This is a genomic window from Euzebyella saccharophila (genome assembly GCF_014855495.1).
In the GTDB taxonomy this organism is placed as follows: domain Bacteria; phylum Bacteroidota; class Bacteroidia; order Flavobacteriales; family Flavobacteriaceae; genus Euzebyella; species Euzebyella saccharophila.
In genome coordinates, this window is the sequence record NZ_JACYFJ010000003.1 from 1 (window position 1) to 57,671 (window position 57,671).

The 57,671-nt window shown below is 39.3% G+C and carries 34 protein-coding genes (1 of these 34 running past the window's edge); 12 read left to right on the top strand and 22 right to left on the bottom strand.

Annotated features, from left to right (window positions below):
• Positions 1–690: 690 nt before the first annotated feature.
• On the top strand, positions 691–1,635 hold the full coding sequence (locus IL355_RS10770; protein ID WP_192462142.1) for an alpha/beta hydrolase: 945 nt from the start codon (positions 691–693) through the stop codon (positions 1,633–1,635).
• Between the two features lie 84 nt (positions 1,636–1,719).
• Positions 1,720–3,291: a carboxylesterase/lipase family protein gene (locus IL355_RS10775; protein WP_192462470.1), complete on the top strand. Its 1,572-nt coding sequence runs from the start codon at positions 1,720–1,722 to the stop codon at positions 3,289–3,291.
• 700 nt (positions 3,292–3,991) lie between these two features.
• Here IL355_RS10775 and IL355_RS10780 read toward each other — a convergent pair.
• From IL355_RS10780 to IL355_RS10805, 6 genes are all read right to left on the bottom strand, one after another.
• Positions 3,992–5,611, bottom strand: coding sequence for a sodium:solute symporter (locus IL355_RS10780; RefSeq protein ID WP_192462143.1), 1,620 nt, complete (start codon positions 5,609–5,611; stop codon positions 3,992–3,994).
• Positions 5,612–5,637: 26 nt separating this feature from the next.
• Positions 5,638–6,810, bottom strand: coding sequence for an aldose epimerase family protein (locus IL355_RS10785; protein WP_192462144.1), 1,173 nt, complete (start codon positions 6,808–6,810; stop codon positions 5,638–5,640).
• Positions 6,811–6,827: 17 nt separating this feature from the next.
• Complete coding sequence (gene araA, locus IL355_RS10790; protein WP_192462145.1) at positions 6,828–8,336, bottom strand: L-arabinose isomerase; 1,509 nt, start codon at positions 8,334–8,336, stop codon at positions 6,828–6,830.
• Between the two features lie 435 nt (positions 8,337–8,771).
• The gene (locus tag IL355_RS10795; protein ID WP_192462146.1) at positions 8,772–10,358 is read right to left on the bottom strand and encodes an alpha-N-arabinofuranosidase; all 1,587 of its coding nucleotides are present in this window, start codon (positions 10,356–10,358) and stop codon (positions 8,772–8,774) included.
• Between the two features lie 297 nt (positions 10,359–10,655).
• Complete coding sequence (locus tag IL355_RS10800; RefSeq protein ID WP_192462147.1) at positions 10,656–11,876, bottom strand: fumarylacetoacetate hydrolase family protein; 1,221 nt, start codon at positions 11,874–11,876, stop codon at positions 10,656–10,658.
• A gap of 3 nt (positions 11,877–11,879) precedes the next feature.
• A complete protein-coding gene (locus IL355_RS10805; RefSeq protein WP_225621200.1) occupies positions 11,880–13,454 on the bottom strand; it encodes an aldehyde dehydrogenase (NADP(+)) in 1,575 nt (524 codons plus the stop codon).
• A gap of 646 nt (positions 13,455–14,100) precedes the next feature.
• Here IL355_RS10805 and IL355_RS10810 point away from each other — a divergent pair.
• Genes IL355_RS10810 through IL355_RS10835 form a run of 6 tightly spaced genes read left to right on the top strand, consistent with a single transcriptional unit; the run spans position 14,101 to position 21,556 of the window.
• Positions 14,101–14,550 carry a nuclear transport factor 2 family protein gene (locus tag IL355_RS10810; RefSeq protein ID WP_192462148.1) on the top strand — a complete coding sequence of 150 codons (450 nt, stop codon included), beginning with the start codon at positions 14,101–14,103 and terminating at the stop codon, positions 14,548–14,550.
• A 40-nt stretch (positions 14,551–14,590) separates the two neighbouring features.
• On the top strand, positions 14,591–15,526 hold the full coding sequence (locus tag IL355_RS10815; protein WP_192462149.1) for an RraA family protein: 936 nt from the start codon (positions 14,591–14,593) through the stop codon (positions 15,524–15,526).
• Positions 15,527–15,546: 20 nt separating this feature from the next.
• Positions 15,547–16,830 carry a mandelate racemase/muconate lactonizing enzyme family protein gene (locus IL355_RS10820; protein WP_192462150.1) on the top strand — a complete coding sequence of 428 codons (1,284 nt, stop codon included), beginning with the start codon at positions 15,547–15,549 and terminating at the stop codon, positions 16,828–16,830.
• A 43-nt stretch (positions 16,831–16,873) separates the two neighbouring features.
• Positions 16,874–17,962 (top strand): bile acid:sodium symporter family protein, encoded by a 1,089-nt coding sequence (locus IL355_RS10825; RefSeq protein ID WP_317175493.1) that lies wholly within the window; start codon positions 16,874–16,876, stop codon positions 17,960–17,962.
• A complete protein-coding gene (locus IL355_RS10830) occupies positions 17,962–20,292 on the top strand; it encodes an outer membrane protein assembly factor BamB family protein (RefSeq protein WP_225621201.1) in 2,331 nt (776 codons plus the stop codon). The genes IL355_RS10825 and IL355_RS10830 overlap by 1 nt, the downstream gene beginning before the upstream one ends.
• 49 nt (positions 20,293–20,341) lie before the next feature.
• Complete coding sequence (locus tag IL355_RS10835; RefSeq protein WP_192462151.1) at positions 20,342–21,556, top strand: cupin domain-containing protein; 1,215 nt, start codon at positions 20,342–20,344, stop codon at positions 21,554–21,556.
• A gap of 13 nt (positions 21,557–21,569) precedes the next feature.
• Here the strand turns inward: IL355_RS10835 and IL355_RS10840 are convergent, their stop codons facing one another.
• Positions 21,570–23,489 carry an SMP-30/gluconolactonase/LRE family protein gene (locus tag IL355_RS10840; protein ID WP_225621202.1) on the bottom strand — a complete coding sequence of 640 codons (1,920 nt, stop codon included), beginning with the start codon at positions 23,487–23,489 and terminating at the stop codon, positions 21,570–21,572.
• A 515-nt stretch (positions 23,490–24,004) separates the two neighbouring features.
• Between IL355_RS10840 and IL355_RS10845 the strand changes: the two genes are divergently transcribed.
• Together IL355_RS10845 and IL355_RS10850 are read left to right on the top strand one after the other, a co-directional pair.
• The gene (locus IL355_RS10845) at positions 24,005–27,220 is read left to right on the top strand and encodes a SusC/RagA family TonB-linked outer membrane protein (protein ID WP_192462153.1); all 3,216 of its coding nucleotides are present in this window, start codon (positions 24,005–24,007) and stop codon (positions 27,218–27,220) included.
• A gap of 10 nt (positions 27,221–27,230) precedes the next feature.
• Positions 27,231–28,790: a SusD/RagB family nutrient-binding outer membrane lipoprotein gene (locus IL355_RS10850; protein WP_225621203.1), complete on the top strand. Its 1,560-nt coding sequence runs from the start codon at positions 27,231–27,233 to the stop codon at positions 28,788–28,790.
• Between the two features lie 132 nt (positions 28,791–28,922).
• On the opposite strand, the gene IL355_RS10855 is transcribed toward IL355_RS10850, so the two are convergent.
• The 13 genes from IL355_RS10855 to IL355_RS10910 all read right to left on the bottom strand — a co-directional run bounded on the left by IL355_RS10855 (position 28,923) and on the right by IL355_RS10910 (position 46,647).
• Entirely contained in the window at positions 28,923–29,777 is an 855-nt protein-coding gene (locus IL355_RS10855) for a helix-turn-helix domain-containing protein (RefSeq protein WP_192462154.1), read from the bottom strand.
• A gap of 284 nt (positions 29,778–30,061) precedes the next feature.
• Positions 30,062–32,770, bottom strand: a complete 2,709-nt coding sequence (locus IL355_RS10860) for an alpha/beta hydrolase-fold protein (protein WP_192462155.1) — start codon at positions 32,768–32,770, stop codon at positions 30,062–30,064.
• A 22-nt stretch (positions 32,771–32,792) separates the two neighbouring features.
• On the bottom strand, positions 32,793–33,872 hold the full coding sequence (locus tag IL355_RS10865; protein WP_192462156.1) for an esterase: 1,080 nt from the start codon (positions 33,870–33,872) through the stop codon (positions 32,793–32,795).
• Between the two features lie 5 nt (positions 33,873–33,877).
• Positions 33,878–35,029, bottom strand: coding sequence for an esterase (locus tag IL355_RS10870; protein ID WP_192462157.1), 1,152 nt, complete (start codon positions 35,027–35,029; stop codon positions 33,878–33,880).
• Between the two features lie 19 nt (positions 35,030–35,048).
• The gene (locus IL355_RS10875; protein WP_192462158.1) at positions 35,049–35,939 is read right to left on the bottom strand and encodes an alpha/beta hydrolase; all 891 of its coding nucleotides are present in this window, start codon (positions 35,937–35,939) and stop codon (positions 35,049–35,051) included.
• A gap of 65 nt (positions 35,940–36,004) precedes the next feature.
• The gene (locus IL355_RS10880) at positions 36,005–37,693 is read right to left on the bottom strand and encodes a glycoside hydrolase family 43 protein (RefSeq protein ID WP_225621223.1); all 1,689 of its coding nucleotides are present in this window, start codon (positions 37,691–37,693) and stop codon (positions 36,005–36,007) included.
• A gap of 94 nt (positions 37,694–37,787) precedes the next feature.
• On the bottom strand, positions 37,788–38,654 hold the full coding sequence (locus tag IL355_RS10885; RefSeq protein ID WP_225621204.1) for an alpha/beta hydrolase-fold protein: 867 nt from the start codon (positions 38,652–38,654) through the stop codon (positions 37,788–37,790).
• A gap of 69 nt (positions 38,655–38,723) precedes the next feature.
• On the bottom strand, positions 38,724–38,984 hold the full coding sequence (locus IL355_RS19205) for a hypothetical protein (protein ID WP_225621205.1): 261 nt from the start codon (positions 38,982–38,984) through the stop codon (positions 38,724–38,726).
• Between the two features lie 33 nt (positions 38,985–39,017).
• The gene (locus IL355_RS10890; RefSeq protein WP_192462160.1) at positions 39,018–40,169 is read right to left on the bottom strand and encodes an alpha/beta hydrolase-fold protein; all 1,152 of its coding nucleotides are present in this window, start codon (positions 40,167–40,169) and stop codon (positions 39,018–39,020) included.
• A 15-nt stretch (positions 40,170–40,184) separates the two neighbouring features.
• On the bottom strand, positions 40,185–41,288 hold the full coding sequence (locus IL355_RS10895) for an alpha/beta hydrolase-fold protein (RefSeq protein WP_192462161.1): 1,104 nt from the start codon (positions 41,286–41,288) through the stop codon (positions 40,185–40,187).
• A gap of 19 nt (positions 41,289–41,307) precedes the next feature.
• Positions 41,308–42,876 carry a glycoside hydrolase family 43 protein gene (locus tag IL355_RS10900; protein WP_192462162.1) on the bottom strand — a complete coding sequence of 523 codons (1,569 nt, stop codon included), beginning with the start codon at positions 42,874–42,876 and terminating at the stop codon, positions 41,308–41,310.
• Complete coding sequence (locus IL355_RS10905; protein WP_192462163.1) at positions 42,873–45,344, bottom strand: glycoside hydrolase family 95 protein; 2,472 nt, start codon at positions 45,342–45,344, stop codon at positions 42,873–42,875. The genes IL355_RS10900 and IL355_RS10905 overlap by 4 nt, the downstream gene beginning before the upstream one ends.
• A gap of 568 nt (positions 45,345–45,912) precedes the next feature.
• The gene (locus IL355_RS10910) at positions 45,913–46,647 is read right to left on the bottom strand and encodes an NUDIX hydrolase (RefSeq protein ID WP_192462164.1); all 735 of its coding nucleotides are present in this window, start codon (positions 46,645–46,647) and stop codon (positions 45,913–45,915) included.
• Positions 46,648–47,924: 1,277 nt separating this feature from the next.
• Here IL355_RS10910 and IL355_RS10915 point away from each other — a divergent pair.
• Both IL355_RS10915 and IL355_RS10920 read left to right on the top strand, forming a co-directional pair.
• A complete protein-coding gene (locus tag IL355_RS10915; protein ID WP_192462165.1) occupies positions 47,925–51,092 on the top strand; it encodes a SusC/RagA family TonB-linked outer membrane protein in 3,168 nt (1,055 codons plus the stop codon).
• Positions 51,093–51,110: 18 nt separating this feature from the next.
• Positions 51,111–52,922, top strand: coding sequence for a RagB/SusD family nutrient uptake outer membrane protein (locus IL355_RS10920; RefSeq protein ID WP_192462166.1), 1,812 nt, complete (start codon positions 51,111–51,113; stop codon positions 52,920–52,922).
• Positions 52,923–53,198: 276 nt separating this feature from the next.
• On the opposite strand, the gene IL355_RS10925 is transcribed toward IL355_RS10920, so the two are convergent.
• Both IL355_RS10925 and IL355_RS10930 read right to left on the bottom strand, forming a co-directional pair.
• A complete protein-coding gene (locus IL355_RS10925) occupies positions 53,199–55,949 on the bottom strand; it encodes a family 78 glycoside hydrolase catalytic domain (protein ID WP_192462167.1) in 2,751 nt (916 codons plus the stop codon).
• Positions 55,950–56,036: 87 nt separating this feature from the next.
• Positions 56,037–57,671, bottom strand: the 3' portion of a protein-coding gene (locus IL355_RS10930; protein WP_192462168.1) for a beta-galactosidase. 567 nt of this gene lie beyond the right edge of the window; only the last 1,635 of its 2,202 coding nucleotides appear in the window; its start codon lies beyond the right edge, outside the window; it ends in the stop codon at positions 56,037–56,039.

A 57,671-nucleotide genomic window follows, 5' to 3' on the forward strand; every position in this document is an offset into this window, starting at 1 on the left:
CGGTGACCTTCATTCCTGAATCGTACTGTTGGAGCATAGATACTATCTGTGCTTCGGTAAATCTGCTTTTCTTCATAATCTAAAAATAGTTGATTTTTAAACTGTTTGAAAAACAGGGAAGCCTTCATTTTTAGGGAAGCCTACACTCCCTTTTACTTTGGAGACACCAGTATTACAAAATCTCTACTACGCTTACAAAGTGCGCAATAAAAACTTAAATGAGATCAACAGTTTTATTCTTAAATTGAATGCTAACGAACATATAACATGATTATGATGTTTCGGTTGCAACCTCGTAACTATCGCTTTATTTTTATAAGTTCAAACTACCTTTCATCAGTTTGAAGAACAAGTCTGTTTCACAAAATTTAGGTAGCAGAAAGTAAGACAAGCCATGAAGCATTTAAATGACGTCTCTACCTGTTTTTTGTAATTAAATAACATTTTTACACTAGGTCTCCTATTTTGTTGGTTTCCGTATTTCGGAACAAATGGAACAAGAAATGAAAATATGCGTTTTTTGTTCGATCGTTCATCTATAAGCCCGTGATGTTGAGTTTCCTAGTATATTATCTCTATTCCCTTTAAATTCTAGTTTTTAGGTAGTTAAATATTAAAAGTGATTTGTTTCATGTTATTAAATGTGATAATTACACTATATTTGGTTTTTATCACTTAAACTCATAACAAATGAACTCAACTCTAAACAATTTCACTAAAGTCATCTTATTAATTGCGTTATTATGCAATGCTCAAAATTCAGCATCTCAAGACGGTACGATTTACCCACTTGATGCTCCCGATGAACCAAATGCTATTTTACTGGGTACTGGTGGTGTCGACGACCAACCAGCATCGGAATCTTGGTTTCGCCAATGGGGAGACCCCATGGCCAGAAATATTACTACAGCAACACTCACGCCTTTTCTACCTGACCCTGAAAAAGCGAACGGCACTGCCGTCATTGTAGCACCGGGAGGTGGTTTTAGATGGCTGTCGTTGGGCAACGAAGGTTGGGAAGTAGCCGAGGCTTTGGCCAAACAGGGTATCGCTGCCTTTGTTCTAAAATATAGATTGCACCCAACCCCTCAATCACTAGATGAATTTACTGCTTGGATGAATAGGCCTAGAACAGCACCTTCAGAATCGAGTAATTCAGAATCTGAGACTAATAGGCCAGCTCCCCCTCAAAGAGACCTATCAAATCAACTTGAAGATGCCGAAGCTGCTTATAAAATGATTCTCAAGCGCGCCAAAGAATGGGGTGTCGACACTAACCGAATTGGAATGATCGGCTTTTCTGCCGGAGCAGGGCTTACCATGCATTCAACCTTAAACTCGAAAATTATGAAATTGGCTTTCATCGGACCTATATACGGTGGTATGGGAGCTGTCGAAGTACCTAAAAACGCTCCTCCAATGTTCAATGTCATAGCTTCTGACGATTTTCTTTTCAGGGGACAATTTGGTGTAATCGATTCGTGGTTTAAGGCTGGTATTCCCGTTGAATTTCACCTATACCAAAATGGCGGACACGGTTTCGGACTCGGAAACCCAAATCGCACCAGTAACCGGTGGTTTGATGCTTTTGTTCATTGGTTAGATGTCAATGAATTTTTAAAAGATAAGAAATAAGTTCCTCCGTCAATACTATACCAAATGACTTCATTTAAGAATAGAGGGCAACATACACCCTGTATAAAAAATATAGGCCTGCCAATGAACCGTCATAAGTTAATCATCAAATTACGTTTATTATTACCCTGCCTGATTATACTGTCGATAGCAGTGGGATGTAATACAAAACAAAAAGCCGATAAAAGTTTAAATGTAACTACAACATTTGGCGAAATAATGGGCGCCAAAAAGGATAGTGTATTTGCATTTAAGGGAATTCCTTATGCCAAGGCAGAAAGATTTATGCCTCCACAAGATCCTGATAGTTGGAATGACGTGCTGGAGTGTACGGACTTTGGCCCTGTAGCAAAACAAAAAGTTGCTTGGATCGATGATTCGGATACCGATGAAAAAAGGCTATTCAGTGTAAATGTTTGGACAAATGGCATTAATGACGGAAAAAAACGTTCGGTCATGTTCTGGCTACATGGTGGTGGTTTTCACGTAGGCGGTAGTAACGACCCCATGACCTATGGCAAAGCATTGGCAGAAAAAGGCGATGTCGTAGTAGTATCGGTCAATCATCGATTAAATATTCTTGGCTTTCTTGATTTGTCCGCCTACGGTGAAAAATATGCCCAATCAGCGAATGTAGGTATGCTAGATGTGGTAAAGGCCCTTGAATGGGTAAAGAACAATATTGAAAATTTTGGTGGCAACCCTTCCGATGTAACCATATTTGGAGAATCTGGAGGTGGTGGAAAGGTGGGTACTCTTATGTGCATGCCCGCCGCGAAAGGGTTGTTTCACAAGGCAATTATTCAAAGTGGAACCCTGATAAATGTAATGACTCAAGAAAAATCAAAAGAATTAGGATCAAAAGTGGTTAAAAATTTGAAGTTAAGTTCTGATCAAATGCACAAAATAGATTCTATACCCTACGAAGATTTAGTTGAGGCTGGCAACGCGGCTATAGCAGAGATTTCCGGTCCCAGAAAACCCGGTTCACCTACCATGTTCGGTTTTGCCCCTTCGGTAGATGGGGCTGTATTGTTGCAGCAACCCTTTAGCCCTGGTTTTTCGGATATTTCGAAAAATATTCCCCTGATGATAGGCACAACGTTAAACGAACTTATCAGAACTGCTTATTCTGAAAAAGATTTGACCGTGGCAAAGGCAAAAGAAAGGCTCAAAGAAATATATGACGAAAAAACCGATGATTTTGTTCGATTATATGCAGAAGCATATCCCCAATACACGGCTCAAGACCTTTTGTCTATTGACACTGTTTTTAGACCAAACACCATCAAAACAGCCGATGAATGGTCAAGTGTGAGCAATGCACCTATTTATGCTTATTTATTGGCATGGAAAAGCCCCGTTGAAAATGCCTCTAAAGGTTCATTTCATGGTTTGGATATACCTTTGGCCTTTCACAATGTCGATTTAAGAAAAGACTGGACGGGAAATACTGAAGAAGCTTGGCATCTATCTGAAAAAATGAGTTCTGCCTGGCTGAACTTTGCTAAGACAGGCAATCCTAATGTAAAACAACAATTGCCAGAATGGGAAGCATACACCAAAGAAAATGGTGTTACCATGTACTTTGATAATGAAAGTAAAATCGTTACACATCACGACAGAAAGCTAATGCAATTAATTTCCAAACCATAGTACAACATACTATTAAGATGTTCCTTTTATTCAATTGTATGAATTGAGTTTTCTACGCTCATGACCCTGCTGGCTTATATTGTATAATGTTCGTCTAAGAGAGGATTTGAATTAAATGTGACAAATTGAATCAGCAATTAAAACAAGCAATAATTCAAGGTAAAACCGCTTTGAGCATCGAATTTGGTTACCACCGACATCGAGGTTGTTTTAATCCATTGGAAACATACTTTTAAGAGTCAGACAATAATGATTGGGAAAATGAATTAGTAAATGATTATTGGTCATATACAGAAGAGGTTTACGAATAGCTCCTGGAGGTTGGTTCAAGACGCCTTTGGTCGCACTAAAAAAATGCTCGGCAGCTTTTAATATTCAGGTTGCCATTATGCCAGCTTGTAACGACGGTGCTTCATAGCGTTCGGAACTTCTAGCTACCTACAATTCAATAAAACAAAAGGGCAGAGTTGAACGAGTTATCTTGAGAACAAAGTATTTTTAGACCTCCAGTCGCGTATGGTAAATCCCGAATTAAATGATGTACTGGGCTTTTCAGATTTTTTAAATTATCATAAAAAAGGGTTGAGCATTGTAAAAGCGACGGTTAGGTTTTTTAATCACGATTTTAAGTGAATATAATTTCCAACACTTTGTTAAAATAAGCCAGATACCACATTTGAAATATATATGGAACAAGTAATTATTTTCCATTAAAGAAAACCATGACGCCAACCACTACCGCCAATACAATAATTGAAATGAAAATATCAATCCAACTATAACTATTCTTGGTCTTTTCTTTTTCTTCATTACTAATGGTACCGAAAGTTAAGTTAGCCACTTTTTCTTCATCGGGTGCCGGTGCCAAAAAGCTAACCACAATGGCAAAAATGATACAAACCAAGAAAAACCAAGCGCCAAAACTTAAAAAGTTCATGTCGCCCATATAAAACCAAAAACCGTTAGGGTCTAAATCATTTTTGGTTAATTCCAAAACGATTCTAATGGCTGCTACAACGATACCCATCACCAATGTTAAATAAGCTCCCAGACCATTGATTCTCTTATAGAAAATACCCAATAAAAACACCGCTGTTATCGGCGGAGCAATATACGATTGCACACTTTGTAAATACTCATAGAGAACTCCCGAGATGTTGGCCATTATAGGAATCCATATGATACCGATGATTACGACAACCATTGTCGCCATTTGGCCCGTCTTTACCAATTTTTTCTCTGGAGTATCAGGTTTTAATTTCTTATAAATATCAACCGTAAAGAGTGTTGATACCGAATTGAAAACAGATGCCAAAGAACTCATTAATGCCGCTAGTAGACCGGCAGCGACCAAACCGCGAAGACCAGAAGGCAGTACGTTGCTCATTAAAACTGGAAAGGCCTCATCGGGAGAATCCCATTGCAACTGGCCTCTCATTTTAAGCGCTAGGGCTATGACGCCCGGAATCAAGAAAAGAAAAACTGGCAACAACTTCATTACAGCTCCGAAAATAGTACCCCTTCTACCTTCTTTAACATTCTTTGCCGTAAGGGCACGTTGAACGATGTACTGATCGGTACACCAATACCATATACCCACAATAGTACTTGTAACCACCAATGAAGGCCATGGAAAATCTTGATCCGTAGATGGTCGCCACATATTAAGATATTCCGGCTTAACGGTTTCTATAAGACTGTCCCATCCGCCTACTTCCCCTAGGCCTAGATAGGTTAATACAGCGGCACCAAAAACAAGTAATATAGCCTGTAAAGTTTCGGTATAAACAACAGCCCTCATACCTCCTAAAACCGTATAAATACCCGTTAAGACGACTGTGGCAATGGCACCGGTCCAGAAATCGATACCCAATAATGCGGATACCACCACACCCCCCGCGTAAATGGTCACTGAAATTTTTGTTAGTACATAAGCTACAATTGAAAAAACCGATAATACCCAGCGAGAACGGGCATCAAAACGCTTTTCTAAGAATTCCGGCATGGTAAACACACCACTTCGGGCATAAAAGGGCAAGAATACCCACCCTAAAATCAGTACTATCCAAGCCTGTATCTCATAGATAAGCATAGGCAATTTATCACTGGCACCAGCTCCTGCCAAACCAACAACATGCTCAGAACCGATATTTGAGGCAAAAATAGAAGCCCCAACCACAAACCAACCTACATTACGCCCTGCCAGAAAGTAATCTTCAGTACTGTTCTTTTTCTTACTGATTACCCATACTGCTATACCCAGCAATACAAGAAAATATAAGGTTATTGTTACCCAATCAAAAGTATCTAATGTTTGCATGCTATATTAGGTTAGCTTAAATCGATTTATTTTGTCGAAAATTTGAAAACAGTTTTTGTGTTATAGATTTCACCCGGATTTAACCGTGTAGAGGGAAATTCGGGTTGGTTAGGACTATTAGGATAGTGTTGCGTTTCAAGACAAAAACCAGAACGATGCCCATAAGCACCCCCCTTAGGGTTTTGCAAGCTACCATCCAAAAAATTACCCGTATAAAACTGTATCGCAGGTTCGGTGGTGGAAACTTCCATCACCCTACCACTTGAAGGATCATACGCTGATGCTACTTTTCTAAGATGACCCTTTTTACCATTTAAGACCCAACAATGGTCATAGCCGCCACCAAGTTTTAATTGTTGATTATCCGCTTGAATATCTTTTCCAATTGGTTTTGGCCGGGTGAAATCGAATGGTGTTCCTGCAACACCTTTTATCTCACCGGTAGGAATTAACCCAGAATCAACAGGTAAAAAGGCATCGGCATGCAAGGTAACCTCATGATTCAAAATAGTATTCGAAAAATTGCCCGTCAAATTAAAATAAGCGTGCTGGGTAAGGTTTACTACAGTAGGTTTATCGGTTTTAGCTTTATATTCTACTTCTAGCTCATTGTCGTTATTCAGTGTATAAACTACCGTGACATCAAGGCTACCAGGGTACCCCTCTTCGTCATCTTTGCTTAAATAATGCAGTTCTAATTTTGATTCATTACTACTTTCAATGGCCCTTACCGACCAATTTACCTTATCGAAACCTACATTGCCACCATGTAAATGGTTTTCGCCATCATTAGCAGCCAAGGTATGCTTGGTATTGTCAATACTAAATTGACCTTTTGCAATTCTATTGCCATACCGCCCAATCAATGCCCCAAAAAATGGATTTTCGTTTAAGTAATCTTCAATATTGTCGAAACCTAAGGTTACATTTTCTAAGTTGTTACTTTTATCGGGTACTTTTAAAGAGATAATTCTTCCTCCGTAACTGATAACATCGACCTGCATGCCGTTTTTATTGGTCATTACATATCTATAGACGACCGTGTTATCATTAAGTTTACCGAATACCGACTTCTCAATAACCATATTTTTTTCCTCTTGAATTTTCTCGCGTCCGTTTTTCTCAGCTTTTTGTTTACAGGAAAAAAATGAAACTGAGATAACGAACAATAGCGCAAATCGATTGATTTTTAGTATCATTATTTATTGTTTAGGTTTTAGTAGCCTCTTTGAAACCCATGGTAATAGGCTTCATTGGAGTGTATCAAATCTTTAAAACTTCTAAGACGGGTGTCATCGTCGATTACCAATAGTTCAATACCAAAGATTTCAGCGAAATCTTCAAGAAATTCCGTAGTAAGAGCTTGAGTATAAACAGTATGGTGTGCACCACCGGCTAATATCCAAGCGGTGGCAGCTACATCTAAATTGGGTTTCGCATCCCATATAACTCTAGCTACGGGAAGTTTCGGTAAATCGGCTAATGGCTTAACTGCTTCTACTTCGTTAACAATCAATCGAAACCTATCGCCTATATCTATTAGTGAGGCATTTAAGGCTTTACCGGCCGGAGAATTAAAAACCAATCGAACAGGGTCATCCTTTGCTCCAATACGTAAGGGGTGAACTTCACATGATGGCTTCGCATCGGCAATCGTAGGACATATTTCTAACATGTGCGACCCCATTACCAAATTCTTGGTAGGGCTAAAATGATATGTATAATCTTCCATAAAAGAAGTACCACCTTGCAACCCTATTGCCATTACCTTCATGACCCGAGTAAGTGCAGCTGTTTTCCAGTCACCCTCGCCTCCAAAACCGTAACCGTCTGCCATTAATCGCTGAACTGGCAAGCCCGGAAGTTGTTTTAAACTACCAAGATTTTCAAATGTGTCGGTAAAGGCCATATAACCACCCTCATGTAAAAATTCGCGCATGGCAAGTTCTATTTTCGCCGCGTCAAGTAGGGATTCCCTATTTTTTCCATGTTTTAAGAGTTCGGGTGCCAAGTGATAAGATTCTTCATAAATAGTCACCAACCCGTTGATTTCTTCTTTACTCAGTTTTTCAATTCTTGAGGTAATATCCGATGAATCATAACCATTGACAGACATACCAAATTTAATTTGTGCCCCAACTTTATCACCTTCGGTAACCGCTACCTCGCGCATATTATCTCCAAATCTTGCTACCTTAAGATTTTTCATCTCATCGACTCCCAAGGCAACACGAGACCATACACCGATTTTGTGCTGAATCCTTTTTTCTTTCCAATGCCCCACCACTACTTTGCGATTGATTCGCATACGTGACATAATATGACCGAACTCTCGATCACCATGGGCCGATTGGTTCAGGTTCATAAAGTTCATATCAATAGAACTCCAAGGAATTTCAGCATTGAACTGTGTGTGCAGATGACACAAAGGCTTATTGAGAATCTTAAGACCGTTAACCCACATTTTGGCCGGTGAAAAAGTGTGCATCCAACCAATTATTCCGATACATTTATCTGACGTATTTACAGAGACACAAAATTCTAAAATCTCAGAAGGTGTCTTTAAAATGGCCTTGTGAACTATGGTAAGCGAAATATGAGTCGATTCATTTAATGCTTCGGCTATTATTTTAGAATTTTCAGCGACCTGTTTTAAAGTTTCAGGCCCATATAAATGCTGGGTACCCGTTACAAACCAAATTTCTTTATTTGATATTTTGTTCATCTTTACCGACCTTTTAAGTGGTCATTGTGTTTTTATTTTTCATTAAAATAAACCCCCTATCACCGACTAAATAAATGCTAGTCTTTAGATTGGTGTCGTAGTAGTTTTTAGAAACAAAGAGTTTAAAAACTGTCAAAAAATCTCAAAATTTCGAGAAATCGACATACCATTGATGCTTAATTCTCCGGTAATCTCGAATGAACACAATATTTTCGCATATTCTCCCTCAAAGGAAAAAACCCTCTCTACATTTTTTAAAATTTCATTTAACTACCTCATAATTGAAAGTCATATCTAGCTTATCGTGCGATTGATTCTTAAAGAATCAATTGATGAATTAAGATTAATTCTGTCAAGAAAGATTGCACCGGCCACCCATGGTAGATGATTCTGCCAGACTACGAAAATTTCATATAAAATTGTGTTCGATTTTAACTAATCACTACTTAACATTACCAATGAGTGCGCTGGCAGTTTTAAGTTTAGAATACCTTTTCTAACCTTGAATTCTTTAAAAGGTTTAGGTATTACCTTATCAGCATTTTCAAAAGTATTATGATCTTGAAGTTTAGGGGATGTTAAAATTTGTGCCTCGAAGTTCTTCGAATTCAAATTAGCAACATTGATTTCTATTGATATTTCTTTTTCAGGATCGATGTTTACAATGGAAATATGCTTTTTTCCATCTGAATTCTCGGAAGCTGATACCGATACCACCGGCAACCCTCTATATTCAGCATTGTTTTCAATTTCTGTAGGTATAAGTAATGCGTCATGGTGAACTTTATACATATGCATTACATGATAGGTGGGTGTCTTAATCATTTTTTCTTCATCGGTTAAAATAACTGCCTGAAGAACGTTTACCACTTGGGCCAAATTGGCCATTTTTACTCTCCGCGCATGATTGTTAAACGTGTTTAGAACTGTTCCCGCAATCATTACGTCACGAATAGTGTTCTGTTGGTAAAGAACCCCATTCTTCACTTCTGGCTCTGCATCATACCATCCACCCCATTCATCAACAAAAAGGTCTACCTTACCGTCGGGATCGTACTTATCCATTATTTCAATATGCTTCGTAACGTATTCCTCCATATTTAAGGCCTGCTCCATTGTTTTAAAATAGATTTCCTCATCAAAATTTACCGAGGGTCCTTTAACATCCCAATTAAAAACGGCATAATCATGAAGGGCGACCGCTTCCATCAATTCATGAGGTACATTTTTCATTAGGGTCTCTGTCCAATGATAATCATCTTCTGAAGCACCCGAAGCAATGCGGTATACCTCAGATTCACCTGACCAACCGGCCATAAAAGTGGCGTATTGTCTATAAATATTAGCGTAATATTCGGCAGTCATATTACCGCCACAACCCCAAGCTTCATTACCTACACCCCAATATTTTACTTTCCATGGCTCTTCGCGACCGTTTTTACGTCGCCAATCGGCCATGGGACTTGTGCCGTCATGGTTAGTATATTGAACCCAATCTATCAACTCTTGTACGGTACCACTGCCAACGTTAGCGGATAAGTAAGGCTCTGCCTCTAAAACCTCACAGAGATTCAGAAAGTTATGTGTGCCGAAACTATTGTCTTCAGTAGTACCGCCCCACCAGCGATTAACAATGGTAGGCCTTTCTGATTGGGGCCCAACCCCATCTTTCCAATGGTAGGTATCTGCAAAACAGCCACCGGGCCAGCGTAGGTTCGGAATATCAAGTTCTTTAAGGGCTTCTATGATATCATTTCGTACACCATCTGTATTTGGTATAGTCTTGTTTTCTTCTCCCACGTATAACCCTTCATAGATACATCTACCTAAATGCTCTGCAAAATGACCATAAATATGTTTGCTTATGGTGTCTTTTGATTTTTCGGCGCTAAAATCAATTTTTACGGTATTCTGAGCGAATACTGTAGAGACCAGCGCCAAGCACAGTAAGCCTGATAATTTTACTTTTCTTCTAAATGAAAATCTCAATTTTTTAGCTAAGGGAAATAGATTGGTTGCCATGTTATTTTAATTAAGTGTGTATAAGACACGTAAAAATAGTCAAACAAATCTATTATTAACAACTAATATGATAATTTCTCGATTTTTTTCTCAAAAAATTCATTTAATCACAAAACATACAGGTAATTAAATTTCTGATTAATAATTATTTATGTACAACAGCGCTCTCAGCATCACCTCGAAAGTATTTTGATGCTTATGGAGCCCACTTATACAGAAAAAAAGAACCACTTATCTCAAAGTGGTTCTTTTTATGGGGCATAAAAATTATAAAAGAGCTAATTTTCAAAAATTTAGCTAAGCGTTTTCCGCTCTTTGCGACAAGGTCATTCTTTTGTATGTATAATCTACAAAAGCATTGATACCGAAATTCCATTTAGGGATTTTATCGGAATTATTCACCCAATTGATCAATTTGCCCAATTTAGGTGAAGCAATGGTTACCTTGTCATTTATTTTGTGTGTAAATCCCATTCCTTCTTCGCCCCTGTCTAAAGTTGGCGCAAACATAGTTCCACAAAATAATACGAAACCATCAGGGTATTGGTGATTACCATTGAGCACCTGAGCTACTAAATCTTCAGGTGAACGACTTATCGACCCCATATCGCTGGCGTCTTCCAATAGAAAACCATCCTCTCCTTCAATTGTAAGTGATACGTTACACGCTTTTACATCTTTTAAAGAAAAAGTGTCATCGAACAATCGAAACAAAGGCCCGATAGCGCACGAGCCATTCTGATCCTTGGCTTCACCCAACAACAAAGCACTTCGGCCTTCATAATCGCGTAAATTCACATCATTGCCTAACGCAGCTCCTACAATTTTGCCGGTATTTGATACCACTAAGACCACCTCTGGCTCCGGATTATTCCAAGAAGAATCGTGCAGTACCCCTACTTCAGCTCCGAAACCAATCGAAGAAAAAGGTTGACTCTTTGTAAAAACCTCGGCGTCTGGCCCTATACCCACCTCAAGATATTGAGACCAAATACCTCTTCTTTTCAATTCTTCCTTTAACTTAATAGCATGTTCCGAACCAGGTTTAATTTCATTCAACCCCTCACCTATGGTAGATGTTATTTCTCCCCTTATCTGTTTTGCAAGACTGGGGTCGCCTTTAGCCTTTTCTTCAATAACCCTTTCCAACAGACTTTTTATAAATGTTACACCACAGGCCTTTACCGCTTGCGTGTCATTTGGGGCCATAAAAAAGGGTTGATTGCCATTCTGATTATAGAAGAGGGTATTGTTCAAAATATCGCTTAGTGTACCTATTTTCCTAATATTAGCGTCTCCGGTAGTTAAAACACTCATATAGGAATCACTGCTTATTAGTTGACTGGTAGACTTGTAGTAGTACGATAAATCGAAGACCTCACCGTTTTTAACCCATACTACATGCGGCCCCTCTACGTTGTTAAAAGCTAGTTCTTGTGGTACATGACATCGGCCCACCCAAGTTCCTATCCGGGCATGATCCGGTATTATTTCTTTTATATCCATATCTTGATTCATCTACTATATATTATCGGTGGTATAAACCCCATTTACCAATCTAACAATTTTATTAATGTTTTCATCTTGAAGATCAATAGGTAATTTTTCTTGCGGAATGTTCTGGTAGCATTTTACGGTACAAAAACGTTCTATTGCGGCTGTACCCACCGAGGTAGTGGCCTCAAACGTTGAAGAAGGATATGGGCCACCATGATGCATTGACGGACAAACCTCTACACCCGTAGGAAACCCGTTAAATATCAATCTTCCCACTTTTTGCTCCAAGGCATCCAAGACATCGACCAACCCTGTATCTTCATCTGCATGAACGGTACCGGTTAAATGCCCCCCTAGACTTTTAATAACATCCACTAATTCACCATTATCTTCGCACTGTACGACTATAGCTGCCGGACCAAAAATTTCATCTTCCAATTCTGGAGTGGCCAAGAATTTCTTTGCACTTACCTCGAAAAGATTTCCATTATTTTCTTTTTGAGAAATAATTTCCACAGAATCGGTGTCCTTTGTCTTTTGCACATTCTCCCTAAAACTTTCTTTGATTCGCTCATTTAAAAAATACCCGATATTTATCGCTCCCAATGCCTCGACCAAATCAGCTATAAAAGTTGAGTATTGGTCATTTTTCATAACCAATACTAGGCCTGGCTTAGTACAAAATTGTCCAGTTCCCAAGGTAATAGAACCTGCCAAGCCAGTGGCAATCTCTTTACCCCTGTTTTCAATGGCCTTGGGCATAATCACTAGAGGATTGGTACTGCCCATTTCTGCAAATACAGGTATAGGGTTTGGCCTAGAGGCCCCTATATTATAAAGTATTCTACCTACATGGGTGCTACCGGTAAACCCAACGGCCTTTAATTTCGGATGCTGTACCAATGCTTTACTTATTTCTGGCGAAAACCCTTGCACCATGGCAAACATTGCAGCAGGAAAATTGTTCTTTTCAATTGCCTTCTGTATTGCCCTTGTACACAATTCAGTAGTCGCCGGATGACTTGGGTGCCCTTTCACCACAATAGTATTACCCGCAGCAATGGCCGAAGCTGTATCACCCCCTAATGTAGAGAATGCCAAAGGAAAATTTGATGCAGAAAAGACTGCCACCGTTCCAAGAGGTCGATATATTCGTCTAATATCTGGCTTTGGTAAAGGTTGCCGATCAGGTATCGCGGTATCTATTCGAGCTTGTTGCCAATCGCCTTTTCTTACCAAATTCGCGAAAGAACGTAATTGATTACAAGTTCTACCTCGCTCACCGGTCAGCCGTGCTTCACCTAATCCAGTTTCCGCATTACATACAACAATTAACTGCGAACCTAAGGCTTCGAGCTCATCGGCTATTGAATCTAACAAATCGGCCCTTTCGTTCATACTTTTTATGCGTACAGCCTCAAAAGCTATAGCTGCTGCTGTAACAGCCTCATCTACTTGACTTACGTCCGCCGCAATAAACGCTTCTCCTTTTTCTCCATTTACCGGGTTCTGGGCATTGAATTCGTCGCCCTTACCTACTTGCCAGGTGCCTCCGATATAATTTTTTCTTGAAATAATCTCCTCGGTCATAATTTTCATGAATAGTTTAATTTATTAAATGATTAGAGCTTTAGTTTTAAATTTTTAGGGTTTTGATTTCATTTTATGGTGAAAAGAATATTCAAAGATCATTGCTCTCAAAATGAAGTTCTCTTCCCATTAAAGCGTATAAAAAATGTTTTCATCTCTTAAGTTATTTCAGTCTTAACCCCCAAACGACACTTAGCTGAATTTTGAAAATTTGGGACTAAAATATGATTACACCTCTAGGGTCGATACAATAAAAGTGATATTATCAGCGAGTCTTTTGATAAATAGATATGTTAAAGTTTCTTAAAATTAAAATTACACATTTTTCTTTTAGTGTGAAAATCACACGTTTAGAAAAAAACACACCTAACTATCACGATTTGAGCAAAATAATTATTTGTCAATTGCGAAAATTATTAAATATATTGTGATGGATTAATTAATAAAAGGTTATGATTTTTTTCATTTTAAAAATTCTTTAAATGAAATTTTAAGAAAATGAAATAATCAAAAATCATGTTTATGAGAGGCAAATATATCATTTAACAATTGTTTTGCCTCAGTCAACTAAAATCAGTTTAGTTCATATGTGCTATAAATAATTTTTCTTAAAGCCTAAACTAGACATGTATTTACTATCAAGACCAACTAAATTATGAAGCATACTTTTCTCAATAAATCGGGCGTACTTATTTGGCTATTATTATTTATGACCTTCTACGCGGTAGCACAAAGTTCTTTAAGAAAAGAAGATATTATACAGACATTAAAAGAGTTTGATAATGCCATGGTACAGCGCAACTCTGAAGTTTTAGCTTCAATTGTATCAGATAACTTAACATACGGCCATTCAAGTGGCAACATTCAGAATAAAGACCAATTTTTAGATGACGCCTTAAATGGTCCATTTCAATTCATTTCGATAGCTAATGAAGAACAAAGCCTTGTCGTTTCTAAAGATACAGGTATTGTGAGGCATATTCTTGCTGCAGATGCCAAGAATAATGGCAGCCCCACGAAGATTCGAATAGGTGTACTTATGGTGTTTCAAAAAAACGATCATGGTAAAATATTGCTTTTGGCCCGACAGGCTTACAAACTTTAAACAATAAATAAGCTGATTAATAATCTAACTGAATATAATTATGTTGAAAACAAAATGCACATTGATAATTCTTCTTATTGGCCTTGTTGTGCACACGAACGCTCAACAGATTACCAAAGAAGAACTGATTCTTTTAACCAACGAATGGAAAGGTGAAAGATTTGAGGATGGCAGACCCAAAGTATCTGATGAGATTTTAGACCGAATGAAATCGGTAAGCTTGGAAGAGGCTTGGGCAGTGATGAAAAATGAAGGATATCGATATCAGATAGCCGAAGACTGGAAATTGATCAATCCTGATAGTGTTCTAGTGGGCAGGGCCCTTACCGCTACTTTTATGCCCGGGCGTCCAGACGTATGGAAAGCAATTGATGATAGAGGTAAAGCTCAAGGTAAAAGGGGGCAAAACACTTGGCCGGTCGATTTGCTGGTCAAAAGAGACGTTTACGTGGCAGATCAGTTCGGGGCCGACCGAGATGGTCCGACGATTGGCGACAATGTGGGTAACGCTATTTATGCAAAATCAGGTAATGGTATTGTATATGACGGGGCCCTACGCGATGTTGAGGGGTTAATGGAGATTGGTGGTTTTACTTCTTTTTATACCAGCTATGATGCCTCGCACCACAATCCGCCGGGCGATATCAACACCATGATCGTAGGTATCAACCAACCAACCCGTATAAGAACTGTAACTGTAATGCCCGGAGATGTAGTATTGGGAAAATTGGGCGTGGTTGCCTTTATACCTCCCCATTTGGCGGAGAGGGTTGTGACTACCTCTGAGATTGTTAGGTTGAGAGATATGTTCGGCCATGAAAGAATACGAGAAGGAGTATATACTGCCGGCCAGATAGATACGCGCTGGGCAGATGAAATAGAGAAAGATTTTAGCGAATGGCTCAATGAACACATTGATGAATTGCCCGTTCCTAAAAAGCAAATTCAAGAAATACTGAAGAAAAGAACCTGGTAATTAAAAAAACAAAACTTTAAATGAAAAATTCAAGAAGGTCGTTCATCTCAAAATCATTACTGGCCGGAGCTGGTGTCGGCCTAGCGGCAAATGCAACCTATGGGTCCGAATACTTAACAGCAGTTGACAAAAATCCAAAATTATCGGCCCCATCAGACTTAAAAATTACAGATGTAAAATGTGGTTTTATTCGACGTGGTAGCGGTCTATTCGTAAAAATTCATACTAATCAAGGAATTTATGGTTGTGGTGAGGGAGTAGATGCCGTACCGGGTACTTACCACTTAGTCAAAAGAATGGGCTGGTTTTTAAGAGACCAAAGTCCGTTCAATGTACATAAAATTTTTGAGGATATTCGGCGTGCCGGTCATTTCGGAGGAGGACAATCAGGTACGTACGTCGCTGTTCTTTCTGCCATAGAGACCGCTTTATGGGATTTGGCGGGCAAAGCGTTAGACCTACCTGTTTATAAGCTACTTGGTGGAAAATTTCGTGATAAAGTAAGGGTCTATTGCGACACCGCTTTGTACCGGGTAAAATTTCCTTCGCCAGATGACTTTGCCACTGCGGCCAAAGATGCTATCAAAAACTGGGGGTTCAACGCGCTAAAATTTGATTTGGATTATGCTAGTGACCCCGATAAGTATGATCGTTATAATTGGACAGCCAGTCCTGGCGAAATCGCGCGAATGTATAACCAGCTTGCCGCGGTAAGAGAAGCCGTCGGACCAAAAATTGACCTTTGTGTCGATATGCACGGCCGTTATGACCATGTAACCGCACAAACCATTGCCAAAAAAGTAGAAGATCTTAACTTAACTTGGCTCGAAGAACCGATTCCTGCCGAGAATTTTGATGCTTTTAAAGCCATTGCTGCAGAAACGAGCACTCCCATCTCTGCAGGCGAAAATGTTTATTTAGGCCACGGCTTTAAACAACTGTTAGACAATGGAGTGGACATTGTTATGCCCGACCTACAAAAATGTGGTGGTCTTGGTGAAGGACAACGAATTGCCAACCTTGCCAATTTGTATTATGTACCTTTCTCACCACACATGGTCGCATCTTTCTTAGGGGCAATGGCATGTGCCCATGTATGTGCTTCAGTACCGAATTTCCATTTGATGGAGTGGCAATCATATTTTCATACCGATCCTATGTTCAAAGAAATAGTTACCTATGATGAAGGCGACTGGGTCAAAGACAGTTTCGTAAAAGTGTCTGAGAAACCGGGTATAGGTGTCGATATCAATGAAGAGGCCATGAAAAAATATGCTCCCGAAGGAATTCCATTTTTCGAATAGATAATTTTTTTCAGTGAAATCTTTATATCAAATTTTTCTTTGGGTGGCATTTGTATTGGCCCTCGGTTCAGGCTATTTCTATTTTCAAGATAAATATGAAATTTTTGGTCCATTATTAATATTTTTCTTTTTGGCACTTTCTTTTGGTGTCAGAGGCTATAATAAAGTCAAAGGCTTTTCTTTTGCCTTATTGATATTTGCAGTAGTCTCTTTTGCCATGACCTATCCGAAATTGTTGACTACTTGGGGTGATTTTCAGGTAAAGTCTTTAATAGTACCGTTGCTACAAATCATCATGTTCGGTATGGGTACCTCAATGAGCATCAAAGATTTTGGTGAGGTCATTAAAAGTCCGAAAGCAGTTTTTATTGGGCTCGTCTGCCAATTTACGATTATGCCGATTGTAGGTGCCACCCTAGTTTTTATATTTAAATTTCCGCCAGAGATAGCGGCAGGTGTAATTTTGATAGGTTCCTCCCCTAGTGGTTTGGCTTCTAACGTAATGTGCTATATCGGCAAGGCGAATCTTGCGCTCTCTGTAACCCTTACGACCGTTGCAACTTTATTAGCTCCTTTTGTCACCCCACTTTTAATGAAATTTTTTGGTGGTGAACTTATACCAATCGATTTATGGGGAATGATGTGGAGTATAATCAAAATAACGATTTTACCCATAGCTGCCGGACTCATTTTCAACAAACTTTTTCATGGAAAGACCGAATGGGTAGACAAGGCCATGCCCTTGGTATCTATGGGTGGTATTGCCCTTATTTTAGGAGTTATCACCGCTGCGGGCAGAGATAATCTATTGACCATGGGAGCTGTATTGATCCTAGTAGGTCTCATTCACAACATATCTGGTTACTTCTTGGGCTATTGGGGTTGCAGAATTTTTAGGCTCGAAGAAAAATCAAGTAGAACCATTGCATTTGAAGTTGGTATGCAAAATGCAGGCCTAGCATCTGGCCTGGCCAACGAAATGGGTAAAGTTGCTACTGTAGGTCTGGCACCGGCTGTATTTGGCCCAATGATGAACATTACAGGTTCTATTCTGGCCTCGTATTGGCACAAAAATGCCCCGCTTAAAAATGATAATGTAGGGCCTATCAATGAGCCATCTACACAAAATTGATGAAACTATGCGATTTTATGATGCGTAAACCGACGAAAGACAGACACCTCGCAAAAGGTATTTTAAAACCATTTTCAAGGTTGGTAATCCAAAGATTATTTTTACATGTAGTAACTGCTATAGTATTAGTGGCCTTACTTATTTCTATTGGTTGCGAAAGGGAATCTTCAAATAGGATAGCGCACACCTCTTGGAAACATTATGGTGGTAGCCCTGATCAATCAAAATACTTCGAAACACCAGGTATTACGAAAGAGAATGTTTCAGATTTGGAGGTTTTATGGGTGTACCCGACCGAAGACAACAGGTTTTACTTTTTCAATCCAATTATTGTTGACACAACTATGTATGTGCTTGGCAAGAATAATTCTCTAATTGCTATAAATGCCAAAACGGGCAAAGAATTGTGGATACATACCGATTTGTCGGGCATTACGAGAAGAGGTTTGAACTATTGGGAAAGTAATGACCATACAGATAAGCGATTGCTGTTTACGTTGAACAACTCATTACAGGCCATTGATGCCGTGACAGGTAAAACTATTTCAGATTTTGGAAAGAATGGATATACCGACCTCCGAGAGGGGTTGGATAGAAATCCTGCTTCCATTAAATCGATACAATCTATGATGCCGGGTGTTATTTATGATGACCTTATAATATTGGGGTCAGCACCGGGAGAAAGCTATTTTTCACCTCCAGGTCATGTTAGGGCTTACAACGTAATTACGGGAAAACTAGAGTGGACCTTCCACACAATACCTCACCCTGGGGAATACGGCTATGAAACATGGCCAAAAGATGCCTATAAGTACGTAGGGGGCACCAATGTTTGGAGCGAAATATCTGTTGATGAAGAACGAGGAATTGCCTATCTACCGATCGGTTCGCCCACATATGATTACTATGGTGCAGATCGATTAGGCAGTAATCTTTTTGCCAATTCCCTTGTTGCCATAAATGCCAGGACAGGCGAAAGGATCTGGCACTACCAGACAGTGCATCATGATCTTTGGGACTACGACCTATCTCCTGCCCCGCAACTCTTGACCGTTGAAAAAAACGGAGAAAAAATCGATGCCGTTTCCATAGCTACTAAACACGGCTTTGTTTTCGTTTTCGATAGGGTTACAGGTGATCCTTTGTTTCCTATTGAAGAAAAGGCCTTTCCTAAAAGTGAAATGCCCGGAGAAGAGTCTTGGCCGACACAACCAATCACATCACTACCAAGCTTTACAAGGCATGAGGTAACCCCTGAAAACTTAAATCCGTATTTTTCAGATAGCCTTAGACAAGATTGGTTACAGCGATTAGATTCTGCAAAAACGGGTCTTTATGTCCCTCCCTCGGATAAATATGAGACCATAATGATGCCCGGGGCATTAGGTGGTGCCAATTATGGTAACACGGCCGCCAACCCCCATACGGGAATGATGTATATTATGACGCAAGAATACGCTTCAACCTATCGCTTGAACAAGGTTGAACCGCCTTCTGATGAACTCACACAAAACGACGTAGATAAAGTTACTGCATTGTATAATTCTTCGTGTATTGCTTGTCATGGACCAAAAATGGAAGGTGCCGCAGGGCCTTCGTTGATTAACCTTGGCCATCATATGGCGTATCAAGATTTTAAAAATACCGTCATTAATGGCAAAGGCTTAATGCCAGGACTAGTGCATGTTGATGAAGAAGCTTTAAAGGCGTTATTCAAGTTTCTTGGTGGCAATCCTAACCAACGAAGCTATAGGTTTAACAACCAAGACCAAAACCCAATCGCCGGCCCTGTAGTAGGTTCGGGAGGTGCTAAAATAAAGACAGATTCCTTACGCGGCGCACCTATGGAAGAATATCCTGAAGATGTTCAACACCCTGAAGCAAGATATACTACTGATTACGGATTGGATTGGCCAGGTTTAATAGACCCGCCTTGGTCTTCTATTCTTGCTTATGACCTAAACAACGGAAGCATTAAATGGAGGCGCCCTATAGGCATCGACTCATTATATGCCAAGGGAGATGAGAAATTGGGTGCGCCCAATGGCACGCAAAGAAAAGGTATGGTAATAACCTCAACGGGTATCATATTCGTAACTGCGAAGGGTGGTAAACTCTATGCAATCGATGCCGACAATGGTGAAACGCTTTGGGAAACTACTTTAAGCAACGAATCTAATGCCCAACCGAGTATGTTTTCCATTGATGGAAAGGAATACTTAGTAATAAATGCTTCTTCTTCTTTTAGAAGAGATAGCTACGACCATTCCAAGAAACCCGGCGCACTACCCAAAGGTTATGTTGTGTATGGCATTCCAGACAAAAAATAATATTGAGAACCTCTGCAAGAGGCATTGACCTATTAATAAAAAAGATATTATGAAACCATTTTTGATTTTTCTATTAAGCGTTTTTGGCTCTTTTTGTTTCGCTCAAAACCTGTCAAATAGAGTAAGCCATAACGACCCTGCTACTTACAGAGAACTATCAAACGTACATGCTGGTGCCGGTAAAATGGGTTTTACCCAACTTATAGGCCGTAATGAGCTAGGTACTAACTTTTTATATCTACACACAGGTGTAATTCAACCTAAATCCGGCATAGGCCATCATTTTCACCACAGCATTGAAGAGATGTACGTAATTTTAGAAGGAGAGGCCGAGTATACCATAAATGGTAGAACTTCAAGAATAAAGGCGCCAGCTTTGGTACCTTGTAAGTTGGGAGACTCTCACGGTATTTACAATGCATCGAATAAACCTTTAAAATGGATCAATTTTGCCGTTAGTAATGTAAAGGCAAAAGGAGATGCATTTGATCTCGCCGATGACCTAAAAGACACGCAATTAGATGAGGTTCCTGTTTTTGTTTCAGCTAGGTTGGAAAACGAAAAACTACAATCTGCAAAATCACTTTATATTGGCCAGGGCATTACATTTCGTCGAATTTTTCAAGCTGAAGTATTTAAAACCAACTGGAATCATGTCGATCATGTTTCTATTGCAAAAAGATCAATGTCAAAGCCTAGGCAACTTAGCGGTGTTGAAGAAGTATACTACGTGATAAAAGGCTCTGGAGAGGTTTCTGTGAACGGAAAAAGTACCGCCATTAAACAAGACGATTCATTTTATGGATTGATGGGGGAAACTATTTCATGGAAGAGTACAGACAATGAAAGTCTTGAACTTTTGGTTATAGGCATAACTCCATCCAAAGAAAAGGATTTTGAAATTACTGGTACCCCATCCACTCCAAAGGCTATGGCTTTACAAATGGATTTTGTCGTTGAAAAAGAAAATGCCAGAAAATTTGAAGAAATGTACCATTCCATCTATGTACCTGCAATGCTGGTTCAAGATGGTTATCTGAGTTCGAAACTTCTAAGACTTTTTCCGGAAGAAGTTGCACGTGGGATTGAAGCAGAACCAACCGCTTTCAACTACCAAATTCAGATATCGTTCGACACAGAAGAAAATCGTCGTAAATGGGTCGCCAGCGCCCAACATCAAATTGCATGGCCAGCCGCTTCTTCTCTTGCCAAAGAATTTAAATGGCGTGGCTATGATGTAATGGGAGATGACGACCAGAGATAATTTCTTCGGGATTTTATAGATAATTGATATATCCTTCCATATTGGTACGTATTTTGAAAACCTTGTCATAGCTTACTATATAAAGCGTTTTCATATCCTTATCACCAAAACACAGACTTACAGGAAAAGAAGGTAAGTTGATCATACCCACAAAAGAGCCCTTGGCATCAAAAATTTGAACACCGTAATAGGTAGCGACATATATATTGCCGTTCTTGTCTATTGCCATACCATCGGCACTCGAAGATTTACCTTTTCTTTCTAGTACATTATCGGTCAACAAAAGTTCGGCAAATTTTCGACCGTTAGAAATGGTGCCGTCTTCATAGACATCGTAAGCCCAAATAAAGTTCTCTTTGTCGCTGTCGACTGGGTACCAAGATTCATCATCATAACAATTATTGATGTATAAGGTTTTGCCATCGGGCGAAAGTAAAATACCGTTCGGCATCGCAAACTCGTTCGGTGAAGTAATTCTGCTAATTACACCCTTATTAGAGACATAATATACTGCCCTACCCGGTTGAAATTTCTCAGCTTCCATCGTAAATTGCGGATCGGTGAAGTAGATTCCACCTTTTGAATCGGTAATAATATCATTAGGACCATCGATTGGTTTACCATTATAACTATCTACTATGACCCTTACTATTTCGCCAGTGGTAGTCATCTCGAGAACACGGTGACCGATCATATCGCATACCAATAAGTTACCGTTTTTATAGGGGTACAATCCGTTAGTTTGCATTTTGCCCTGTGAAATATTTCTCAAGGACCCATCGCCACTCATTTCTACAATCGAACTTTTTTTAGGGTCGGCATTCCAATTTTCATCAAAATACATATTAGAGAAATAAACTTTACCGTTCAGCCATTTCGGGCCTTCGCTAAAGGTTAAATGAGGTTCAGCTTCAGATCCGTCTATAAGTAGTTCTAGTTTGGCATTTTTAGGAATAATCTGCAAAAACCTTTTCGATGCATCTTCTTGCTTTTTTACATAATCTTCCCTTATTGGAACAAAAACATCCATCATGTCGGCACCTACTTCTCCAGCTTTTGATGAATGAACCATATTACCAGCGACGTAAATTGCATCGTTTGTCTTTAGAGCATGCTCTTCACCTACAACCATTTGTTCAAGACTTCCACGCTGCACAAAGGTCAATTGTTCTTCAGGATGAATATGTGCTCTGGCTGTGGTATTCGGTTGTAATGAGACAAAACTAAGTTGCATGTTACCGGCCGATACAATACGTGAAAAGGCACCCTCGCTTATTTTACTCAGCTGTATATCGTACAGATCATAGATCTTGTTAGGCACGATAGAGGGCTCTAAGTATGCGTCTTTAGTTTTAGTTGATTTTACGCTGCTAGAAATACCCAGTTTTTCGAGATAATCTAATCTTACTGGGTTGTACACCTCAACCAGTTGAGCCCCTAATTCACCGGCCCTTATTTCACTTACACTATTTCTTTTTTGAAAAATAAAGTCGGTTCTTGGGGTACCACTATGTGTTCCGTCTGCTTCTTCTCGCTCAATGGCTACCAATTTTTTGGTTTTATTTCCGTCCGATAATTCTATCGTACCTTCCACCATTATAAGAAATCTACTTTCTGGTAGTTCTTCTCTAGCAATAATCGAATTAGGCTCTAAAGTCAAAATATTCACCAAAGCCCCATTACCCCAAAAAAAATTTGCATTTACACCCGGGTATAACTCTAAGGTTTTCATGCTATCAAAACTTATTTTTTTACCCGCTTCCGAACTAGCCTTAACCTTATTTTTCGTATCACGTAGCTCTTTTGGTTCAAGATTGTACTTTGCTATAAGTTTGTCATTTTCTTCCTTCCATTTTGGTACAGTTAAGGTATTGCAACCCATTAACAAAAAAATAGCGATTAGAAGCTGTAAACTCACAGAATGATTATTCATATGTCTAGACATGTATAATTCATATTAATTATCGAATAAATACTTTGAAAAGTCTTAAATAGGCAAACAGATATAATGTCTTAAGTAATTTTTAACTGAGACCTATTTGAATGCGAAGTCAAGAATAATGAATAATATTTTTTTTAGCCCTAAAAATTATCATTTTCCTTGAAATTTAATAGCTTTTTTTTCAACATCTAGGAAAACGATAAGTATTGCAAAAAATATAATTGGTTTCTTTCTTAATTCTTCCACTACTTTGTTAGCAGTGAAAATATTCAAATCAGGACATCATTTTTCAAAATTAAGTGTAAAAAAAACACTAATTTATAGTGTCATATCGGTTTTGATGTTTTCGTAATAATTCTCAACTCTTTTGAATGACACCACAATCCAGTCTCTTTTGAGATTTGGCGTCTTTCGAAAAAACTAAAACTATTTAATAACTAAATTAAACTACTATGAAGAACTATTGCTTATTGTGGTGTGTTGTATTCCTGACATACTCTGACGCAATGGCCGGCAGCTTAGCCGAAATTGATTCAACTCCGCACAACAATCGCATCACAAACTATGAAAATGATTTTCAAACCTCTGTTTCCGGTCAGATTAAAGATGAATTTGGCGAGCCTTTTCTGGGGGTAACGATTATTGAAAAGGGCACCAACAACGGTACCACCACTGATTTCGATGGTAATTACACAATCAATGTATCTGGCCCGAACAGCGTACTCGTATTCTCATTTATCGGTTATAAAAAACATGAAGTAACCGTGGGCCAACAGTCAACTATCAATGTTAGCCTTGAGACAGATGTAACTTCGTTGAACGAAGTTGTGGTGACCGGTCTAGGTATCAGAAAAGATTCAAAAAAATTAGGTTATGCCGTGACATCGGTTCAGACAGAAGAACTTACAAAAACAAGAACCGTGAACCCGATGGAGTCATTAGAAGGTAAGGTTGCCGGTCTAAATATATCACCGCCTTCATCCGGTGCTGGAGGTAGTATGCAAATACGATTACGTGGGCAGGCCGCTTTTGCAGGTGCAAGTAATTCACCATTATTCGTAATTAACGGCCTTCCTATCGATCAAGGCGCAAGAGGAGCTGATGGGCGTGGAAATTCAAGGGATTTAGGGGATAACCTACAGAACTTAAACCCAGATGATATCGAAAGTATGACCGTACTGAAAGGGGCCACCGCTGCAGCTATTTATGGTGCAAGAGCTGCAAACGGGGCCGTTATCATCACTACGAAATCAGGTAAGTTCGACCAAGGTATAGGTCTCGAGTTTACTTCTAGCTATACCTCTTCACAAGCATTGGATTTTTTGGATGAAATACAACAAACAATGTACGGGCAAGGTACAGGAGGTGTTCGGCCACAAACTCAAGGTGAGGCGCAAAGTACCGGTCAATTTGGTTTTGGGGAAAGACTGGATGGAGCACCTACCGTAAATTTTGATGGTGTAAACAGACCTTATTCGGCGTATCCTTCAAAGCTTCACGATTTTCTAAGAACCGGAACAAATATTACTAATACAATCGGTTTTTCGGGGGGTAATGAAAATGGGAGCTTTAGAGCATCTTTTGCCAATACCGATGCGAAAGGCATTCAACCATCAAATGAATATAGAAAGAGAATCTTTAATGTTGGCATCAACTACAACGTTACCGAAAAGCTGAACATGCTTTTGAACGTGAATTATACCAACGAAGAAAATATCAATCCGCCCGAAATCGGTACCCAAGGCCCGGGTGCAACCAACTTCTTTAATAGAATGACGGTATCTGTCCCGATTGAAGCCTTCCAACAAAGTGCAATCGATCCTATTACGGGAGCAGAATTACGTACGAATGGGTTTTTAGGCACGATTAATAATCCTTACTATCAATTACAAAAGAATCAATTCTTTAACGATAATAGAAAAAGACTTTTAGGAACGGCAACGCTTAGATATGATATATTGGATTGGCTTTATTTGCAAGGGCGTTATAACTATGACTATGCCACCAATTTAATGGAATGGAACGAGTTGAACGGCGCAGGAGCCACTACTACTTTAGAAGGTGATACCGGTTTTTACAGAGGTCGTTATGATATTCAACAAAATCAATCAACAGACATTAATGCAGATTTCTTATTAGGTGCCAGTAAAGAGTTCGGCAAACTTTCTATTGATGCCAGTTTTGGTGGTAATACCTGGCGTTCTCAATTTCAAAGAAACGCTCAATACTCCAGATTGTTCGTAGTTCCCGACCTTTATTCAATCAAGAACGGAACTAACTTTGAAACAGATGAAGCAGGTTTTCAACCCTATGTTTTTAGCCGATTCAGAATCAATTCATTATACGGTCTGGCCGAATTCGGCTACAATGATCTTGTATATGTGAATTTTACCGGAAGACAAGATTGGTTTTCTGTATTGAACCCTGAAAACAACGGTGTTTTTTATCCTTCAGTTTCAGGTAGTTTGATATTTTCTGAATTCTTAAAAGATTCCAACTGGCTCAACTACGGAAAAGTAAGGGCGTCTTGGGCAGAAGTTGGTAGTGCCAATGGTGTAGGTACATTTGAAGGTATACTTAACTATACCATCAACCCTCCCTTTAATGGGCAGACAACTGCGGGCGTATCGGGCACATTCGCCCCTAACCCCTTCTTAAGGCCTTTTACCGTGACCGAAAAAGAGATAGGCTTAGAGATGAGATTACTTGACAACCGTTTGCGTTTCGATATCGCAGCATTTGATAAGGTTACCACCGATCAAATATTAGACGTGACCCTTTCAAACGCTTCAGGGTACGATAATTCTAAACAGAATCTGGCATCCTTGAAGAACAGTGGTCTAGAAACGCTCATCGAAGGTACTCCAATACAAACTAACGACTTTCGCTGGACGACCTCTTGGAACAACGCCTATCTATCGACCGAGGTGTTGGATGTAGGAAACGATAGCGGAACCATCTTATTGATTTATTTTAATGGTACGGGCAATGAATTCCTAGGAGAGCTACGATATACCGAAGGTATGGCCATGAACCAATTATACACCCGAACTTTTAGAAGAAACGAAAGCGGTCAAGTATTGGTAAGCGATGACGGTCGAATTCTCGCCACCAATGGCGAAACCCCGGGAGCGGAGGATACCAATGGGTTTTTGCCTGTTGGTAGTTCAATACCAAAACATGTAGGTGGCTGGAACAACGATTTTGAATACAAAAATTTTAGGTTCGGCTTCTTGGTCGATTATAAGTTCGGTGGAACCGTTCTATCCTCCACTCATTTGAATATGTTGCGTCAAGGTCATTCGATTATGTCGTTGGAAGGTCGTAGAGATGGTGAAAACGGAATTATAGTACCCAACAGTGTGTACGAAAGTAACGGTCAGCCAAACACCACTGCGGTCACCAACCTGCAATCATTCTATGCCGACTATCGCAACCTTCAAATTGGAGATCCTTTTACATACAAATCTGACTTTGTAAAATTAAGAAGCATATCGTTAGCCTATGATTTTACCGATTTTATCAGAAAATCATCAGACCTTCAATTTCTAAAAGGTCTAACCTTAGCGGCCTCATGTCGTAATGTGGCCATTCTATATAAAGACCTACCGGGTCTTGACCCAGAGGCAATCCAGTCTTCTGGCGATTTTAGGGCAGGATATGAAAATTCGGCATTACCGACGACCCGAAACTTTAATTTCAGCCTAAATGTTAAATTTTAGAACAATAAAAATGACAAAATATATAATTCCATTAGCATTTATCTGTCTGCTTATAAGCGGATGTGATGAAGATTTCGTTGAAGTAAACACGAACCCTTATGCGGTAACAGAAGTTGACCCGGCACTATTGTTTGCAGGCGCTCAAAGAAGTCATATAGGTAACTGGACAGCCGAACATACGATAGTGCAACAGTTCGTAAACCCCTATAACCAAGGTGCCACATTAGGCTTTAATTTTAATGAGGATATCGACGGAGTCAATAATCCAAAATGGAACGAATCATACCCTTCAGTGATAAGAAACTTGGTTCAAGCCATGAACTTATTGGGTGAAGATACCGACCGAACCAATCTTCTAAGCATGATTCGCATTTGGAAAGCCCAAGTTTTTATGGGTTTGGTAGACACATACGGAGATGTACCTTATTTTGATGCCGGTAAAGCCGTAAGTGACATTACATATTTTCCAACCTATGATAGCGATCAGGCCATTTATGAAGATTTATATAAAGAACTATCAACTGCCATAGGCGCACTCAACCCGAATGGAGACTATGTAGCCGATGACCTTTTTTACGGAAGTAGTAGTGAGAACCCAACAAGTTCAGCTTCGGCTCAAGTTGCCAAATGGCAGAAATTAGGTAACTCATTACTATTGAGACTGGGTATGAGGTATACTAAAATAGACCCTGCCAAAGCAGAATCTATCGTTTCGGAAGCATTTTCTGGAGGGGTAATGACCTCAAATAGCGATAATGCCTATGTAAAGTATGATGGCAATACCTATGTTTGGGAAGATAATAATGTGCTTAGAGATTTTTCTTTCTTTAACTATGCTGCAGAACCTTTTGTCGATTATCTTAAAGAGACAGAAGATCCCAGGGCAAAATATATGATAGCTACTTACACCGATCCAGGTGCCGTTGCAAATGAAAGCTCCCCTGACACTACTTTAGAAAACCAATTTGGCGTTCCGGTGGGTGTTTCCGATGCTGAATTGTCAGATACTTCGTTGGGCTATAGAGGTACAAAAGGAGCCGGTCTTGACTATGCGCAACTTAATGTTTTTGCAGTAGCTTCTCCTGCGGCTCCAGCATTTTATGTGACCTATGCCCAAACCTCGTTATTATTGGCAGAGGCCGCTTTTCGAGGCTGGGTTTCGGGCAGTCCGCAAAGTTATTATGAAGAAGGAATCAGTGCTGATATGGAGATTTACGCCCTTTACCCGAATACCGAGCCAATACCCGCTGGAGAGGTTGACTCTTATCTAGAACAACCAGAGGTGGCCTATGACCCCGCCAACGCTCTAGAACTTATCAACACGCAGTATTGGGTCGTAAACTTTAGAAACGGAACCGAAGTTTTTGCCAATTTTAGAAGATCAGGCTTTCCTGATTTGAGCAGAAACGATTTTAATGACAATCTATTAGCCAATGGGGGTGATGGTTTTGCCCACAGAATGTCTTATCCTGATCGTGAAGGATCTGCAAACTCAGAGAGTTACGCCGCCGCGGTAGCTGCTATCGGAGGAGATAATTTGATTAATCGCGTTTTTTGGGACGTAGAATAGTAAAAAGTACTTGAAAATGTTAGTTTTTTTGTGTTAGCTATATTCATTTTACGGCCATATATCAGATAATATATGGCCGTTTCTTTTGTTGTAAAAAATGATTGAAGTGAGAAATAGAATATACCTTTATTTTCAGCTGGCCAACTTAACCAAAAGATGCTTTTTACGATACTCTCTTGGAGTTAGTTTATTTTTCTTTTTAAAGGCTACATTAAACCTACATATAGAGTTAAAACCCGATTGATATGCCACAGAGGTAATACTATCGTTTGAGACAGTCAACTTTCTCTCGGCAAATGAGATTCTTTGGGTAATGATATAATCAGAAATAGTCTTTCTAAATGCCTTCTTAAAGATAGAATTGGCATAATCTGGGTGAAGGCCGACTTCTTTTGCTACATGACTTACCCGTATCGAATCTGTAAAATTGGCAGCTATGAACATTGCCATACGTTCTACCAAATTTATATCTGCTGGTTGTGTATTCTTGAGGTTTATCTCGGAAGAAAAAGACTGAAGGGCAAATCTTTTTATATAGGCCCCAATTTCTAAGCTACAAGCACTACTCAATTGTGATTCGTTTTGCTTTAATTCTTTTGACCACTTTTTGAACCGTTTTTTTTCGAACTTAATGTCTTTTGGGGCTGCAATACTAATAAACTCACCATCAAACATGGCATCAAGAAAATCTTTTGGTAATTTCCATTCGTCAAGTATGGAGAATGGAACTGTTACTACAAAATAAGGATCTTCTCCCAAGTAATTGACCACTTGATGCGGCATTAAACCCCAAAAAGCAACAATTGAACCTTTAGGTATTTGATATTCATTATTACCTATTAAATAGGTAAGAGAACAATCTGGCAGAAAATTTATTTCTAACTCATTATGGCGTTCTTGTTTAGCCATCACTTGCGGCTGAAATAATTCACAGGTTAGGCCATATGGCTCTAAATCTTTTCTATGTTCATCAAATCTAATCGACATTTTAGAAAATTATGGTGCTTACTTATAAAATAATTACCGTGGTCAGATCACTATAAAGACACTGTAAAGATTTTTAAAGTAACTCGAACAAGAATAAAGTGTAAATATTACATTTGTAATTTAAGATTTATTTAATAAATATGCAAATGGTAATCTATTAGAGTAGAATTAGGCCACTACTGTTGTCTGTAAAGTAAAAAATGAATTCTCTTCTAAACTATGCTTGACCATAGGTTCGCAAAACATCTCGCAAACTTTGTCTATCTATAGACTTATATATTAATTTACTTTTCTGAATTGAAGATTATCTGAGCAAATTTATGTATATCATGCCGCCAAACTGGCCATGTATGACCACCAGGGTATTCGCTGTAATCATAATTAATACCCATTTCATCAAACTTTTTCATCATCACTTGGCAATTTTCAAAAGCTATATCGGTTTCACCACCCATTGATATGAAGAAGTTTTCCAGATTATTGTTTATGGTATCTACATTCTCCTTCATATAATCATATTGTGGTTTGGAAAGCTTTTCATTATTGGCAAACCAACCCGAACTAAATACGCCTAAGTAAGCAAACTTATCGGTGTGGTGAACCCCTGCATGTAAGGTCTGTAGGCCTCCCATTGACAACCCTGCCAATGCCCTGTTCTTAGCATCTGCCTTGACCTTGTATTTGCTTTCTACAAAAGGAATGACACCTTTTAAAAGTTCATTTTCAAATGCTACAAAGCCATCACTATTGAATCCTGAACTGGGTACGTTACCATCTATCATGGCAATAATCATGGGTTTTGCCTTATTATCGGCAAGAAGATTGTCCATTATAAAATTTGTCTTACCCTGTTGCGCCCAACCTCGTTGGTCTTCACCGCCTCCATGTAAAAGGTACAAGACAGGATATGATTCTTCTGACTCATCGTAACCGGGTGGGGTGTACACGTACATTTGACGCCATGACTGCGTCGCTTGCGAAAAATATTCGTTGACCCTTAAATCGCCATGAGGTACATTGGTCTTGGCATAATAACCATCTCCTTTAAAGGGAATTTCGATGCCGCTGGCCATTCGCCCCATACCATAAAACGATTCGCTTGCAGGGTCTGCAACGGCAACACCATCTATGACCAACGAATAATAATGAAACCCTTCACCAATGGAGTCAGTGGTTACCGACCAATACCCTTCTTCATCAAAATCCATATCATACTCTTGGCCCAAATCAATCTGAACGGTCTTGGCGTTTGGTGCCTTGGTCTTGAAAATGACGCGGCTATCGGGCAATATTTGAGGGTATTGCGACCTTCTGATATTTGTACTAGCGGGCGTACCCAACACACTGTATTTATCAAATTTGCCTTTATTCACCGGTTTAAAAAGCAATTGCGAAAACATGTACAGATCGTTCTTCCATACCTCAAAGTCGTGACCTCCCGGTTCTATATAAAAAACATGGGACACTTCATTGTCTCTAAAATAATCGCTTGTCCTTTTACTGAACGGCATAAGGCCATCTTTGTCCCCGCAAGAAATCCAAAGTAGTTTTATTTGTTCTTTGGCTTTGGCGGGGTCTATCAATAATTTCTCGGGGGCCATGGTGTTGGGCGCAGAAGAAAATCCGCCTATCCAAGCAAATTTATCCAAATTGGTAAGGCCAAAGTTCAACGATTGACCACCACCCATGGATAGGCCGGCCAAAGCCCTATGTTCCCTATCCTTATAAACTTCAAAATTCTTTTCTACATACGGAATGAGATCGTTTAGCAGATCCTTTTCAAAATTGGCAAAAGCCGCTACTTTATCGCCCGAGAAGACATTGCCTTCGGCCCTATCGTTTTTCATTGCCCTACCATTGGGCAAAATCACTATCATGGGCTCTAATTTACCTTCGGCATATAGATTGTCAAGTATAACCTGCGGCGTACCTTGGTTATACCACTCTTTTTCATCGCCACCGATACCATGAAGCAAATACAGTACAGGATACCTTTTACTTTTATTGAAACCTGGTGGGGTGTACACCAAAGCTTTTCTTGTTGTGCCCACAGTTTTTGACTTGTAGGTTATACTATCAATTTTTCCTTTTTTGATTTGTGCTTTTGGCACATCAAAACCTACTGGGGCGTGCTTGACCATTACAGGATCGTTCGCCCTGTTCCTCATTAAATTGAACACCTTGGTCGCATATCTTTTTCCTAAAATTCGGTATCCCTCGGCATTAAAATGAAGGTTGTCCTTAGCATCCGGAACACCTTTAGAAGATACAATGTGAGCATTGGGCATGGTCTCTGGCAAGGTGGCAATAATAGCATTCATGCTGCCGCAAACCCCACCTTGGTCGGTATGTACCACTTCACCCGCAAACAATGGAGTTTCTTTGGCGTTCAAACCTAAATCTTTGATCAGGTTGTCATAAACAATTTTCACCTTTTTGGGCCACAACGAATCACCTGTGTTCGATTCACCCTGATGCAATAAAATACCCTTGATCACACCATCTTTTTGAGCTACTTTGGCCAAATCTACCAATCGTTGATACGGATTGTTATCGTATTCTTTAGCCATGTTTTTTAACCAATCGGGGGCCGTTAATAGGTATTCTTTGGTCTTATCTTTATCAAACAGTTCTATTTTACATCCGCCAACGGCGACATTGATTACCCCAACTGTTATGCTGTCCGGTAATTTTTCAACCATCGCCCTGCCAAAATAATCGGTCGGTGTCAATCCGGTTTTGCAACGACTAAGGGGTGGCACTGCCGTGTACCATTTACCCATTTCTCTATTGAGGTCCGGACAATCTAGGGCCTGTAGTACTTTAAAACGCTCATTGACGTTAACGGTGTCTTGTGCCTCAATTCTAGCGTTTCCTTCCATATTCGATTGACCAAAGCTCAAATAAATATGAAAGTTTGAATTTTGGGAATACAATGTATTTACAACCAAAAAAAGGAAAGTATATACATGAAAGCGAATTAGTTTTTTCATTTGGTTTTCGTTTTACTAATTTTTATTTAAAGACTCTTTGAAGTGATTGAGTTAAATACAATTTACAGTTCATCCAAGTATGGCCACCCGAAACAAAAATAGGCTCCACATCAATTTTCTTTTCTTTGAACATGGCTAAGTTGCCTTTAACGCTTTCATAGAGAAAGTCATCTTTACCAATACTGATGGTGAACAGTTTTAATTGCTCGTTTATTTTTTCTGCATCTGGGTTCCAGTTTGTAAAGTTTTGCGCAAATTCCCGTGTTGCAGTGTAAGGTGCATATGAGAATATATAAGAGAACTTGTCTGTGTTTGTAAGGCCAATGTTTAAAGTTTGGCCACCACCAACAGAGAATCCAGCAACTGCTCTATTTTCAGTGTCAGTATAAACAGGGTAATTACTTTCAATAAAAGGAATGATATCATTCATCACATCTTTAGTGAAATCTGGCATGGGCCCCGGACGAACATTCCCGTAAGGCATTACAATTAACATAGGAGTAGCTTTGCCATCGGCAATTAAATTATCAGCAATTAAATTGGCTTTTCCAACTTTAGTCCAAGTTTCTTCAGTATCCGAACCACCATGAATTAAATAAAGTACAGGATACTTTTTTGTTTTATCCTGCATATTGAAACCAGGAGGCGTATAAACCAATACTCTTCGTGTAGTTTCTAATGTTTTAGAATCATAGTATCGGTAAGTCACTTTACCATGCGGAACATCTCTAAGGGAGTGTGCCAAAGGTTTATTCCCCGGAACATCTACAATACTTCTTTTAAAACGCTCGTTGGCAAAAACGTAAGTGTTATTTGGGTCTGCAACTTCTATACCGTCAACTTTAAAGCTATACGGATAAATATCTGGAGTGACTTTTTTGATCGTTGTAGTCCATACACCTTGCTCATCTTTTTTCATGGCAATTTGTTCAGCAACAATTTCTGTACTTAACAAAACCTCTTTAGCATTAGGTGCAAAATACCTAAAGGTAACATTGTTGTTTTTATCAACATCAGGAGAACTTAACCTAGGGGCTCTCTGGGCGTTCACCATTTGAATCGAAATCAATAGTATGAAGACTGTATGTATAATTTTTTTCATGATGATTATTTAAAAAGTAATTGAGCAGATTCGGTTACAAATTTCTTTACGTTCATCCAAGTATGACCGCCAGAAGTGACAAGTCCTTGAAACTTGATATTATGCTCATCCATATACTTCATATAATCCATTACTGGTCTATACATAAAATCTGAATTACCAACACTCACCCAATTCAATTTTAGCATTTTATTGGTTTGTTCTGGGTTGCTACTTACGGAAAAAAAATCGGTATCCATATCCTCTGGGGAAGATGAAGCAGCATAGGAACAAACCCAAGCAAAGGTGTCCATATTGCCATAAGCTATTCTTAGTGTTTGTCCGCCACCTCTTGAAAAACCGGCAATGGCTCTGCTTTCTCTGTCTTTAATGGCTCTATAATTAGATTCAATGTAGGGGATGATATTTTTAATCAAATCGTTCTCTATCTGTTTCATTCTTGCGTTTGAAGCTTCACTATCGCGAGGCGGATCTTGTGGTTTTACGTCTCCAGTTTGTTCAGCAATTCTAGCTGCCGTATTACCGTAAGGCATTACAACTATCATAGGTTCGGCAAGACCTTCTGCAATAAGGTTATCTAAAATGAAATTGGTTCTACCAACTTTATAAAAAGTTTCCTCTGTATCGGTAGTACCACTTATTAAATAAAACACAGGGTAATTTTTATCAGGTGATTCATCATACCCTGGTGGCGTATAAACTACCACGGAACCCGAAGAACCTTCCAAGGAAGGGTAATATTCGTAAGTTACAGCACCGTGAGGCACATCCCTCAACTCATACATTCTCGGTTCATCGCCTGGCACCAATAAAATACTGCCTTTAAACCTTTCATTTGGAAAATAATCCACATTTCCGGGATCCATTACAGATGTACCATCTACAATAAAGTTATATGGATATATATCTGGTTGAATTGGGCCAACGGTAGTTCGCCAAATACCTTGGTCTCCTTTAGTCATTTCAACAGGTCTGCCACTTAAAAACTGTCCGCTCAATACTACTTTTTCAGCATTTGGAGCCAAGTACTCAAAAGTGACGGTTTTGTCATCATGCACCTGTGGCGAACGTACAAATGGACCTCTTGGAGGTTGCGCTTGCAACGTAAAAGCCAACGCCAACATAAAGGTGAAGATTAATAATTGTTTAGTTTTCATAGTTACTTATATAGTTAGTTTATTTCATCCAATCATTTCGCTTTAGCCATGCAAACAATGGGTCCATCCATCCTTGATGTCTAAATATAAATCCATGCCCGCCTTTGGGGTAAATATGTATTTCAGCATCTACTTTATGGTGCCGTAAACTTTCAAAATAAGAAATGCTGTTATCTACATCTACCGTAGTGTCATCGGCAGTATGTGTTAAATAGGCAGGAGGCGTATTTTCTTTTACTTGTTGTTCGTTTGAAAATAACGTTACATCGTCTTCTGAGGGTGTTTTTCCAATAAGCGCATCACGTGAACCGCCATGGGTTAAATCAGGAGTCATACTGATTACGGGATATACTAAAATTTGGAAATCGGGCCTTAAACTGGTATTATTTGGATTATCAATATAAGATGTTTCAAAATGGGTTGCTGCAGAGGAGGCCAGATGTCCACCAGCAGAAAAGCCCATAATACCAATTCTGGAAGCATCAATGCCCCATTTTTCAGCATTTTCACGCACCAATTTAATCGCTTGTTGGGCATCTTGAAGCGGACCAATTTTTCGGTCTTCCATAATGTCATCATTGGGCAAGCGATATTTCAATACAAATGCGGCAATACCCTGTTCAGCCAAAGATTTGGCATTGCCCACACCTTCACCTTGATAAACAACAACGCTATAACCACCTCCCGGCACTAGGATGATAGCAGTTCCATTGGCTTTTTCTGGATTTGGTTTAAAATACTCTAATGTTGGATTCGTGACATCTCGATACATACCTTCTCCAGATTCCTTTATTTCCGATGGTTTTGAATTTGGAATTTCTGAAGAATATAGATTTATTATTTCCTGAGCATTTATAGAGGAAAATGATACTATGAATAAAACTATATGGTAAAAAATATTTTTTTTCATTGATCGGATTTTAATTTTACGACTGCTTTTACAGGAGTTTTAATCACTAAAAGCCTTTTATTTTTCTATTTAGGCGAGGCATCATTTGTCGTAGTAGCATAAAGCCCTAATAAACATCCTGTAAAACCACCTGCCACATCGGTTGACAAAATGTCGCCCGATACAGTGCCACCCAAAGGCTCAAAATCTGCTCCGTTCAAAGCGAATTGAAACTCATATTTATCGCCATTGGCAACAATTTTTAAATCAATCGAATTGTTCCAGTCAATTTTTTGTGCTGCCAGAATTTCAGATTTTAATTCGGCCCGTCTGTTGGGCTTATAGTTCTTTTCAAGAATCACATAGTAGTCCTTATCTTTTTTGGTCACCCCAAAAACGTAGTTTGAATTTTCATTTTGATAAGCCGTAACTCCAGCCAGATCTTTTTCGGACTTTGGCTTGTAGTTCATGGTGGTGGTAAAAGAAAAACTGTTGTGCTGTTGGCGGTAAAAAAGTGTGGAAGTGGGCTTCAGTTCTTTTATTTGGGTTTCAAACGGGGTTATCTGCATACCATTTTTTACCTTTTTCATAAAAGCTTCCCTGGGCCCACGTAAACCAATCCATCTAAAATCTAGGTTATCACTTGTAAAATTTTCGGTGTAGGTAAAATTGCCGTTGGGAACAAACCCATCTTTGCCGGTATTGTTGGTGATACCTTCGGGCATTTTCAATTTAGGCTCCATAGGAACCAACCCATTTTCAAAAACGGGAAATTCTCCGGACCAATCCACAGGAAGAATAAAAGTCTCACGCCCCGTATTCACCCTATTTTCTTCGTTGGGCCTAACGGCAAGAAACACACCGTAATACTTTTCATCAGGACCTTGAACCAAATCTGCATGACCGGCCCAATCTACTTTGTTTTCCCTGTCTTTTGGAAAATAACGTTGCGTTAGAATAGGGTTGCTGGGTGCCGGCACATAAGGCCCCTTTGGGTTGTCGCTCTTAAAGATAACCTCGCTGTGCCAGCCACCGGTGCCGCCTTCGGCACACATTAAATAATAACTACCATCTTTTTTATAGATATGTGGCGCTTCGATCCAAATAGGCTTTTCGGTAATATCAACACCTCCATCCACTATAATTATATCCGTGCCCTCTATGACCTTGTCATTTTCTACATCATATTCCCAAATCTTTATCACACGATGACCGTTGTACTGTTCTTTGCCCCTGTCCGGTGCATCGTTGTGGACAATATAACCTTTACCATCCTCATCAAAGAAAATGGAAGGGTCAATTCCGCCAAAACCAAGTTTAATGGGACTGCCCCATCCTTTCATCGGATCTTTTGTTTTCACAATGATATTTCCCAGTCCGCCAGAAAAGGCAGTAACAATCATATAAAAGGTATCATTATGGGGATTGTATGTTATCCCAGGGGCATAAACACCTTGACTAATACCAGTATCATGAGGGTTGAACTCGGTAATATCATCTAAAACACCCCCTAAATCTGTCCAATTAACTAAATCTTTTGAATGGAAAATGGGTACTCCGGGAAACATGGCAAACGAGGAGCAAACCATATAATAGTCATCTCCTTTTCTTGTGATGGCCGGGTCAGGATAACATCCTTGTAAAATAGGATTGTAAAACTCGTTTTCTTCTAGTGGATTGTCGTTGTACCAAGCATCGTTTCCTTGGTAAGTTACCTCGGAAAAAACAGGTTGGTTAGTAGCTTTTTGGGCATTTAAACGGGCAGAAAACCCCATTATACTGGCTACGACAATTCCAGTTATTATATATTGCTTAAGTCTTTTAGTATTATTGAGCATGATAGAGATTATTTGAATTGAGAATTTGTTTTTAGTTGTTTTTCCAAAGGTTCGGCAAGAACCTGTAATATAAAAGATGTCGCCATGTAGACCAATCGTGTCCGCCTTTGCCGCCCTCGTAATATTCGTGTTCTATATTATGTTTTTTTAATGCCTCAACAAGGCCTTGAACCCTTGCGTTGAAAAAACCTTCTGCTTCCTTGGTTCCTTGACCAACAAAAAGATAATCGACCTTATCATTAACCTTAGGGTCGTTCAAGAAATGTGATAGGGTTTCTTCCGGTTTTGTATCACCGGCACTCAGAATACCAAAATTGGCAAAGATGTCCAAAGACCTAAACCCAATGAACATACTGTGCCGACCACCCATTGACAATCCGGAAATGGCTCTTCCTTTAGGGGATTTTATCGTACTGTAACTCTCATCAACTACTGGAATGATATGGTTTCTTAGCTCCTTTTCGAAAATATCAAAGGTCAATTGCGCATGCTCAGGATGATTTCTATGGATGATCTGATTGTTGGGTATAGCAATGATCATTGGTTTGGCCTTACCCTCTGCCAAAAGATTGTCCATAATAAAGTTCGCACGACCATCGTACACCCAATTTGATGGCAATTCACCACTACCGCCTAATAGGTACAATACAGGATATTCTTTAGCTGCATCGTAACCGGGTGGGGTATAAACATAAAGTTCTCGTTCACCATTGGTCACATCAGAGTGGTACACGTGACGGGTAACGTTGCCGTGCGGTACGTTCTTTGCATCGTAATACGAAGGTCCATCACCATGAATAACCAAATTGCTGTACGGCGGCATGGCGGTAAAAGCCGCTTGGGTATTGTTGGGGTCGGCTATTTGTGCACCGTCTATCCTAAAATGATACGAATACATGTCTACAGGAAGTGGGCCAATGGTCAAGGACCAGACCCCATCATCACCTTTGGTGAAGGGTATTGCCTCTCAGCCTTTTCCCAAAGCAGTATTAATGGCACCGGGATTCAACTCCACATTTTTTGCATCGGGAGCCTTTACACGAAAAGTAACTGTTTGATCGTCGTGCACTTCGGGTGAGTTAACCGCTGCACTAAAAGGTGTGAGCCCTTCAGTATCTTTTTGAGGATTATATTCTAGGTTTACATTGGCCTGCTGACCAAAACAAAAAGCTGCCCCTAACAGCAAGGCAAAGGCAAATGGTATGGTATTTAATCGGATGGAATACATATCTTAATATTTTTGACCCTTAATTGGGTTGGATTAATTTTTGAAAAGTAATTGAGCATATTCATAAAGGCTTCTTCTCCAAGTCAACCACTCGTGTGCCGTTCCATCAGATTCGTAGTAAACGTGTTGAATATCTTGGTCATTCAACATTTGTCTAAACGCGCCAACAGATTCTGGAAAAGGGTCGGGTTCTTTAGTGCCAAGGCCTAACCAAAACACCTTTATTTTTTCATCTATGGCGTTACCATCATCAAAAGCTCCGTTTAAAAACGTTTTTGTATCTATTTTATCGCTTTTGGGATAATTCGAAGTTCCGCTAAAACCACCATAAAAAGCGAACTTGTCTAAATGGTTCATAAGAATACGCATGGTCTGGTTCGCTCCCATCGAGAGCCCTGCAATGGCTCTGTTCTCCCTATCTGATTTCGTACGGTACGCTTCATCAATCATAGGAATCACCTCATTGACCAAGACCTCCTCAAAAGCAGATGGTGGCCTGCCTCCTTTATTTACATCTTCAGGTCGATAGGCGTACCCATTATCCATTACAATAATCATGGGCACCGCTTTTTTCGAAGCTATCAGGTTATCTAGAGTAAGGTTGGCCTTGCCTTGAGACGCCCACCCAGTTTGATCTTCAAAACTGCCGTGTTGAAGGTACAATACCGGATATCGGGTACCATCAGCTTTACCGTAGTCGGGCGGAGTGTAGACAAAACACCTTCGCCACGCTTGGGTAATATTTGAGAAATAAAGCTTTTCAGATACGGTACCATGTGGAACATCTTTCAGTTCAAATTTTTCGCTATCAGATGCCGGTATTTCTATACCGCTTCCCCAGCGGCCAGCGCCATAATAATACTTCGTGCCCGGATCGGGAACCAAGGCACCGTCTACGTTCAATTGGTAATAATGAAAACCTTCATCTTGTGGAGCTGACTCTCCTACCCAAAACCCATTGGTGTTTTTGGTCATCTCATATTGGACTCCACCAATATCCAACTGTACTTTTTGGGCTTCTGGAGCCGATATACTGGCCCGCACCCTACCTTCTGAATTAACTTTGGGGTATTCTCTACCGGGTTGATTGGTTTCTGAAGGCTTAAAGTCTTCAACAGGATTTACCTGTGCAAAACCAATGAAGCCCATCAAGAAGATTACCCCAATTGCTAATAGATTCTTCATCTTAAGATCGTTCTATTAAAATAGAAGTGGGGCCAACTCATACAGACTACGTCTCCATGTTTGAAATTCGTGGGCCGTGCCTTCCGAAATATATCCAACAGCGTTGTAACCAGCACTCTTTAAAGCTGCTACGGATTCTTTTATTCTTTCTGGACTTTCTTTGCTTCCACAGCTCAAGAAAACCAACTTAACATCCTCTTTTTTGATATCATCAGGACTATACACACCACCACTTAACAAAGCATAGTGAGAAAAAACTCCAGGTTTGTTCATAGTAATGGTTCTGGTTTCCATACCTCCCATTGAAAGTCCTCCCATAGCACGATGATTCTCATCGGCTACTGTTCTAAAATTCTGGTCAACGTAAGGAATCAACTCATCTACCAAGACCGTTTGAAAAGGTTTAATGTCAAAATTTCTCAGTCCACCAAATTTGATTTCGTTGGTCATACCATAGGTCATCACAATTAAAAAGGGCTTTGTTTTACCTTCGGCAATAAGATTGTCCATAATCAAATTAGCGTGACCTTGGTTGCTCCATGCGGTTTCATCTTCGCCCCAACCATGTTGTAGATAAAGCACAGGGTATCTTTTTGACTGGTCTTTATGATAGCCCGGGGGGGTATATACAAATGCCCTTCTAGAGGTATTGGTGCTCGGTGACGGAAACAAAATTTGCTCCACTTTACCATGTGGCACATCTTTTAACGCATAGAACTCTTGATCGTGGGCAGGAATTTCGATACCACTTTCCCAACGTACTGATCCGTAATAGTTCTTGGCCCCAGGATCGTTGAAAGTACCGCCATCTACATCAACGTGGTAGTAATGAAAGCCTTCATCCATAGGCCCTTCGGTAGTACCCATCCAAAAGCCATCTTCGCCTTTTTCCAATTTGGTGCCTCCCCGGCCACCCAAGCCTAAACTGACCCGAACACTGTCCGCAGCAGGTGCCTCAATTCTAAATCGTGCATAGCCTTGAGAATTCACTTGAGGATATTCCTTGCCCGGTTGGTTTTTCGTAGAAGGTTTGAAATCCTCTTTTATTTTTTTACTATCACTTTGGGCCGCCCCAACTACGCAACACGTAAAGGCGAGCGCCATTAATTTAATTTTCATTCGAATTTGTTTTTAGTTGTTATTGAGTTTTATTGTTGACTATTTTGAAAAAATCAAAATCTATGAAGCCTCCTGTTATTTTTGTAGCATAATTGAATAGTCCAAAACGATACCCCATAAAGTGTGGTAGGGTATAACTCATATGAAGAGTGCCGCCAATTTTTGACCAGTCTTTTCCGTTTAGACTGTAGTAAAATAAAGCTTCGTCCTTTTTATCGGTAAAGTCACACTCGGCTTTTAGGTAAATTTTCTCTTGATTAAGGGGCAATGAAGCTACAACTGTTTCGCCTGTATCCTCTTGTCCCGTGACCATAATAATTTTGTGTTGCCCATCATCTTTTGATACACCTACCCATCCGTAATTTTTTTGTAAAAGAACCAAACCTGCGCGGTCTCCTTCTTTCATTTCGGAAATATCCAAAGCTGTACTGCCCGAACATTTGGGCCCAATGGTACGTTGTGTCAAGGTGTTTTTAGTTTTGACCACAGTGCTATCAAGCCTGCCGTTAGTAAGTCGTAGGTATCCGTGCCGGTCTTTAAGTGACCAAAATTTCTTTTCTGGGTTATGGTTCCATTGCCATGCTAACGGTAGGGTTTCGTCTCCCTTTTTTCTATTGAAGTCGTCTGGGGTAACTATACCTAATAATCCTTTGCTTCCAGGTAAGTCCAAGGTGTCTGGCACTTTTACGTCTATACCGATAACTGGCCAACCGTCTTTCCAAGTTACCGGTGCCAGATATGGAATGCGCCCCACCGAACCATAATCTCTAAATAAATAGGCGTACCAATGGCCATCTGGCGTATCAATTACCCCCCCTTGAGCAATGCCCCTGTCTTGTAGGGCTACCTTGCCCTCGTAAGGTCCGGTAATCTTATCTGAGCGATAGACCAATACTGTTCTCATTCCGTCTGTGGGCCAAGTAATATTGAATAAGTAATACTTTCCGTCAACCTTGAAAAGTTGAGATCCCTCGGCCCCCAACATTATATTATTACCTGCTGGTGCGCTGGCATTTTCTAACAAAACTTTTTCGCTTCCAGGTAGGACTCCAGAAAAGTCTGTTTCAAGTTCGGCTATCATCAATCTGCCATTGCCCCAAATCATATAGGTCTTTCCGTCATTATCAAAAAATACGCTCAAGTCATGATATGCGGGTTCAAAAGACTTTTCTTGCCAAGAACTATTTTCGATATCGTCAGTAATAAATACATGTGTCTTTCCAGTAGTGGCAGAAAACGTAAAAAGATAATACTTACCATTATGATAGCGCAGACAACTTGCCCACGAGCCCCTACCATAAGCTGTTTCTTGGTTTTCTAAATTTATAGCGTCGCTTTCTCCCAATCGGTCATACGCATAGTTTACAAGGTGCCAATTGACCAAATCGGTCGATTTCATAATAGGCACCCCTGGGCTCATATGCATTGTAGTACTACTCATATAGTAGTTCTCACCCACCCTTATCATTGACATATCGGGAACATCTGCAAATATCAACGGATTGGTTGCAACCAATTCTTGCGAATAAGACGTTTGCAAACTCGTCAAAAACAGTGCATAAAAAAGGTGGCGAAGCTCTATTTTCATTTACTCATTTTAAAGGTGTACGTTCTGCCTTTCGTGGTTTCTATATCGTAGAGAAAGGTCTCTGCCAATTGCAAGGGCTTTATTGTTGATTTACTTGAAATTAAGGCCTCAGCGGTCTTTGCGGTTTTAAAAAATGGATTCGGGTTCGCCCCTTCGCCTCTTTTCAAGGTATTATTTCCTATTACTTCTATAGTGTTGGGAACCCTTAAACGAAGATTGCCCCCAAGTTTGGACTTAATCGTGAAAACGACCAATTCTTTGTTTTTCCATTCCATGGCAACGAGCTCGAAACCACCCCTTGCCGTTAGTCCACCAACATACCCAGTATGTAGGGCATCAGGTACTGCAGGAAGCAAATGAACAGCCTCATCTGAACTTTGTAAAAGCATTTCTGAAATACCCGATGTACACCCAAAATTCCCATCAATCTGGAACGGCGGGTGAGCGTCGAATAGGTTGTTATAGGTGCCGCCACCACCACGATTGACGCCCACCGGTGTCAACTGGTCGGTAATCAACTTGTAGGCATGGTTACCATCTTGCATCTTGGCCCACCAATTCACTTTCCAACCCATACTCCATCCTGTGGATACATCTCCCCGTTGCAAGAGCGTATTTTTTGCTGCAGCAAATAATTGAGGTGTTCTATAGGGTGAAATCTGGTTAGAGGGGAAAAGACCATAAAGGTGCGAAATATGTCTGTGATTGTCTTCGGGTGAATCAACGTCGTCCAACCATTCCTGTAACTGATTGTGTTTGCCAATTTGCATTGGGGGTAATTGGTTTTTTAAAACCTTTAATGAATCAATGAAAGCATCATTATTGCCCAAAACTTCGGAGGCCTGAATGGCTGTGCTAAAAACGTCAAAAACCAACTGATTATCCATAGTCGAGCCAGCTGTAATCGAAGAACCTTCATGAGCTTCCGGTGCATTTTCGGGCGAGTTACCTGGCGCTACTACCAAATAGGGATAATAAGGGTGTTTTATCAAAAAATCAACATAAAATTCGGCCGCTCCCTTTAGAATATCGAAGTTGGATTTTAAGAAAGCCTTGTCACCAGTATAAAGATAATGCTCCCAAAGGTGCTGACTTACCCATGCGCCTCCACCATTCCAAATACCCCAAAAGGCCCCGTCAATCGGCCCCGTTATTCGCCATATATCGGTATTGTGATGTGCCATCCAGCCTCGTGCCCCATACATGGTTTTGGCCGTTTCCCTGCCTGTGCTCGAAAGGTCCTTTACCATGCTCAAAAATGGTTCGTGAAGCTCAGAAAGATTGGTGCGCTCGGCAGGCCAATAGTTCATTTCGGCATTAATATTTATGGTGTATTTACTGTCCCATGCCGGTTTCATACTACCGTTCCAAATACCTTGGAGATTTGCAGGTTGTCCACCCGGTTGCGAGGAGGAGATTAAAAGATACCTACCATAATGAAAATAAAGTGCCACAAAAGAAGGGTCTTCTGTGTTTCTAAAATTTGCCAATCTTTCATTGGTTGGTTTTTCCGCTGCTTTACTGGAACCTAAATCCAAGGCAACCCTGTGAAATAGTTTTTGGTATTCATTTATGTGCTCGGACTTAAGTTCTAAATACTCTTTATTTAATGCTTTATTCAAAAATTCTTTGGCCCGTTTGCGCTCATCAGCATTTAAATTCAAGTAATCTTCAAAATTGGACGCAATAGAAACGAACAATATTGCTTCATCCACCTTCTCTATTTTTATACCCTGTTCGGTTTGAACCGTGTTGCCATTGACCGTTTTCGTCGCTAAGAGTGCATTGAAGTCTACTTTTCCTTCCACACCTTCATGCGTACTTGTGGTCGCCCATAATGATAATTGGCCTTCCTTATTCACTTCTATTTTGTTATTGGCATGTTGTGAGGTGAAATTAGCTTCAAAGGATATACTGCCGGGTTTATCGGCACTTATTCTAATCACCAAAACCCTATTGGGCAAAGAGGTGAAGTATTCTCTTGTGTAAGTAACTCCATTAACTTTATACGATGTTTTACTTAGGGCACGGTCGATATCAAGTTCTCGATGATAATCTTGAAAATTCTCATGACCAGAAAAAGTAAGCTCTACATTACCAACAGGCTGAAACATTTGGCCATTTGATTTTTTGGTAATAATCTTTTCATTGGCCAGTTTTTCGGCAGCCTTGTATTTACCTTCAAAAATTAATTGACGTACTTGGGGTAATGCCGCTAATGCATCAGGATTGTCATTTCTGTTAGGGCTACCGCTCCAGACGGTATGCTCATTGAGCCCAATAATTTCCTTTTCAACATTGCCAAAAACCATAGCACCAATTTTACCGTTGCCTAAGGGCAAGGCATTTTCCCAGACATCACCAGATGGGGTGTTATACCATAGTTTTAGGTCTTGTTTTTCTTGTGAATAACATACGGTTAATGAAAAAAAAAGAACATATAAAATATAGACGAATCTCCTTGGCATTAAAAAAAAATTTAGTCAGTTAGTATAATCTATCAGTACGTTTATGAAATCATTACTCATTGTCTATGAGCAATTATTTCTTATTTTTTTCAAATAGCATTAGATATTTCGAAACAAAGAATTCAAAGTCTAGTTGTATTGATTTGATTTTGATAAAACCATAGATACCATAAACATCAATAATCACAAAATCAATAGTTAGCTATCACCTCGGGGAGGGAATACTTCTATCAAGCCCATATAAACCAGCAGACGCTAATATAAAAATTAAGTGTTATAAAAACACGTAAAAATTATAATTTTATTCCTAGAAAATTATGAAAATACAAATCGCCTATTTTTGTCTTACAAAAGATTGATTTGCCAGCTTATTGGAATAAAGGGAGACCACATAAGTTGCAAGGTCATATTATTGAAAAATGAGACAAGAAAAATTTTACAACTTAGGAGAAAATCTTGTAACCGGTCGCAGTCTTATAGTTATGGGAATAACCTAGACTAGCACGCACCTTTTGAATAGTTGAGAGGTAAAGCGAGGAGAAAAACGAAGGATTTTAAAAAAAATAAGCTATATTTTAAAATTAAAACCTTCTATTACTTTTTTCTCATATTTCTTTCTGTCAAATTGAAACAAATAAGACCCCTTTTTAGATGAAGTCATATCTTTTTCGTTTAATTTGTTCAATACATCTAAAGAATTTATCTTATTAATAAAATTTCTTTTATCGATTTTTTTATCAAGAATTGATTCATACAAATTTTGCAATTGTTTCATGCTAAATTTTTCAGGTAGCAAATCAAACCCGATTGGTTTGGTAAGAGCTCTTCTTCTAAGTCGTAAAACAGCCTTTTTCACCATTTCATCATGATCAAAAATAAGCTTTGGCGCTTTTTTCAAGTCAAACCACTTAGCACTTTCGACCTGAATACCTTCGTAATTATGTGATTCAACATCAATTAAAGCATAATAAGAAACAGAAATTGTTCGTTGACCCGGATCTCTGTCGATATTACTGTGAACGTAAAGCTGCTCCATGTAAATATCATTTAATCCAGTTAAAGTTTTTAGCACACGAGCGGCTGCTTCATCCAAATTCTCATCCTTTGAAAGAAAACCACCTATTAAAGACCATTTACCTATTTCGGGCTCAAAGTTTCTTTTTATCAGTAAAATTTTTAAGTTTTGACCGTTAAAACCAAAAATTATACAATCCGTAGCAATTAGTACTTGATCCTCTTTTTGATAATAATTAAGTCCCAAATCAATTTCTTTGCCAATAGATTTGTTTTTAGTGATATTCATTCGGTAATAATTTTAAATAGTTTGCTTCTACCCCAGTAACAAAATCCCCACTTGCATATTACGTGATAAACATTGTAAAGTGTTCCCCTATTAAAGTAAATTTAAAATAATCTATCAGTTTCAATTGTTCGTCAAGGCGCAAAAATAAGAAGCAAACGCCCTATAACAAAGTAAATTTTCGAGTTTAATCGTATAGAACTTGAAAGGAACAATTAGAGCAATTTCGATGAGACTTAAAAAATATTACAAATTCCTATATACTTATTAAGTAGTCGAATAAATGGCATCAAGCTAATGGGCATCACTAGAAATTATGAATAAACGAATTTTCATTTTAAGGTTTTTTTTGGGTATAGTCCTACGTTCCAACTCAGTCTAAAAACAATTTTCTAACATAAAATCATTCTGCTCAAGCCTTCACCTTTCCAATAAAGCCATACCTACGTATTAATCTTGCCGTTTACTTTTATTCTTTCACTCAATTTTACTTATTCGTATAGAAATCGTTACAAGCATTAATTTAAATGAGCTTTTGAAAATAATGACCTACATGTCGCAATGACAACACCTTAAAGTAAATAAACTTATAGTGTTTCGGCAAAAATCGGAATACTAAAGAAGATTTATACAGCGATTTACTGTATAACTTTCCATTTTGAATGCACATTTATATGACTCCATGATGTTACGATGTTACTATGAATATGGTAAACAAGTTCCGTTCGTGAGGTTACTTAATGATTGACAGATTGACACAATCTGTTCGTCTTTTTCGAACCATACCATACGATTCTCTCCAAATAATTTAAACAATTTAAAATTTTAACATTTTTAACATTTTGAGTATGAATATTTTGTGTAGATTTAACACTTATAAAAATATTACTCATTCCCCTGTAAGTGCATTTGTAGGAAGTCCAATAGGGTTCCAACAGAAATAAGCAAAAAATCGTTATTGAATATTTTTAAGAATAAAGTAGCATTCGTTTGATGCACCACTTTCTTAATTCAATTATTATAAATATTTGCGTCTTTATTTTTCGATTAATCTAATAATTATAGCACATACTAACCAATTCTTTATTTCTGAGCTTAATATTAACTTGAAAACCATTTATTAAATCTTAAAATTTATGTAGAAGATATCTGTACACCTCAATTGTTTTTTACCTGAAATGATAAATGGGTAATTACATATTTTTCTTTAGAGTAAGAATAATCTGAATTTATAAAACACATCTAAAATGTTAAACATAACCTAAAAACTTAATTAGAATATGGAATTCAATCAACCAAAACCACCTTTTTCTGATGTAAGAAAACACTTTTTAGTGATTTTCTTGATATTAGCATCCACCTTCGGGTACTCACAAAATGATAGAACTATTTCTGGCACTGTGAGAGATGATATTGACCAGCCTTTACCTGGGGCAAATGTTCTGGTAAAAGGAACTACAATTGGGACACAGACTGACTTCGATGGAAACTTTCAAATAAATCTGCCCAGTGGATCCAATACTCTAGTGGTTTCTTATATAGGATATAAGAAAATCGAAGTAGATGTGACCGGTAAGTCCGGTGTTCAGGTAAAAATGGAATCGGATGCTGCAGCCCTGGATGAAATCGTTATTCTTGGCTATAGTAGTCAAAAAAAGACAACGGTTACCGGGGCCATTAGCACTATGAAGGGGCAGGAAATCGCAGAAATTCCAGTAGCGAATGTTTCACAATCCCTTGCAGGAAGGGTCTCGGGGGTGAGTATGCGACCAAACGGCGGTGGCCCAGGCGGAGACAATCCGGATATACATATTAGGGGGATTGTCAGTACAGGTAACAACAGTCCTCTCATAGTGGTAGATGGCATACGTAGAGACAATATCAGTCAAATTGATCCAAACAGCATAGAGACTATTACCGTACTGAAGGATGCCGCAGCGGTCGCACCCTTTGGTATTGGTGGTGCCAATGGGGTTATTTTGATTACAACCAAAAAAGGAAGTGCAGGAAAACCAATCGTTAGCTTTAGCACTTCTTATGGCTTTCAAAGCCCAACATATTTGCCGGAAATGCTCAATTCACAAGACTACATGAGCCTACAAAACGAGGGGTACTTCAATTTGAACCCAAATGGCACTACTCCACCGAACGACCCTGATCTAGTAGCTAATTATCCTCGTTTGAACCTGCAAGACCCTTACAGGTATCCAGATTCCAATTTTGTGGATGTTTTCAAGAAAAATGCAGAAGTTAGAAATAACAATATTCAATTGAGCGGTGGGTCAGACGCTATAAAATACCACGCGAGTGTAGGGCACTTTAGTCAAAAAGGAATATTCAAACCTATAGGTTATGAGAGGTATAATTACAGCCTTAGCTTAGACGTTCAAGTAGCACGCAAAACCAAAGCGGGTATGTCGTTATACGGTTCTATCGAAGATACCGACGGGATAGATGCCGATGAGTCATTAACTCATCTTATGAGGAGTTTCTATAAGTTCGTGCCAACCCAAACCTTATTATATCCTGAAGGTGATAAATGGGGCGAATCATCGGCAAGCTCACCTCTGGGAGTACTTAATTCCAATGGGTATAGAAAAGATGAAGACAATACCTTATTAAGTTCTGCATACATAGAGCAAGAATTACCTATACCAGGATTAAAGGTAAAAGGTGTTTTTAGCTATGACCCTACCACCAATAATGATAAATTATGGCACGTTCCTTTTATTTATCACAATATTGATTTATCTCAAGAGCCTTATACCTACACGGAGGCTATTTCTCTTCAGGAAGGAAATGGACAACCATACACTTGGTTACAAGTAGAAAATAGAAGGTCAAAAAATTTCACCTACCAGGGGTACATCAATTACGATCAAATATTTGGCGACCATAGTATATCCGCTCTTTTTGTAGCAGAGGCCAGAGAAACCAAAACTGATTTCTTCAATACACGAAGAAATAATTTTGCAGTGGAAATTGATGAGATTAGTCTGGGTAGCTCAAATAAACTTGATTATGACAACGCAGGCTCTTCCGGTACGGCAAGTGAACTTGGGTATGTCTATAGGCTGGGTTATACCTATAAAAGTAAATATATTTTAGAGGCTTCGGGTAGATACGACGGTCACTATTCATTTGGCCCTGATAATAGATGGGGGTATTTTCCGGCCTTTTCGGCAGCCTGGCGAGTTTCCGAAGAAGATTTCATGCAAGAATCCATAGTAAATAATTTAAAATTAAGGGGGTCATGGGGAAAATCGGGCAACTTACCCTATATAAATGGAGAGTTAGCCGCTTTTCAATATTTGGCCGGATATGATCTTAGAGGAAATGCGTATGCCTTTGGCAATGGAGCATTGGTACAGGGATCTAGAGTTCAGAACGAGGCCAATCCAAATATTACTTGGGAGATATCGACCAAACTTGATGTTGGCTTTGATTTGAGTCTGTGGAATAGTCTTATCAATATTGAATTTGACTATTTTCATGAGGACAGAACAGGTATGTTACTACAGCCTCAGGTTACATTACCGGCAGAATATGGCCTATTGCTTTCTCAAGAAAATAAGGGTATAATGGATAACAACGGCTTTGAATTCAGTATTGGCACCCAGAAAGATTGGGACAACGGACTGCGCTTAGCCATTACCGCAAATATGAGCCATGCAGAGAATAATATGATTGAGGTATTTCAATCAGATGCACAAGCTGCAAACCCCAATAGAACAAGAGTGGGGAGACCGTTTGGAACACCTTATGGCTTTAAATCTTTAGGCTTGTTCACCACAGCTGAAGATATCAATGGAGATGGTGTCATAAATACAACTGATGGCTATAATGTAGAACAGTTCGGTGAGTTACATCCTGGAGATATAAAATATGCAGATTTAAGCGGTCCAGAAGGTGTTCCCGACGGAAAAATAGATGCCAACGATAATACAGTGATCGGAAACCCGGTGTATCCTTCTACAACCTATGGTCTGAATACAAATATTGGATATAAAGGTTTTGACCTATCACTATTCTTTCAAGGATCCGCCAATTCTGATATTAACATAAGAACTTTCTTAACATCCCCTTTTGAAAATAATGGTAGCAACACATCTTATGAATATTTTAATAATCGATGGACATTGGAAAATCAACAGGCTAAATACCCCAGAGCCACACCGTCCCCTGCTTCAAATAATACGCAAGCGTCTGATTTTTGGATGGTAGATACGGGATATCTTCGTCTCAAAACAGCTGTACTTGCTTATGAAATTCCGAGAAGTGTGACAGAAAAATTGAAAATCTCTTCCTTGAGATTTCATTTGACAGGACAAAATATTTTAACATTCAGTAAACTTGACTTTATTGATCCAGAATTGGGTTACGATGATCGCGAAACGGCTTATCCTGTATCGAAATCATTAGCCTTTGGTATAGATGTTTCCTTTTAACCATAAACTTCAAAAAATATGAAACCTTTGATATATAAAATTAAGACGATAGGCATGTCTGTAATGATGACTGTAGTGGCCCTTTCGTGCGATAGTGAAGAATTTTTAGAAAATGAGAATAAATCAATACTGACCGATCAAACACAGTGGCAGTCAGAGGCTAATGCCGATATTTTTATAAATGACGTATATAGTGAAATACCTAGGGTCTCAACTCTGGCCGAGCAATTAGATTATTATTCCGATGATTATAATATAAGCCATTATTATACTTCATCTAATTGGCGACAAGGTATTGCCCAAGCCCCAGGATCCAGTACTGATAACCCTTGGGGAGGCACTCATGGCCCCACCAACGGATACACTTGGGAATCTTTCTTTATAAAGCTGCGAAAATGTAATACCGGTCTTCAGAAACTTGAAGAGAACAAGGAGAATTTCTCAGATGAATATTACAATAAACGAGTAGATGAACTTCGATTTTTAAGGGCCTATTTCTATAGTGAGTATTTTATGCATGTGGGTGGACTGCCTATTTTAACGGTTCCCTTAGACCGTAACACCATGACAGAGGATGAATTGCTTACACCAAGGTCAACTTTTGAAGAAACATTCAATTTCATTACAGAGGAATTAGAGAGTATAATGATCAACAATTCATTAAGTATAAAATATGAAAATGGAAATGCTGATGCAGGGCGTGCAACTTTAGGTGCTGCATTGGCTTTAAAAGGATGGATAGAGCTCTTCGCAGCTAGTCCATTATTCAATAGCGGTGAGACTTACCTTCCTGATCCCGAAAATTTTGTGCATTTCGCCTCTGCTGATTCAGAACGTTGGGCAAAAGCAGCTGCCACCAATAAGAAGTTTATAGATGAGTTTGGCGGCATTTACGATTTATTCAGTGATCTTCCCAACCTTTGGAGAGCCTCAAATGAGTATAATTCTGAAATAATTTGGGATAGACAAATAGTGGCCAATGTTGGAGGAATGGGAACGGACTATGAAAGACGAGGAGGGGTTACTTATGTTTTAGGGCAGTACATGACCTGGGGCAACTACAACCCTACGCAAGAATTAGTAGATGAGTTTTCAATGGATAATGGAAAGGATATCACCGACCCAACATCTGGTTACGACCCGCAGAATCCTTATGTAAATAGAGAAAAGAGGTTTTATGATTTTATAGTCTTTGATGGTGCAACCTATAAGTTGGATTGGATGCCAGAGGAAGATATTATCTATACACGTATAGACAAAACGTATGCGAACCCCGATAATACGAATCAAATTGATCTTGCAGGATCTACCGATGCAGGTGATTCTGGTTACTATCAAAAAAAGCGATTGAATCCGGATGCCGCCCCTGGAAGCGATGCCAGCGGTCAGAACGACGTTTTTTATAGGTATGCAGAGGTATTATTGAATTATGCAGAGGCTCAGAATGAAGCGGTAGGTCCGGATCAATCAGTCTATGATGCTATCAATCGTATTAGAAATAGGTCTAGTTTACCGAACTTGGAAACTGGTTTAAGCAAAGAGGAAATGCGCGATGCAATACATAAGGAGCGAAGAGTTGAACTTTGCTTTGAGAATAAGAGGTATTTGGACAATAAGCGTTGGCAACAACAAGAAGAAACTATGGGTGTACCACGGCATAACATGGTCATTAGAAATTCAGTTCCTTCTGACAATTCTGGTATTTTAGTCTATAGCGTAGAAGAAGAAGTAAAGTACACTGCCAAATTTGAGGCTAAGCAGTACATGAGTCCAATTCCACAAAATGTAATTGACCAAAACCCTAACGTAAAGCAAAACCCAGGTTATTAAATTAAGATATCTATAATTTTGTTAGTTTGATTTTTCCCTGGTGAAATTATATGTTTTATCAGGGAATTTTTATTCTTATATCTTCATTTCATTCTGTCGAGTTTATTAACTATTATTCCATTAAGGTGTTTTGATCAATCTTACTAGATTGATCAAAGATTTTATGCTTCCACAGAGAAAAGACTAAAGCTAAAAATAATGTTCTGTTTGAATTGTAAACTTTATAATTTCCTTTAAAGAGAATTGAGAGGTTTAAAGAACACTTTCCTTCCGGTATCATTCTGTTTTAGAACTAAACTTATATTCCCCACTCTTTACGCTGTAGACTGCATAACTATCTGTTTTGCGTAAAAAAACAACTCCATTTTTTATATCGGGAAGTTCATCATTTTCCAACACCGTAGACTTTTTCTCTAATGGCACATAAACGGTTGCTTTGCAACCAATAGGTACGGTGATATTCATTTCAAATTCACTTGGTTTATTCTCCCAATTTATTCCAGCCCTTCCATACGGTGTATTGTTGGTATAGCTCACATATTCTAAATCATCTATGATTTGAGGCTTGAAAACGATATGCCTGTAGGCTGGTGTGTTGGGGTCTGTTTTCATTCCTGCTAAATTACGATACATCCAAACCAGTCCGCCACCAAACATCGGATGATTGTGTGACCCACTATTGTCCCAAGCCTCTCTAGTTGTTGTGGCCCCTAACGATAACCAGTAACCATAACTAGGCTCGTCTATTTTATTTATAGCGTCATAAGCTAAATCATTAAGGCCATTTTCCGCTAATACCTCAAAGAAATAACGAGTGCCATAAATTCCGGTATCCAAATGACCTTCATTATTCTTTATACTATTTATTAAAGAATTTTTAACGGTAACGTACTGTTCTTCAGGAACCCCCATTTTAAGTGCAAATATATTTCCCCCTCCATCGCCATAGGTACCTGTTTCAGGATCATAAAATTCTTTGTAGAAAGCATTTCGTGTTTCTTGCGCTAATCCCCTATACTTGAGGTAATCATCTTTTTTCCCTAAGACTTCTGCGGTTTTCATTGCAATTTCCAAGCACCTCCACAAATAAAACGTATGGACCAAATCATCTCTCAACAATTTACCCGGAGCTTCCCATTCTCCTAAATTAAACCACTTTAGTACTTCTCCGTTTGATCCCTTTCGTTGTGAATACATGACTCCATCTTCGTTAACCCATGTTTTCATATATTTTATATACTCTGTCATCGGTCCATAACTCATTTCAAGCAAATCCCTATCCCCATAGTGCAGATAGAACTCCCATGGCATTATAGAAACAGCTGCTCCCCATGCCACCCCACCGCCACAGCCTGGTTGCCAGGGCGCAGCATTGGGTACATACCCCGTATGCACATTTTGGGCCTCTATAATATCTTGAATCCACTTATTATAAAAATTTTTCGCATCGTACGTTTGCATGACCATTGAACAGGCTACTTGCCCATCTCCTGTATATGCTGAGCGTTCACGATGCGGGCAATCACTAACTATTCCCCCATGCATATTGTCTATCTGGCTTCTTCTCCAAATTTTATGGATATCATTTAGCAGCCGATTTGAAGTTTCAAAGGTTGCCGATTCTTCAATGAGCGTGTTTACCGCTTCAGCGGTTATATTTTCAGCTTTCAACTCTCCTGGCCAATTGGTTATTTCTACGCCACTGAATACAAACCAATTAAAACGTGGAGTATACGTTTCTCTACCTTGCCCACTAAGTATGTAGCTATTTTCACCAGAGTAAAGGTTTCCATTGAACGCAATATCGATTTTATGACCTGCCGGGCCTCTTACATTTTTTAATTTTACCCATCCTGAAATCTCTACGCCAAAATCCACTTTATATTTACCTTCGGAAACTTTTTCAATGGACACTGGTTGAATACGCTCTGTTACTTTATCGGTACTTGCAGAATGCGCGACCAATTCTCCTTCCGGAGCCTTTCTGAGCACCACATTTTTCCAGACCGAATCCTTTAATTTTGGACTAGCCCAATCTTTAATTTTCTTTCTAGCATCATAAATTTCCCCATAATATACCATGTTCATAAGAATAGGGCCCTGGGCTATTTTCCATGATTCATCGCTAACTATCACTTCCTCGGTCCCATCTTTGTAAGTAATGTGTACCTGTCCCAAAAATCTTGGACTGCCATAACCTTGGGTCCAAAATTTAGCCGGATTATAAAAACCATTTCCTAAAATACTTCCTATTATATTTTCACCTATTTGCAGGTTATCGGTAATATCATAGGCTAAATACATGACTTTGTATTTACGGAAATCATCTTCTACATTAATTAATGACTTCGACAAATTCGGTCTTTTGCCATAGTTGGTCTGGTTGGGCACCAATACATCGTTCCCAATTTTTTCACCATTGGCATAAAACTCAAAATATCCCAAGCCTGTAACGTAGGCAACTGCTTTGGATATTGGCTTGTTTATGTGAAAGCCCTTTCTTAGAAAGGGTGCCGGTGGACCAAAATCTTTGGGTATGCCATTAGGGCCACCGGCAGGTTTTGGCAATGCTTCCTCGGTTTGCCAAGGGGCTCCTATCCATTTGGCTTGCCAATCATTTTCATTTAGTAAACCCATTCGCCATGTACCTATTTCACTCCAACTTGAAGCTTTTTCATCTACATCCCATACTCTTACTTGCCACCAGCATTCTTGCCGAGAAAGTAGCTTTGTTCCACCGTACTTTACCCCAATAGATTCTTGGGAGATTACTTTTCCGCTATCCCATAAATCAGGTGAAATTAATTTTTCTTCTGAACTTGCCACACGTATTTGATAGGCAAACTGAGCTTGACCTCTTCTATATTTTGGGTCTACCGATATCCAAGCCAAACGCGGATTTTCCGCATCCAACACGGTGGGGTTTCTCATATACTCACAAGTTAGTTGAGTAGGTACTACTTCTGAGAACATCGGTTGGTTGGGATAAAGAGCTGAAAAAAATAAAACGAGTAAAACGCGTAGCATAGTCTATGGTTTGCCGATTAAAATCTGTTTATTATAAATAGTGGTTATCTGTTTTAATGTTAAATGAAAAATATGTTGACGTATGATTTAGTATTCCAATAAGTAGTACATAGTTTTATGGTATTCACCATCAATTTTCAGTCGCCCATTTTCTACGGGAATCTCCTTTTCAGTCAACCTACCCATATGATCTAGAGGTTTAAGTGTTGCTGCGCTATATCTTCCTGAAAAAAGTTCGAACTTCAAAGGTTCCATTTCAATAGGCGCCGTTCCCTTTTTCTTGAGATAGGTCCCATCCTCATTATATTCCATACCTGTGTTTCTGGCACGGCCTACAGCCGTAATTAAAATTTGGCGGCATGTATCGATTCCTTTTGATTGGTCTAAACTTGTAAGGTATATCACCGCAAATTCATTTTCCGTCCTTAACTTCCATCCACCCAAATGAAATGTTTTGTTATTGGTAAATCCGATAATGCCCTTTGTACCTTGCGTATTTATACTAATATATCCCTTTTCAGAATAATCCCATTTAAGTTCATTCGTACTCGAAGTAATACTTTTCTTTTGCCCCATCTCTAATTGCTTTATGGGAAAAGGTTCGGTACTCTTAAATTCATCGGTAAAAACAATAGGTATTTTACCAAATGCAAGTAACTCTGAAGGTATAGAACTTGAAAAGAATTTGTTGTCATAACCTTGCTCGACTTGCTCAATGAACCCTAATTTTCCTTCGGTCAAGGAAGGCATATGCACATTTCGTTCGGCTATAACCGGGGCTTCCGAAATATCACCTCTATAGATCATGGGGGACAGTGCCGGATAAAGCCCCATCTGCAACGGACTGGTAACGTTGTAGACCCCATGTTTAGATTGTATCGTAGGGGTATATTCAGAACCATCCATCGCAAAAGAATACGAGGCGTCCCACCCTTGTAAACCCATACCATAGGTTGCAATAATGGGGGAGGCCTCGGCAGTATATTGATTTGGAATTAGGCTCATCCATTCGGAAAAGGCAAAAGGTCTATCCGCCACTTGCTGCATTCCAGCACTCAATAGGCCCGATCCCGGGTTAGAGACTATAGCCTTATTTTTCACCTTGCCCGTGTCCAGAACATGTTCGCCCGCTCCACCCCCGAAGTAATTGTGCCGATCTATCATTCCTACAGCATAATCTGTATGCAAATTATACAGATGGGAAATACCCGATCCGGCCTGCCAGTTGCTGCCCACAATTACCCCTTTATACCCGGTATTTCTGATAGCTTTCTCAAAACGCTTGTAAAATTTTAATTGTGTTTCATATAAAAAACGCATCTTATCTAACGCGTCTTGAGGTACATCGTTATTTGGGTTTATAGAGGTTTTGTATTCTGAACTAAACTGCCCATGATTGGGAGTTGGGTATATGTTCATTTTAGAAATTGACTCATCTTGCGGCAACTTTTTGCCCCAAGCTATCTTTAATCTTTCATCAGTACCATATTTTTCTTTTAACCAAAGACTAAATTGTTTACTGAGCATTTTTTTATAGGTAGGGGCTTGTTCTAGGGACCTTTCTATTGCCGCCCAAAAAATATCATCTTCATTTTGAAATTCAACAAAACTCAATGCTGGGTCGTCGGCATACCGTAGGCCTGTATATGGGTTCACCCTATTTAACATATTTACGGTCAATTCAATATTTAGGTCTTGTAGGTCTGTTGCGAAATTGACCAA

Bases quoted from the DNA above. Each gene is read 5' to 3' on its own strand.
- IL355_RS10770 (WP_192462142.1), top strand. From the start codon at position 691: ATGAACTCAACTCTAAACAATTTCACTAAAGTCATCTTATTAATTGCG.
- IL355_RS10775 (WP_192462470.1), top strand. From the start codon at position 1,720: ATGAACCGTCATAAGTTAATCATCAAATTACGTTTATTATTACCCTGC.
- IL355_RS10780 (WP_192462143.1), bottom strand. From the start codon at position 5,611: ATGCAAACATTAGATACTTTTGATTGGGTAACAATAACCTTATATTTT.
- IL355_RS10785 (WP_192462144.1), bottom strand. From the start codon at position 6,810: ATGATACTAAAAATCAATCGATTTGCGCTATTGTTCGTTATCTCAGTT.
- araA (WP_192462145.1), bottom strand. From the start codon at position 8,336: ATGAACAAAATATCAAATAAAGAAATTTGGTTTGTAACGGGTACCCAG.
- IL355_RS10795 (WP_192462146.1), bottom strand. From the start codon at position 10,358: ATGGCAACCAATCTATTTCCCTTAGCTAAAAAATTGAGATTTTCATTT.
- IL355_RS10800 (WP_192462147.1), bottom strand. From the start codon at position 11,876: ATGAATCAAGATATGGATATAAAAGAAATAATACCGGATCATGCCCGG.
- IL355_RS10805 (WP_225621200.1), bottom strand. From the start codon at position 13,454: ATGAAAATTATGACCGAGGAGATTATTTCAAGAAAAAATTATATCGGA.
- IL355_RS10810 (WP_192462148.1), top strand. From the start codon at position 14,101: ATGAAGCATACTTTTCTCAATAAATCGGGCGTACTTATTTGGCTATTA.
- IL355_RS10815 (WP_192462149.1), top strand. From the start codon at position 14,591: ATGTTGAAAACAAAATGCACATTGATAATTCTTCTTATTGGCCTTGTT.
- IL355_RS10820 (WP_192462150.1), top strand. From the start codon at position 15,547: ATGAAAAATTCAAGAAGGTCGTTCATCTCAAAATCATTACTGGCCGGA.
- IL355_RS10830 (WP_225621201.1), top strand. From the start codon at position 17,962: ATGAAACTATGCGATTTTATGATGCGTAAACCGACGAAAGACAGACAC.
- IL355_RS10835 (WP_192462151.1), top strand. From the start codon at position 20,342: ATGAAACCATTTTTGATTTTTCTATTAAGCGTTTTTGGCTCTTTTTGT.
- IL355_RS10840 (WP_225621202.1), bottom strand. From the start codon at position 23,489: ATGAATAATCATTCTGTGAGTTTACAGCTTCTAATCGCTATTTTTTTG.
- IL355_RS10845 (WP_192462153.1), top strand. From the start codon at position 24,005: ATGGCCGGCAGCTTAGCCGAAATTGATTCAACTCCGCACAACAATCGC.
- IL355_RS10850 (WP_225621203.1), top strand. From the start codon at position 27,231: ATGACAAAATATATAATTCCATTAGCATTTATCTGTCTGCTTATAAGC.
- IL355_RS10855 (WP_192462154.1), bottom strand. From the start codon at position 29,777: ATGTCGATTAGATTTGATGAACATAGAAAAGATTTAGAGCCATATGGC.
- IL355_RS10860 (WP_192462155.1), bottom strand. From the start codon at position 32,770: ATGAAAAAACTAATTCGCTTTCATGTATATACTTTCCTTTTTTTGGTT.
- IL355_RS10865 (WP_192462156.1), bottom strand. From the start codon at position 33,872: ATGAAAAAAATTATACATACAGTCTTCATACTATTGATTTCGATTCAA.
- IL355_RS10870 (WP_192462157.1), bottom strand. From the start codon at position 35,029: ATGAAAACTAAACAATTATTAATCTTCACCTTTATGTTGGCGTTGGCT.
- IL355_RS10875 (WP_192462158.1), bottom strand. From the start codon at position 35,939: ATGAAAAAAAATATTTTTTACCATATAGTTTTATTCATAGTATCATTT.
- IL355_RS10880 (WP_225621223.1), bottom strand. From the start codon at position 37,693: ATGGGGTTTTCTGCCCGTTTAAATGCCCAAAAAGCTACTAACCAACCT.
- IL355_RS10885 (WP_225621204.1), bottom strand. From the start codon at position 38,654: ATGTATTCGTATCATTTTAGGATAGACGGTGCACAAATAGCCGACCCC.
- IL355_RS19205 (WP_225621205.1), bottom strand. From the start codon at position 38,984: ATGTATTCCATCCGATTAAATACCATACCATTTGCCTTTGCCTTGCTG.
- IL355_RS10890 (WP_192462160.1), bottom strand. From the start codon at position 40,169: ATGAAGAATCTATTAGCAATTGGGGTAATCTTCTTGATGGGCTTCATT.
- IL355_RS10895 (WP_192462161.1), bottom strand. From the start codon at position 41,288: ATGAAAATTAAATTAATGGCGCTCGCCTTTACGTGTTGCGTAGTTGGG.
- IL355_RS10900 (WP_192462162.1), bottom strand. From the start codon at position 42,876: ATGAAAATAGAGCTTCGCCACCTTTTTTATGCACTGTTTTTGACGAGT.
- IL355_RS10905 (WP_192462163.1), bottom strand. From the start codon at position 45,344: ATGCCAAGGAGATTCGTCTATATTTTATATGTTCTTTTTTTTTCATTA.
- IL355_RS10910 (WP_192462164.1), bottom strand. From the start codon at position 46,647: ATGAATATCACTAAAAACAAATCTATTGGCAAAGAAATTGATTTGGGA.
- IL355_RS10915 (WP_192462165.1), top strand. From the start codon at position 47,925: ATGGAATTCAATCAACCAAAACCACCTTTTTCTGATGTAAGAAAACAC.
- IL355_RS10920 (WP_192462166.1), top strand. From the start codon at position 51,111: ATGAAACCTTTGATATATAAAATTAAGACGATAGGCATGTCTGTAATG.
- IL355_RS10925 (WP_192462167.1), bottom strand. From the start codon at position 55,949: ATGCTACGCGTTTTACTCGTTTTATTTTTTTCAGCTCTTTATCCCAAC.